This window comes from Micrococcaceae bacterium Sec5.1, assembly GCA_039636795.1.
Lineage (GTDB): Bacteria > Actinomycetota > Actinomycetes > Actinomycetales > Micrococcaceae > Arthrobacter.
On the sequence record CP143430.1, the window covers coordinates 228,466 to 284,631 of the forward strand.

The 56,166-nt window shown below is 62.1% G+C and carries 57 protein-coding genes (2 of these 57 cut by a window edge); 35 read left to right on the forward strand and 22 right to left on the reverse strand.

Annotated elements, in window-relative coordinates; translation table 11 throughout:
* From VUN82_01140 to VUN82_01155, 4 genes are all read left to right on the forward strand, one after another.
* Positions 1-88: the final stretch of an urease accessory protein UreF gene (locus VUN82_01140; GenBank protein XAS72492.1), read on the forward strand. Its footprint begins 584 nt before the window's first position; 88 of the gene's 672 nt are visible here — the last part of the coding sequence; the start codon falls outside the window, past its left edge; the stop codon is at positions 86-88.
* Between the two features lie 13 nt (positions 89-101).
* Positions 102-719 (forward strand): urease accessory protein UreG, encoded by a 618-nt coding sequence (ureG, locus tag VUN82_01145; protein XAS72493.1) that lies wholly within the window; start codon positions 102-104, stop codon positions 717-719.
* A gap of 199 nt (positions 720-918) precedes the next feature.
* Positions 919-1,848: an urease accessory protein UreD gene (locus VUN82_01150; GenBank protein XAS72494.1), complete on the forward strand. Its 930-nt coding sequence runs from the start codon at positions 919-921 to the stop codon at positions 1,846-1,848.
* Entirely contained in the window at positions 1,848-2,900 is a 1,053-nt protein-coding gene (locus tag VUN82_01155; protein XAS72495.1) for a nickel transporter, read from the forward strand. The genes VUN82_01150 and VUN82_01155 overlap by 1 nt, the downstream gene beginning before the upstream one ends.
* 58 nt (positions 2,901-2,958) lie before the next feature.
* On the opposite strand, the gene VUN82_01160 is transcribed toward VUN82_01155, so the two are convergent.
* Entirely contained in the window at positions 2,959-3,936 is a 978-nt protein-coding gene (locus VUN82_01160) for a serine hydrolase domain-containing protein (protein ID XAS72496.1), read from the reverse strand.
* A gap of 137 nt (positions 3,937-4,073) precedes the next feature.
* Between VUN82_01160 and VUN82_01165 the strand changes: the two genes are divergently transcribed.
* The 4 genes from VUN82_01165 to VUN82_01180 all read left to right on the forward strand — a co-directional run bounded on the left by VUN82_01165 (position 4,074) and on the right by VUN82_01180 (position 6,301).
* A complete protein-coding gene (locus VUN82_01165; GenBank protein XAS72497.1) occupies positions 4,074-4,583 on the forward strand; it encodes a sigma-70 family RNA polymerase sigma factor in 510 nt (169 codons plus the stop codon).
* A gap of 1 nt (position 4,584) precedes the next feature.
* Positions 4,585-5,616 carry a hypothetical protein gene (locus VUN82_01170; protein ID XAS72498.1) on the forward strand — a complete coding sequence of 344 codons (1,032 nt, stop codon included), beginning with the start codon at positions 4,585-4,587 and terminating at the stop codon, positions 5,614-5,616.
* 260 nt (positions 5,617-5,876) lie between these two features.
* The gene (locus VUN82_01175) at positions 5,877-6,074 is read left to right on the forward strand and encodes a hypothetical protein (GenBank protein ID XAS72499.1); all 198 of its coding nucleotides are present in this window, start codon (positions 5,877-5,879) and stop codon (positions 6,072-6,074) included.
* A complete protein-coding gene (locus VUN82_01180) occupies positions 6,071-6,301 on the forward strand; it encodes a hypothetical protein (GenBank protein XAS72500.1) in 231 nt (76 codons plus the stop codon). The genes VUN82_01175 and VUN82_01180 overlap by 4 nt, the downstream gene beginning before the upstream one ends.
* Here VUN82_01180 and VUN82_01185 read toward each other — a convergent pair.
* The 5 genes from VUN82_01185 to VUN82_01205 form a co-directional block, all read right to left on the reverse strand.
* On the reverse strand, positions 6,298-7,362 hold the full coding sequence (locus VUN82_01185) for a beta-propeller fold lactonase family protein (GenBank protein ID XAS72501.1): 1,065 nt from the start codon (positions 7,360-7,362) through the stop codon (positions 6,298-6,300). The two genes, VUN82_01180 and VUN82_01185, sit on opposite strands and share 4 nt — an antisense overlap.
* Before the next feature lie 2 nt (positions 7,363-7,364).
* A complete protein-coding gene (locus VUN82_01190; GenBank protein ID XAS72502.1) occupies positions 7,365-8,195 on the reverse strand; it encodes an aldo/keto reductase in 831 nt (276 codons plus the stop codon).
* A gap of 83 nt (positions 8,196-8,278) precedes the next feature.
* Positions 8,279-9,316 carry an NAD-dependent epimerase/dehydratase family protein gene (locus VUN82_01195; GenBank protein XAS72503.1) on the reverse strand — a complete coding sequence of 346 codons (1,038 nt, stop codon included), beginning with the start codon at positions 9,314-9,316 and terminating at the stop codon, positions 8,279-8,281.
* Complete coding sequence (locus tag VUN82_01200) at positions 9,313-10,284, reverse strand: aldo/keto reductase (protein ID XAS72504.1); 972 nt, start codon at positions 10,282-10,284, stop codon at positions 9,313-9,315. The genes VUN82_01195 and VUN82_01200 overlap by 4 nt, the downstream gene beginning before the upstream one ends.
* Positions 10,285-10,309: 25 nt before the next feature.
* Positions 10,310-11,131, reverse strand: coding sequence for an aldo/keto reductase (locus VUN82_01205; GenBank protein XAS72505.1), 822 nt, complete (start codon positions 11,129-11,131; stop codon positions 10,310-10,312).
* Between the two features lie 231 nt (positions 11,132-11,362).
* Here VUN82_01205 and VUN82_01210 point away from each other — a divergent pair, with 231 nt between their 5' ends.
* On the forward strand, positions 11,363-12,247 hold the full coding sequence (locus VUN82_01210; GenBank protein XAS72506.1) for a helix-turn-helix transcriptional regulator: 885 nt from the start codon (positions 11,363-11,365) through the stop codon (positions 12,245-12,247).
* Positions 12,248-12,301: 54 nt separating this feature from the next.
* Here the strand turns inward: VUN82_01210 and VUN82_01215 are convergent, their stop codons facing one another.
* Together VUN82_01215 and VUN82_01220 are read right to left on the reverse strand one after the other, a co-directional pair.
* Positions 12,302-12,511 (reverse strand): dodecin, encoded by a 210-nt coding sequence (locus VUN82_01215; protein ID XAS72507.1) that lies wholly within the window; start codon positions 12,509-12,511, stop codon positions 12,302-12,304.
* Positions 12,512-12,619: 108 nt separating this feature from the next.
* Positions 12,620-13,426: an SDR family oxidoreductase gene (locus VUN82_01220; protein XAS72508.1), complete on the reverse strand. Its 807-nt coding sequence runs from the start codon at positions 13,424-13,426 to the stop codon at positions 12,620-12,622.
* Between the two features lie 163 nt (positions 13,427-13,589).
* Between VUN82_01220 and VUN82_01225 the strand changes: the two genes are divergently transcribed.
* A complete protein-coding gene (locus tag VUN82_01225) occupies positions 13,590-14,021 on the forward strand; it encodes a universal stress protein (protein ID XAS72509.1) in 432 nt (143 codons plus the stop codon).
* A gap of 112 nt (positions 14,022-14,133) precedes the next feature.
* On the opposite strand, the gene VUN82_01230 is transcribed toward VUN82_01225, so the two are convergent.
* The 4 genes from VUN82_01230 to VUN82_01245 all read right to left on the reverse strand — a co-directional run bounded on the left by VUN82_01230 (position 14,134) and on the right by VUN82_01245 (position 16,788).
* Entirely contained in the window at positions 14,134-14,517 is a 384-nt protein-coding gene (locus tag VUN82_01230; GenBank protein ID XAS72510.1) for a hypothetical protein, read from the reverse strand.
* Positions 14,518-15,135, reverse strand: a complete 618-nt coding sequence (locus VUN82_01235; GenBank protein XAS72511.1) for a nucleotidyltransferase domain-containing protein — start codon at positions 15,133-15,135, stop codon at positions 14,518-14,520. It lies immediately after the preceding gene.
* Between the two features lie 68 nt (positions 15,136-15,203).
* Entirely contained in the window at positions 15,204-15,905 is a 702-nt protein-coding gene (locus VUN82_01240; protein ID XAS74575.1) for a FadR/GntR family transcriptional regulator, read from the reverse strand.
* Between the two features lie 79 nt (positions 15,906-15,984).
* The gene (locus VUN82_01245) at positions 15,985-16,788 is read right to left on the reverse strand and encodes an alpha/beta hydrolase (protein ID XAS72512.1); all 804 of its coding nucleotides are present in this window, start codon (positions 16,786-16,788) and stop codon (positions 15,985-15,987) included.
* A 131-nt stretch (positions 16,789-16,919) separates the two neighbouring features.
* Here VUN82_01245 and VUN82_01250 point away from each other — a divergent pair, with 131 nt between their 5' ends.
* From VUN82_01250 to VUN82_01270, 5 genes are all read left to right on the forward strand, one after another.
* Positions 16,920-18,407 carry a four-carbon acid sugar kinase family protein gene (locus VUN82_01250; protein XAS72513.1) on the forward strand — a complete coding sequence of 496 codons (1,488 nt, stop codon included), beginning with the start codon at positions 16,920-16,922 and terminating at the stop codon, positions 18,405-18,407.
* A 36-nt stretch (positions 18,408-18,443) separates the two neighbouring features.
* Positions 18,444-19,346, forward strand: a complete 903-nt coding sequence (locus tag VUN82_01255; protein ID XAS72514.1) for an NAD(P)-dependent oxidoreductase — start codon at positions 18,444-18,446, stop codon at positions 19,344-19,346.
* A gap of 96 nt (positions 19,347-19,442) precedes the next feature.
* Positions 19,443-20,912, forward strand: a complete 1,470-nt coding sequence (locus VUN82_01260) for a GntP family transporter (GenBank protein ID XAS72515.1) — start codon at positions 19,443-19,445, stop codon at positions 20,910-20,912.
* The gene (locus VUN82_01265; protein XAS72516.1) at positions 20,912-21,787 is read left to right on the forward strand and encodes a class II fructose-bisphosphate aldolase; all 876 of its coding nucleotides are present in this window, start codon (positions 20,912-20,914) and stop codon (positions 21,785-21,787) included. Before VUN82_01260 ends, VUN82_01265 begins: the two co-directional genes overlap by 1 nt.
* A 51-nt stretch (positions 21,788-21,838) precedes the next feature.
* Entirely contained in the window at positions 21,839-22,231 is a 393-nt protein-coding gene (locus VUN82_01270; protein ID XAS72517.1) for a DUF1304 domain-containing protein, read from the forward strand.
* Positions 22,232-22,252: 21 nt separating this feature from the next.
* Here VUN82_01270 and VUN82_01275 read toward each other — a convergent pair whose 3' ends face one another.
* Both VUN82_01275 and VUN82_01280 read right to left on the reverse strand, forming a co-directional pair.
* A complete protein-coding gene (locus VUN82_01275; protein ID XAS72518.1) occupies positions 22,253-22,672 on the reverse strand; it encodes a VOC family protein in 420 nt (139 codons plus the stop codon).
* A gap of 64 nt (positions 22,673-22,736) precedes the next feature.
* Complete coding sequence (locus VUN82_01280) at positions 22,737-23,756, reverse strand: Lrp/AsnC family transcriptional regulator (protein ID XAS72519.1); 1,020 nt, start codon at positions 23,754-23,756, stop codon at positions 22,737-22,739.
* Between the two features lie 124 nt (positions 23,757-23,880).
* Here VUN82_01280 and VUN82_01285 point away from each other — a divergent pair, with 124 nt between their 5' ends.
* From VUN82_01285 to VUN82_01310, 6 genes are all read left to right on the forward strand, one after another.
* The gene (locus tag VUN82_01285) at positions 23,881-25,299 is read left to right on the forward strand and encodes an MFS transporter (protein ID XAS72520.1); all 1,419 of its coding nucleotides are present in this window, start codon (positions 23,881-23,883) and stop codon (positions 25,297-25,299) included.
* The gene (locus VUN82_01290) at positions 25,296-26,507 is read left to right on the forward strand and encodes an amidohydrolase (protein ID XAS72521.1); all 1,212 of its coding nucleotides are present in this window, start codon (positions 25,296-25,298) and stop codon (positions 26,505-26,507) included. Before VUN82_01285 ends, VUN82_01290 begins: the two co-directional genes overlap by 4 nt.
* 90 nt (positions 26,508-26,597) lie before the next feature.
* Complete coding sequence (locus tag VUN82_01295; GenBank protein XAS72522.1) at positions 26,598-28,013, forward strand: acyltransferase; 1,416 nt, start codon at positions 26,598-26,600, stop codon at positions 28,011-28,013.
* The gene (locus tag VUN82_01300) at positions 28,010-28,366 is read left to right on the forward strand and encodes a GNAT family N-acetyltransferase (GenBank protein XAS72523.1); all 357 of its coding nucleotides are present in this window, start codon (positions 28,010-28,012) and stop codon (positions 28,364-28,366) included. Before VUN82_01295 ends, VUN82_01300 begins: the two co-directional genes overlap by 4 nt.
* 171 nt (positions 28,367-28,537) lie before the next feature.
* Positions 28,538-30,139: an RNA polymerase sigma factor gene (locus VUN82_01305; protein XAS72524.1), complete on the forward strand. Its 1,602-nt coding sequence runs from the start codon at positions 28,538-28,540 to the stop codon at positions 30,137-30,139.
* Between the two features lie 176 nt (positions 30,140-30,315).
* On the forward strand, positions 30,316-33,042 hold the full coding sequence (locus tag VUN82_01310; protein XAS72525.1) for a hypothetical protein: 2,727 nt from the start codon (positions 30,316-30,318) through the stop codon (positions 33,040-33,042).
* Here the strand turns inward: VUN82_01310 and VUN82_01315 are convergent.
* Complete coding sequence (locus VUN82_01315) at positions 33,039-33,395, reverse strand: hypothetical protein (GenBank protein ID XAS72526.1); 357 nt, start codon at positions 33,393-33,395, stop codon at positions 33,039-33,041. The genes VUN82_01310 and VUN82_01315 overlap by 4 nt on opposite strands.
* Positions 33,396-33,625: 230 nt before the next feature.
* Between VUN82_01315 and VUN82_01320 the strand changes: the two genes are divergently transcribed.
* The 4 genes from VUN82_01320 to VUN82_01335 are packed head-to-tail and all read left to right on the forward strand — an operon-like array spanning position 33,626 to position 38,953.
* Entirely contained in the window at positions 33,626-35,188 is a 1,563-nt protein-coding gene (locus tag VUN82_01320; protein XAS72527.1) for an aspartate aminotransferase family protein, read from the forward strand.
* The gene (locus VUN82_01325) at positions 35,185-36,528 is read left to right on the forward strand and encodes a lysine N(6)-hydroxylase/L-ornithine N(5)-oxygenase family protein (protein ID XAS72528.1); all 1,344 of its coding nucleotides are present in this window, start codon (positions 35,185-35,187) and stop codon (positions 36,526-36,528) included. Before VUN82_01320 ends, VUN82_01325 begins: the two co-directional genes overlap by 4 nt.
* Positions 36,525-37,115 (forward strand): GNAT family N-acetyltransferase, encoded by a 591-nt coding sequence (locus VUN82_01330; protein XAS72529.1) that lies wholly within the window; start codon positions 36,525-36,527, stop codon positions 37,113-37,115. Before VUN82_01325 ends, VUN82_01330 begins: the two co-directional genes overlap by 4 nt.
* Entirely contained in the window at positions 37,112-38,953 is a 1,842-nt protein-coding gene (locus VUN82_01335; protein ID XAS72530.1) for an IucA/IucC family siderophore biosynthesis protein, read from the forward strand. The genes VUN82_01330 and VUN82_01335 overlap by 4 nt, the downstream gene beginning before the upstream one ends.
* Positions 38,954-39,136: 183 nt before the next feature.
* Here the strand turns inward: VUN82_01335 and VUN82_01340 are convergent, their stop codons facing one another.
* A complete protein-coding gene (locus VUN82_01340) occupies positions 39,137-39,889 on the reverse strand; it encodes a hypothetical protein (protein XAS72531.1) in 753 nt (250 codons plus the stop codon).
* A 252-nt stretch (positions 39,890-40,141) separates the two neighbouring features.
* Between VUN82_01340 and VUN82_01345 the strand changes: the two genes are divergently transcribed.
* The 4 genes from VUN82_01345 to VUN82_01360 all read left to right on the forward strand — a co-directional run bounded on the left by VUN82_01345 (position 40,142) and on the right by VUN82_01360 (position 46,309).
* Positions 40,142-42,763, forward strand: a complete 2,622-nt coding sequence (locus VUN82_01345; protein XAS72532.1) for a GEVED domain-containing protein — start codon at positions 40,142-40,144, stop codon at positions 42,761-42,763.
* 105 nt (positions 42,764-42,868) lie between these two features.
* On the forward strand, positions 42,869-44,350 hold the full coding sequence (locus VUN82_01350) for a SpaH/EbpB family LPXTG-anchored major pilin (GenBank protein XAS72533.1): 1,482 nt from the start codon (positions 42,869-42,871) through the stop codon (positions 44,348-44,350).
* 173 nt (positions 44,351-44,523) lie between these two features.
* A complete protein-coding gene (locus VUN82_01355; GenBank protein ID XAS72534.1) occupies positions 44,524-45,462 on the forward strand; it encodes a class C sortase in 939 nt (312 codons plus the stop codon).
* A gap of 67 nt (positions 45,463-45,529) precedes the next feature.
* The gene (locus VUN82_01360; GenBank protein ID XAS72535.1) at positions 45,530-46,309 is read left to right on the forward strand and encodes an SDR family oxidoreductase; all 780 of its coding nucleotides are present in this window, start codon (positions 45,530-45,532) and stop codon (positions 46,307-46,309) included.
* Here VUN82_01360 and VUN82_01365 read toward each other — a convergent pair.
* Positions 46,272-47,369: an FUSC family protein gene (locus VUN82_01365; protein XAS72536.1), complete on the reverse strand. Its 1,098-nt coding sequence runs from the start codon at positions 47,367-47,369 to the stop codon at positions 46,272-46,274. The two genes, VUN82_01360 and VUN82_01365, sit on opposite strands and share 38 nt — an antisense overlap.
* A 187-nt stretch (positions 47,370-47,556) precedes the next feature.
* On the opposite strand from VUN82_01365, the gene VUN82_01370 reads away from it, so the two are divergent.
* Genes VUN82_01370 through VUN82_01380 form a run of 3 tightly spaced genes read left to right on the forward strand, consistent with a single transcriptional unit; the run spans position 47,557 to position 49,569 of the window.
* Entirely contained in the window at positions 47,557-48,543 is a 987-nt protein-coding gene (locus VUN82_01370) for an aldo/keto reductase (protein XAS72537.1), read from the forward strand.
* Between the two features lie 46 nt (positions 48,544-48,589).
* The gene (locus VUN82_01375; protein ID XAS72538.1) at positions 48,590-49,057 is read left to right on the forward strand and encodes an SRPBCC family protein; all 468 of its coding nucleotides are present in this window, start codon (positions 48,590-48,592) and stop codon (positions 49,055-49,057) included.
* Positions 49,054-49,569: a GNAT family N-acetyltransferase gene (locus tag VUN82_01380; protein ID XAS72539.1), complete on the forward strand. Its 516-nt coding sequence runs from the start codon at positions 49,054-49,056 to the stop codon at positions 49,567-49,569. Before VUN82_01375 ends, VUN82_01380 begins: the two co-directional genes overlap by 4 nt.
* Here VUN82_01380 and VUN82_01385 read toward each other — a convergent pair whose 3' ends face one another.
* Positions 49,570-49,971: a VOC family protein gene (locus VUN82_01385; protein XAS72540.1), complete on the reverse strand. Its 402-nt coding sequence runs from the start codon at positions 49,969-49,971 to the stop codon at positions 49,570-49,572.
* 33 nt (positions 49,972-50,004) lie between these two features.
* A complete protein-coding gene (locus tag VUN82_01390) occupies positions 50,005-50,937 on the reverse strand; it encodes a DMT family transporter (GenBank protein XAS72541.1) in 933 nt (310 codons plus the stop codon).
* Between VUN82_01390 and VUN82_01395 the strand changes: the two genes are divergently transcribed.
* On the forward strand, positions 50,936-52,351 hold the full coding sequence (locus VUN82_01395; GenBank protein ID XAS72542.1) for a PLP-dependent aminotransferase family protein: 1,416 nt from the start codon (positions 50,936-50,938) through the stop codon (positions 52,349-52,351). The genes VUN82_01390 and VUN82_01395 overlap by 2 nt on opposite strands.
* A gap of 154 nt (positions 52,352-52,505) precedes the next feature.
* Here the strand turns inward: VUN82_01395 and VUN82_01400 are convergent, their stop codons facing one another.
* Positions 52,506-54,125 (reverse strand): MFS transporter, encoded by a 1,620-nt coding sequence (locus tag VUN82_01400; protein XAS72543.1) that lies wholly within the window; start codon positions 54,123-54,125, stop codon positions 52,506-52,508.
* Between the two features lie 292 nt (positions 54,126-54,417).
* Complete coding sequence (locus tag VUN82_01405; GenBank protein ID XAS74576.1) at positions 54,418-55,206, reverse strand: putative protein N(5)-glutamine methyltransferase; 789 nt, start codon at positions 55,204-55,206, stop codon at positions 54,418-54,420.
* 257 nt (positions 55,207-55,463) lie between these two features.
* On the opposite strand from VUN82_01405, the gene VUN82_01410 reads away from it, so the two are divergent.
* Both VUN82_01410 and VUN82_01415 read left to right on the forward strand, forming a co-directional pair.
* Entirely contained in the window at positions 55,464-55,712 is a 249-nt protein-coding gene (locus tag VUN82_01410) for a hypothetical protein (GenBank protein XAS72544.1), read from the forward strand.
* Positions 55,713-55,799: 87 nt separating this feature from the next.
* Positions 55,800-56,060 carry a hypothetical protein gene (locus VUN82_01415; protein ID XAS72545.1) on the forward strand — a complete coding sequence of 87 codons (261 nt, stop codon included), beginning with the start codon at positions 55,800-55,802 and terminating at the stop codon, positions 56,058-56,060.
* Between the two features lie 89 nt (positions 56,061-56,149).
* On the opposite strand, the gene VUN82_01420 is transcribed toward VUN82_01415, so the two are convergent.
* On the reverse strand, positions 56,150-56,166 hold the final stretch of the coding sequence (locus tag VUN82_01420) for an ATP-dependent DNA ligase (protein ID XAS72546.1). Its footprint extends 2,533 nt past the window's final position; the window shows 17 of its 2,550 coding nt (coding positions 2,534-2,550); its start codon lies beyond the right edge, outside the window; its stop codon occupies positions 56,150-56,152.

The window sequence follows — 56,166 nt, forward strand, 5'->3', positions numbered from 1 at the left end:
CTGGGACGACTTTGGGGCCGTGAGCCCCGGACTTGAAATTTCACAAATGCGGCACGAGCGGCAACGCGCCCGCATGTTCATGAGCTAACCCAGGAGGACACATGTCTGAACCCATCAAAATCGGCGTTGGTGGACCCGTCGGGGCCGGCAAGACGCAACTCGTCGAGCGGATCACCCGGCACATGAGCGGCGACATCTCCATGGCCGCCATCACCAACGACATCTACACCATCGAAGACGCCAAAATCCTCGCGGCCAACGGCATCCTCCCCGAAGACCGCATCATCGGCGTCGAAACCGGAGGCTGCCCCCACACCGCAATCCGGGAAGACACTTCCATGAACACGGCAGCCATCGAAGAACTCAAAGCCCGGCACCCCGACCTACAAGTCATCTTCGTCGAATCCGGCGGCGACAACCTCTCAGCCACCTTCAGCCCCGAACTCGTCGACTTCTCCATCTACATCATCGACGTAGCGCAAGGCGAAAAAATCCCCAGAAAAGCCGGCCAAGGCATGATCAAATCCGACCTCTTCATCATCAACAAAACTGACCTCGCGCCTCACGTCGGAGCAGACCTCTCGGTCATGGAGCGGGACTCCAAGGAATTCCGCGGCAACAAGCCTTTCTGCTTCACGAATCTCAAAACCGACGAAGGGTTGGACGCCGTTCTGAACTGGATTCGGCGCGACGTCCTGATGCTTGATCTGGCCTCATGAGTGTGCCCAAGGCCGCTTTGATCTCACCGGGGGCGGCGCCCGCGGATGAAGGGGGCCGTGCCCGCTTCGCGATGCCCGCCACGCCGCGGCCCCCTTCATCCGCGTTCGCGGATCGCCCCATCCGGACTGCTGGCACGGAACGGTGGCCCCTAACATCCGACGCCAGTGCTGGGGGCGGGGCGTCTTGCGGGGAGAGTCTATGAGCACGCACATAGTGGTCCCGGCCGGCGATGTTGGTCCTTGGGGGAACGTGGAGCCCGGCGCCGGGTTGGCTTCAGCAGTTGGGGAGCGGGACGTGCGGGGGCGGTTGGAGCTTTTTGTTAGTGTCCGGGGCGGGAGGTCTGTTGCTTCTCGGCAATTTCATGAGGGCGCTTTGAGAGTGTTGCGGCCGCATTATCTGGATGAGTCGGGGCAGGTTTGCTTTGTCATGGTTAATCCTGGCGGGGCGTATTTGGGGGCGGACTTGTTCCTTATTGATGTGGAGGTCCAGGCGGGGGCGGAGCTGCTGTTGACGACTCAGTCGGCCACGAAGGTGTATCGGACTCCGGGGTCCTTTGCTGAGCAGCGGATGCGTGTGCGGCTGGGGGAGGGGGCGCGGTTGGAGTTGTTGCCTGACCAGTTGATCGCCTACCGGGAGGCGAGTTATCGGCAGAATTCGCGCATTAGTCTCCACCCGACGTCGAGCCTTGTCATGGCTGAGGTCATTACGCCGGGGTGGTCGCCCGACGGCGGGGTGTTCCGGTATGAGGAGTTGCGGCTGCGCAATGAGATCCAGGTCGAGACCGGTGGGGGATCCCGGCTATTGGTCCTCGATAACCTCCTGATAAGGCCGCCGCTGGGTGATGTGACTGGGATGGGGTTCATGGAGGGCTTTAGTCATGTGGGGTCGTTGGTGGTTGTGGATCCGCGGGTAAATCAGGAGCTTGCCGACGAGCTGCACCACTTGACGCGGGACCATGATGCTTACACGGGCGTTTCATTGACCAATAGTGTTGGCGGTACTACTGGACTTGTGCTGAGATCGTTGTCCAACAGCACCGACGAACTCAATAATCTGCTGGGCGCCTGTACCTCAGTTCTCCGTGAACGTTGGTATGGTCAGGGACCCGTGAATCTGAGGAAGTATTGATGACTGCGTTGACTGGGTTCGCCGCCATATACCGGGACCGGGAGAAGTTGCCGCTGCGCACCCGGCTACTTTTCACGTTCGGCGCGGTGGCTGCGCTGCACGTTGCCGCCGTCGTGCTGTTGCTGCTGGGTTCGGCGGGGGCGGCCCAGCCACTGGCGCTCGGCTTGGTGATCACCGCGTATGTGGCTGGAATCAAGCACAGCTACGACTGGGACCACATCGCTGCGATCGACAACTCCACGCGCAAGTTCGTGGCCCAGCACAAGGATCCGGTGAGTGTCGGGTTCGCCTTCAGCCTGGGCCATAGTTCCGTCGTGATCCTGGCAGGGCTCCTGGTGATAGCGGGCGCAACGCTGATAGGGCAATTCATGGAGGACGGCACGGCGGGCAACAAGGTACTGGGCTTGATCGGTAGTGGAGTGTCGGGGTTGTTCCTGCTGGCGATGGGGCTCTTCAACGGCTCCGCATTGCTCCGTGCCACGCAGGTGTACCGGAGCGTCCAGGCTGGCGGCCGGATCCACGAAGACGATCTCGAGGCGAAGGGATTTGTTGCCCGGTTGCTGACCAAGCCCCTGTCAAAAGTGGAGCGGCCACGGAATATCTACGTGATCGGGTTCCTCTTCGGCCTCGGCTTCGATACGGCCACCACCATCGGGCTGCTGGTTATCACCACGACGGCGTCACTCGCCGGAGTCTCGCCGCTCGCCTTGATGGCGCTTCCGTTCGCGTTCACCGCTGCCATGACACTGTGCGATTCCATCAACGGCGTGGCCATGATGAAAATGTACAAGACCGCCATCAACGACCCTCAGCGAAAGCTCGGCTTCAACGTGGTGATTACCGGCATCTCGGCTATCTCGGCGCTGTTCATCTCCGTGATCACGCTCGGAGGATTCGTCAACGCGGCGTTTGAACTCAAGGACCCGCTGACTACGTGGTTGGGAGAGATCGACCTTGGCGATGCAGGCCTGCTCCTGGTGGCCCTGTTCGTGATCGCGTGGGCTGTTTCCGCGTGGCGTGGCCGGGTGATGCGCTCGCCCCAGCCCAAGTAAGTCGCAGCTGAGCGCGTTTTGAGGGCTCAAAACGCGCTCAGCTGCTACATAGTTGGGCTCAGGAGGCAGCCACCGCGTTGAAGAGCTCATTCGTGTCCACGCCAAGGTCCGGGGTGTCCAGGATGTTAGTCAGGAACACGACGCACCGGTCCTGCTCCGGGAACATCCACCATTCCGTGCCCGCCCACCCGGGGTGACCGTAGATCCCTTGGGCAATCAGCTCGGATTCGTTGGCTGGCATCTGGAAACCGAGGCCCGTGTGCCGCAAAGGCTTGGGCCGGACACTGATGTGCGAAACCCCGGTGGTCCTTGGCCGGCGCATGGCCGCAAGCGTGGCGGGCCGCACTGCCTTGCCGGAATCGCGCAGCAACTCGGTGCCGAGATTGAGCAGATCCGTGGCGGTGCCGAACAACCCGGCGCCAGGATGCTTCTTTTTGTACATCCCTTCAACGTCCAGGCCTTGCTCTTCTGCGCCACGGAGTGTGTGCGGGTTGCAGTCCGTGTGGAACGTGAGGCCTTTCGCGCCGGTGTCCTCAGCCAGCGAACGAACCTGCTCTTCGAACGGGCGGCCGTCGGCCCATTCGGCCATGGCGGCTGCGCCCTCGAAAGCCACATTGCAGTACTGGACCAACGAGCCAGCATAGAAGGCTTGCTCCGCCGTGGTGAGGTCCTCGCGGAGGGGAGTGCCGCCGTCGAGCTGTGTATCCATGATTCCCGACCGGTGACTCAACAAGTGTTCGAGGGTCACGGTGTCCGTGCGGTGGGCGCCGAAGCCGGGGAGCGCGTCCGTCAATGAATTGCCGAGCGACAATTTCCCCAGCTCAACCTGGCGCATCACCGTCATCGCGCTGATGGGTTTAGTGACTGAGAACAGCGCAAAGTGGTCATCGGTGGTTGCCTGCCGGTCGCCGTCATGCCCAAAGGCAACGACGTCGGAGATGCCGTGGCTGGATGCGATTCCCAGCACTGCCACCGGCACGCGGCCTTGGTCCACCTGTTTGCGGGCCCAGTCTGCAGCGGGACCTGATTCCACCATGTGACTTCCACGCTTTCGCTCGGGTTCGGTGAGACGAATCTATCGAAAATTCTCCGAGCCGCGTGTAACCCCAGGACGTGGGCCGGAAACTATAGAAGTATCCTGCAGTTCAGGACACTACTTTCAGGGGGAAAATCGTGCTTTCCGAGCGCGAACTGGCGTTTATCGCCATTCACAAAAACAGCTATCCGTCCGTTTTCAGATTTGTCCGCCGCAGGGTGGAATCGGCGGAAATTGCCGAAGAAATCGCGGCGGACGTTTTCCGGGTCGTGTGGCAAAAATGGGACGACGACTCCCAACCCGATATTCCATACCTGCTCGCTGTTGCGCGCAATCTGGTGGGCAACGCCTATAGGAGCCGTGACCGGCAGCAGGCACTGCAGGAAAAACTACGCACGACGGCGGTGGAGCGTTTCGGGGACGACTCCGAGAACGTCGTTGTACAGGATGCCATGGCCCGCCTCCGCGACCAGGACCGGGACATCCTCCAGCTGGCCTATTGGGATGGTTTGGGCTGTGCCGAAATCGCGCGGGTACTCAACTGCAGTGAATCAGCAGCCAAGGTCCGCTTGCACCGCGCACGTGGTGCTTTCCGGAAACAGATGCCTGCAGGTGTCGAAACGACTACACACAAGATGGGAGTCTGAGATGGACCAGATCAAGAGCCAGATTTCCGCGATCGACCCTCTTGCCCAGGAACCAGAGGCCGAAATCAACGGCGAAGAAGCTTTGGCCCGTATGCTGACCGGGCCCAGGGTCTTCAGCGACACTGTGCCGGCTGGCGTGATCTCCCTCCAAGATCGCAGGAAACGAAAGGTCCGGATTGCCGGAGCGTTGTTGCTGGGAGCGGCAGCTGTCACGGCAGGCGTCCTCGTGGCGGCCAACTTTGGGCCTGTGAGCTCGACGCCGGCGCCGGCAGTCACCGTCACAACCCCTGAACCAACGCCAACGCCGAGCATGTCCGCCACACCTTCGGCCAGCGCATCAGTGACGCCCTCCAGCGCTCCGACGCCGGTCACGCCCACTCAGGCGGCTCCTGCGATCGTTCCGTCGGTGGCACCAACGCCGACACCTACAGCACCACCAGTTGCAGCCTTGCAAAAGTTCACGTTCCCGGATGGACACATCTCCTTCAACTATCCGAGCGGCTGGACTGTCCGGACGGAGCAGGGTCCATATCTTTCGGAGGAAACGAAGGCCGCATCCCAAGGGGCCACCATCCTGGATAGCGCCGGGGACAAGGTCGCCTTTGTGTCCAGCGGGTTCTACGGAGACGGCACGGCGGGGCGGGTGGATCGGACAGTCCTGGACCGGGCAGTGGTTCCTGGTATCAGGGACATGTCAGACCAGCAAGTGGAGTTTGGCTTCTTTTCAAACAAAATCCAATTCATCCCCTACGACGGACCGGCCTACGAGGGCATGCCTTCAGCTCGTTCCGGCCCCAGCGATGATCCTCCCATTTACGCCATGGATATTCGCTTGTCGTCCGAGCTGGAGCCAGGAATTACTAGCTCTGGCACCAACCTGATCCGGATGCCCAACGGATTCATGAACGCATACGTTGTGTTCGATCCTGACAAGCAACCCACCTTCGCCACCCCCGAGGCAGCGAAGGCCTGGATGGGCAGTACGCAGTACTCGCAGCTGAAAGCCCTGCTGCTGAGCGTCAGCTACAAATAACTCCCTCTGAGTAGCAGTAGAGCGCGTTCTGAGCCCTCAAAACGCGCTCTACTGCGACCTAGTTGGGCGGGTGGCGCGCTTTCTTACTCGAGAATGAGCCCAAATCGTATTGTTCAGCTGCATGACATCATGCGGAAATGCTATGCAATTGCCTATAACGAACCGTTTGAGACTTGCATAGGGTTGAGGAGATCTGCTTCACACCAGGCGCTGCTTCCCAGTATTCGGCGCCCTGAACTACCCAAGGATGAGTTTCAACGATGAAGAGCATCGCCCTCCTGCGCGAACGAGCCACCCGTGTCATGCCCACCGGTTCCCACTGCCCGGCCTCGGGTTTGTGGAGCCCGGACTCGGACCCCGATGCCGTCCAGGTGTTCGCCGAAGGTCACGTCCTCCCGGCGCACAACGGAGTGCCGACCGTCTGGCGGCGCCGGACCGCTGGCGAAGTCTCAGCATGACCAGCTCCATCCTGAACAGGCCTGCTGACTACCGGCACGTGCCGGCAGCCCAGTGGACTGAACTGGGCGCCGGCGATCGCGTCTGGATCTACGATGTCGCCTGGGGCGCCGGTACCGGCCGTGTTGACGACGTTTCGCAGCACCAGGAACTGTTGTGGGTGGTCCTTGAACCCACTGGACGGAAGCTGTTCTGCGGAACCGACGACGTCCAGGTCTGGGCGGCCTAACCCGCCGGAACCAGCACGCTCGGGGACCCCGTCTCCACCCTGCCCACGGGTCCGTCGGGCAGGCCGGTTTCGGGGTCGAGCCTGTAACTCAGGACGTCGTTGGAACCTTCATGTGCCACCAGGAGCCAGCTGTCGCAGACCAGGTGGTGCCGTGGCCAATCGCCCCCGCTTGGCACATCGGCCAGGGGCGTCACGTCCGTGCCCTGGCCGCCCACCTTCAGGACGCAGATCCGGTTGGAGCCCCGGACTCCCACATAGACGAACCGGCCGTCAGTGGACATTGCAATCTCGGCGGCGGAGTCGCCGTCGAACGCTTTGTTGACACTGGCAGGGACCACGGCCGTGAGTTCGCACACTCCCTGCGGTTCGGCCCTGACAGCTGCAACCTCAATCGAATACTCCGTGTCGATGAATACCGTTCCGCTTGGATGCCGCACCATGTGCCGCGGGCCCGAGCCCTTGGGCAGGATCACGTGGTGGTCCGGCAACAGGCCCTTGCCCGGCTCAAACCGCCAAATCCGCACAAGGTCGTGGCCGAGATCGGTGGTCATCACGCGACCGTCGGGAAGCATGAGGCTGGAGTGCGCGCGGCTGGGCCGCGGCTCGTCGGTTGGTCCGGTCTGATGGGGGTCGACGGCGGCTTCCGCAGTGGTCCGCGACGTGATGGCGCCGTCGTGGTCCAGTTCGTAGAGAATCACTTGGCCATCACCCCAGCAGGTGACCACAATGAATCGCCCCTGCGGATCCGCCGCGACGTGGCAAGCGGCTTCGCCCGCCGACCACGGCTCGCCCATTTGCTCCAGTTCAGCGATGCCGGTACGGCGGTAGGCCCGTACCATCTTGCCTTCCTCGGCCACGGCATAGAGCACTGGGAGCGTTGGGTGAATGGCGAGGAAGGACGGCGAGTTCGCTGCGACAGCCAAGCCTAGGGAGGTCAGTTTCCCCTCTGTATCCAGGGTGACGACGCCGATGCCTTCGCCATTTCCGTTCCTGTCGGCTGTGTAGGACCCCGTCCAGATCAGTTTTTTGGTGCCTGCTGTTTCCATGCCGTGTTCCCCCATGCTTAGTGTCCCTGCACGTCCGAGTCGACGCCCGCATCAGGCCCGGCGTCGAGGGTTTGTAACCTTCTCAGGTCATCCTGGTCCAGCTCGAAGTCGAAGACGTCAAGGTTCTCCTGCATCCGTTTCGGGTTGGAAGTCTTGGGGATGGCAACCAGGCCCTGCTGGACGTGCCAACGCAGAACAACCTGGCCGGGCGTCTTTCCGTGCTTGCTGCCGATGCTTCCCAGAACCGGGGCATTGAGGAGATCGCTGCTGGCACCAAGTGGACTGTAGGACTCCGTGACAATCCCGTGTTGCTCGTTGAACGCGATGGCAACAGGACGCGGGATGGCGGGACTGACCTGGATCTGGTTGACCGCTGGAATAACATCCGTTTCCCTGAACAACCGGTCAAGGTGCGAGGGCTTGAAATTGGAAACGCCGATGGAACGCACCTTGCCTGAGGCCTGCAGTTCCTCGAACGTCTTCCACGTGGAGACGAACTCGTCGCGGCGGGGGAGCGGCCAGTGGATCAGCAGCAGGTCAACGTAGTCCAGCCCGAGGCGTTCCAGCGAGCCATCGAGCCCTGCCACTGCCTTGCCTGAGCCCTGGAATCCGCCGTCCAGCTTGGTGGTGACAAAGAGCTCGCCCCGGTCCACCCCGCAGGCGCGGATTCCGTTGCCGACTCCCTTCTCATTGCCGTACTTGACTGCCGTATCAATGTGCCGATAACCGTGTGAAACAGCTTCGACGACGGCGTCAGCAACCTGGGCATCATCCAGGGGCCATGTACCCAACCCCAGTTGCGGAATCTTGTAGCCGTCGTTGAGTTCAATGAGCGGGGCAAGTGTCATGTGCATGATCTCCTCTAATGCTTCAATCTCGACGGGCGGGTCTCTTTGCTGTTCTACGCTGGCCACGGACTGCTTGGCAACAGCTACCGCCCCGCCACTCTTCGAGCAGACCACTCATAGAGCCGATCGCTCAGCTCCATGAAGTCTTCCGCCACCACCTGCAGTTCCGGATGCTGATCGTGCCAGTCGATGATCTCCCTCGCGCCGTCCGCGAACGGGATGGTTGCCTGGTAGTCCGGCACCAGTGCCTTGATCTTGGAGTTATCGAACACCACCGAGTGCGAGCGGTCACCCAGGAGGTTGGGGCCAAGCTCTTTGCTATGGGCGGCGATTGTCTCAGAGGAAACATGGAACAGCTCAGGTTCAGGAACGCCAGCCGCCCGGGCGAAGAGACGATAGATCTGGTTCCACGGCAGGAACTCGTCGGAAGTAATGGTGTAGCTCTCACCGACAGCCTGCGGCCTTCCCAAGAGCCCAACGAAGGCCTTGGCGAAATCACGGCTATGGGTCAGCGTCCACAGGGAGGTCCCGTCCCCATGAACCAACACGGGCATTCCCGCGCGCATGCGGTGAATGTCAGTCCAACCACCCACCATGGCGATCTTCGTCCGGTCATAGGTGTGGGATGGCCGGACCACCGTCACCGGGAAGTCCTGCTCGCGGTAGGCCTCAAAGAACAACTCCTCGCAGGCAATCTTGTCCTGCGAGTACTTCCAAAACGGGTTCTTTAGGGGAGTCGATTCCCTGATGGGTAAGGTGGTGGGTGGCTTTTGATACGCCGAGGCGGAACTGATGAAAACGTACTGGCCCGTCCTCCCTCGGAACATCTCCAGGCCAGCCCGCGCATGAGCCGGTGTGAAGGAGATGAAGTCCGCAACGGCGTCGTACTCCCTTCCGCGAAGTACCTCCCGCACAGCATCGGTATCCCGGATGTCCGCATGAAGTACTTCAGCACCCTCAGGAACCGGCCGCCCGGCTGACCGTCCCCTGTTGAGGATGGTCAGCCGGTGGCCCAGCGCGACGGCGCGTTCAGCCGCCGCCGCGCTGATGACCCCGGTCCCGCCGATGAACAGGATGTTCCGCGGCGAGACGGTGTCCGCTTGTGGGAGGAGGGTGCTCACCAGGCGTAGTCCTCCGGGGCGGTGCGGTGTCCCGGGAAGATGCCGTCCAGCCGCTTGAGGGCATCGTCGTTGAGGGTCACGTCCAGTGCTCTAATTGCGGCATCCAGTTGATCCTGAGTGCGCGGTCCAACAATCGGCGCCGTCACGGCAGGCTGATGGAGTAACCAGGCCAGCGCAACGTCGCCGGGCTTCTGCCCAAGTTCATCCGCGAAATCCTCGTACTGACGGATCTGGTCCTCATGCTTGCGGAGCGTCTCCAGCGCACGGCCTTCCGTGCGGCGCACGCCCTGCTCCTCCTTCTTCAGTACGCCACCCAGCAGGCCGCCCTGGAGCGGAGACCACGGGATCAAGCCGAGACCGTACTGCTGAGCGGCGGGGATGACCTCAAGCTCCAGCTCGCGCCGGAAGAGGTTGTAAATGGACTGCTCGCTGACCAGCCCCGTGTAATTCCGCCTGCGGGCGGCTTCCTGGGCCTGGGCGATGTGCCAGCCGGCAAAGTTGCTGCTTCCCGAATACAGGATCTTGCCCTGCTGGACGGCCACCTCGATTGCCTGCCAGATCTCATCCCACGGTGTCTGACGGTCAATGTGATGGAACTGGTAGATATCGATGTAATCCGTCTGCAGCCGCTTCAGGCTTGCATCCAGGGCACGGCGAATGTTCAACGCGGAGAGCTTTGATTCATTCGGCCGATCCGTCATGGTGCCATACAGCTTGGTGGCCAGCACGGTCCGTTCCCGGCGCTCGCCGCCTTTCGCGAACCATCGCCCGATGATTTCCTCGGTCCATCCCCTGTGGCCCGAGCCGCCGTAGACGTTGGCGGTATCGAAGAAGTTGATGCCGGAATCCAGTGCGGAATCCATGATGGAGTGCGCCGTTGCTTCGTCCGTCTGGGGGCCGAAGTTCATGGTGCCCAGGCACAGACGCGAAACTTTCAGGCCGGAGCGCCCAAGGTTGGTGTACTGCATGTTTTTGGTCCTCTACTTTGTCTATTTAGAGCTGGGTAAAAGCCGCGACGGCGGGATCGGAACCTATGCGGGCCCCGGCCTCCATGGCAGTGACCGCAGCCAGTTCGGATTGGGTAAGAGTGAGATCGGCGGCGCCGAGGTTTTCCCGCATCCTGGCAGAGTCCGCGGACTTGGGGATCACGATGGTTCCCTGCGCGAGGTGCCAGGCCAGAATTACCTGTGCCGGCGTTGTTTCGTGTGCGGCAGCCACCAAGGCCACTACCTCGGCGTTCAGGTCCTTGCCCTGCCCCAACGGGCTGTACGCCTCAACGGCGATGCTGAGATCGCGGCACTTGTTTGCAAGATCGGCCTGCTGGTACGTGGGGTGCAGCTCGATCTGGTTCACGGCCGGCACCACGTCCGCTTCCCTCAACAGGGTGTCGACGTGGTCTGTGAGGAAGTTGGAGACACCGATGGACCGAATCTGCTTGTCCTGGTAGAGCTTCTCCATCTCCTTCCAAGCCTGCGTGTACAGCCCCTGTGAAGGGACGGGCCAGTGGATCAGGTAGAGGTCAACTACCTCCAAGCCGAGGGCGTCGCGGCTTCGTTGGAAGGCGTCGTACGCCTCGCCCTGCTCTCCGTTGCGGAGCTTGGTGGTGATGAATAGGTCTTCCCGGGGAAGGCCTGATGCGGCGATGGCGGCGCCCACGCCGGCCTCATTCCGATAGGCGGCGGCAGTATCGATGTGCCGGTATCCCGCCTCCAAAGCGTCTTCCACCACCTTCTGTGTTTCTTCCGGAGGCACCTGGAAAACACCGAATCCGAGCTGGGGAATGGTGACGCCGTTGTTTAGGGTCAGCTCTGGCATGAGGTCTCCTTCGAGGTAGATATGTCCAAGCCCCCCGTGGTTCCTGTGAGTTCGGCCGGGTAAGCCGGTTTTCCAGAAAGCGTTTTCGGGAGGCTCTGTACTGAGCCTATTCAGTTTTCGTCGGAGAGTCAGCAACCCAGCCTGATCCTGTTTTTCCTAGGTCTGGCAGTCCTACCCAAATCGGTGGTCCTGCTCTGGTCATGCCCGCCGCGATAACGGCAGAATGGACGGATGGGTCAAAGCGCCGAGTTCGGAAAATTCCTCAAAGTCATGCGAGCCCGCCTTTCGCCGGAGGACGTCGGGGGCCAGGGGTCCACCGGCTCACGAAGGGTGCCCGGTCTCCGCCGCGAAGAGGTGGCGAGGCTCTCCGGGGTGAGCACCGACTACTACACACGCCTGGAGCAAGGCCGGAACATCCACCCCTCCAAGGCTGTCCTCGACTCTGTAGCGAGGGCACTGCGCCTGGACGCGGGGGAGCACGCGCACATGCTGGACCTGCTGGAGCACTGCGCGAGTTCGGCCGGCAATCCCGGCCCCGCCCAAAAGGTCCGCCCCGCGTTGCGGCAGCTGCTGGACGCCGTCGGGGATGTTCCCGCGATGGTCCTGGGGCGACGCGCGGATGTACTGGCCGGAAACCGGATGGCTCATCTGCTGTTCACGGATTTCACGGCGCTGCCCGCCACTGAGCGGAACCTGACCCGCTGGATCATTCTGGATCCTGCGGCGAAGGAGCTGTTCAGGGACTGGAAAACCGTGGCCGCCGAGGCAGTGGGTGCCTTGCGGATGGATGTCGGCAGGCACCCCAACGATCCCCAAACCAACCAGCTCGTAGGCGAACTTGCGGTGCACAGTGAGCATTTCCGTCAGTGGTGGGCGGGGCACAGGGTGGCCTCACGCTCTGCCGGCACGGTGAGATTGCACCACACGCTGGTTGGCGATCTTGAACTGAACTTTGAAACGCTAAGCCTCCCGGACGATCCCGACCAGCTGCTGAGGGTCCATTCCGCGAAGGCGGGCTCGCCGTCGTCGGACGCTTTGACGCTGCTCAGCAGCTTTGGCGAGGTACCGGCAGCGATCCAGCCGGCCCCCGAACCCGCCCGCCGAGATGACAATTGACGCCCATGTTTTTGCTGAACATGGGCGTCAACTGTCATCTCGCGGGAGAGGGGATCAGCGCTCCAAGCGGAAACCAAGCTTGATGGTCACCTGCCAGTCGGCAATTGCGCCGTCCTGCAGATGACCGCGGATCTCTTTCACCTCGAACCAGTCCAGGTTACGCAGCGTCTGGGAGGCGGCGGCAATGCCATTCCTGACGGCCGCATCGACGCCCTCGGAAGAAGTGCCAACAATTTCGGAAACGCTATATGTGTGGTCAGCCATGGTGCTCCTCATCATCGTCCCTGAATCTTTGAAAATGCTGGCCCGCTCGGCAGGCCGTTCCTGCAGACTAGCCCACGGACGTCCGTGCGGGCCAGAGGTCTGGCGGGCTCAGCTTTCGCGCCAGTCGTTGCCCGTGATGTGCGATCCTGCGTGCGGTCCCATTTGGAGCATTCCACCGTCCACGGGCCACGAGGCGCCAGTGACGTAGCTGGAATCCGGGGAGGCCAGGAAAGCGATGACGGCGGCAATTTCCCGTGCGTCACCGGGGCGGCCAAGGGGTACGCCCGGCCGCTCCTTCTGCCTTGGGTCCTCGTCCGTTTGCCCCGTCATGGGCGTTGCGATCTCACCGGGAGCAACGTTGTTGGCGGTGATGCCAAACTCTGCAAGTTCCAAAGCCATGGTCTTGATGAGCCCGCCAAGGCCGTGCTTGGAGGCGTCGTAGGCAGAAGCTCCAACGCGCGGCTGGAACTCGTGCACGCTGGTGACAGCGATGATGCGCCCGCCGCGGCCCGCATTGACCATGCGTTTGGCGGCTGTCTGCATAGCCACGAATGCACCGTTGAGGTTGGTGTCCAAGGTGGACATCCAGGTGTCGTAGTCCAGTTCCAGGAACTTGGTGCCGTCGCCCGTTCCGGAGTTGTTGACGAACACGTCCACGCCGCCAAGTTCCTCGGCAAGCTTGTCAATGCTTGCAGCGGTTTCGGAGACTTTGGTGGTGTCCAAGTGCTGCACCACCGCTTTGCGGCCCAGGCCGCGGACTTCTTCTGCGGTGTCCTCGGCACCCTGCTGGTCGGTGTGCCAGGTGATGCCGACATCCATGCCTGCCTTGGCCAGAGCAACCGCCGTGGCGCGTCCTATCCCAGAGTCAGATCCTGTGACGATGGCGGTTTGCGGGGAAAATGATGCCTCGCTCATGTCCTTGCCTTTCGGTCGCGTGATGGTTCCGATGACTTATCCCTACCCGGACACACCGGATCGTAAACACTCGGTTGGAAGATGCCAGGTCCCGGCGGGGGATCACGATGGAGTGTAGATTTTGAGCAGCACCACCAGTGAATTCCCACAACCAGGAGTACTCATGTCTGAAGTTATTGTCGTCGGCGTTGACAGCAGCGAAACGGCCAAACGCGCAGCAGTGGCAGCAGCGAAGCTTGCCACAGCCCTTGGCGCCGAGTTGCATGTCATCAGCGGGTTCTCCGATGACCGCATTGAAGAATTTGGCAGCGGCAGCGACCGGATCACCGTTTCTTCGGCCGACTCCGCAGAATACGTGGCCCGCAAGGTCTCTGAGGAACTTGACGTCCCCAGTGGCAACATCAAGTACTTCGCAGCCCGCGGTACGCCGGCCAACGCGCTCATCAACTACGCCGAGACCAACAACGCCTCGCTGATCGTGGTAGGAAACAAGCGGATGAAGGGCCTGGGCCGTGTCCTTGGCAGCATCGCCAACAGCGTGGCACACGGTGCTCCGTGCGACGTCTACATCGTGAACACGGACGTGGACGCGTAGCCCTTTCTTATTAGGTAGCAGCAGAGGCTGTTTTGGAAGCTCAAAACGGCCTCTGCTTGCTGTTCAGGGAGAATTCATGGCCTTGGCAAAAGCTTCGGCCAGCCCCTGGGTGCTATCTTCGGGCGAATTCCAACAAGGCGCTCATGGCCCTTGTGGCTTTCTTGAGCTGCTCCGTGGTGACGGCATGGTGCCCGTAGCCAGCGCGAGTTTTCATGCCCAGCAGAGTGGTTAAGTGCTTGGCTGCAGCTTCATCTACCGTCCTCAGAAGGCCCGCAGCCTCACTGTGGTCTTGACTCTGTGCGAATCGTCCGAGTCGGGCAATGCAGATGGCGTCAGAGGCGGCAATGCCGGCGTGGACGCAGAGTGTTGCCACGGCATCAGCCACTTCATGGTGTTCCTCAGCCAGTTCGAGTGCGTCCAAGGCAACTTTTTGGAATTGCACAGCCTTATTCAAACGACCCAGGCGGATTGCTTCGCTTCCTTGGGCGGTCCTCATTTACGCGACGCTGTCGGCGCGTAGTACGCGCCTCAGCCAGGTAGCGTCGCCGAAAAGTGTGTACCCGTCGGTGATGATCGAATCGAAGATCGGGGAGGGTGCAACTTCGGACTCCAGATAGACCAGGGGCCGCGTGTCGTTGCCTGTCCACGCACTGACATCGGCGGCCAGCTGCGCAATCCTGTTGTCAGCCTGCGACTCGTCACTGGAGTCATTGAGGGCTATGAAAAGGTCTATATCGCTATCGTTGCGCATGTCGTTACGTGCAGCTGAGCCAAAGATCGTGACGACCAGGGGCGAGAATTCCCACATCTTGATTTCGCTCCGGATGCGGGCGAAGAGGCGATCCTTTGTGAAGGCCATCGCGATCACTGCCTCGGCCAAAAGGTGATCACGGTTGAGCCGGAAAACGTGCGTTCTTCCGGCCACCTTGTCCAAGACGATGCCCTGAGCGACGAGGCGAATCAGGGCCTTGCGAACGCCGGCAAGGGAACTGCGCTCGGGAAGAAGGTTGGAGAGGTTGGGGGCTGTGAACTCGGCATCAGCGCGCGCCAAGACGTACAGCACACCCATGTCAAGCGTGGGGCTGATGGTCGTCAGCGGGTTCTGCAGCCGCATGGCGTCTCCCAGATCTACTATTGTGCACTTATAACTACAATAGTAGACATCCGCCAAGGCACTTGGGTCTACGCCTCCAGGACGTACGTCTTCAGATCGTCCAAGGTCTGCTGCATGTGGGCGTCCATGGCCAGCCGGGCCTCATGCGGATTCCGTGACTCCAAGGCCGCCGCGATTTTCCGGTGATGGCCGATCGCGTGCTCCTGGATGTCAGCGAAGGCTGAGGTCTCCGTGCGCCGCGCTTCGAGTACACGATGCAGTGGCTCGAACAGTACGGCCACGAACACGTTGCCCGAGGCGTGGAGGATGACATCGTGGAAGGCGAGATCAGCTTCCACAAAGGCGGCCACGTCATTAACCTCGTGTGCGGCCTGCATCTTTTCGACGTGCTCTTTGAGGGCGATCAGTTCATTGTCCGAGATACGTTCCGCAGCGAGTTCGCAAGCGCCGGTCTCCAGCATCCGGCGTAGCTCGATGAGCTGGACGGCGGCGGCCGCATCTTTGGTTCCCTCGGAAGCGGCACGCAGGACTGCCTCCAGGGATGCCCACTGGTTGAGCGGATTAACGAACGTACCGCGGCCACGTTCCACGCTGAGGATCCGCTGCGCCTCGAGGGTCTTCATGGCTTCGCGCACGGTCATGCGGCTCACCTCGTGCCGGGCGCTGAGCTCCAGTTCGCCAGGGACAATTGTCCCGGGCGGAAACTCGCCCGCGATGATCCGGTCCAGCAGCTCATCAGCAACGACGCCCACCAGCGACTTACGTGCCATGTATCCCCATTTCCTGTAATTCAGACCATCCGGCACCTCATGGATGTTTTCCTCCAGGCGCGGATGGTTGTCAGACATCTTACGCTGGCGGTGGCCAGCTCGTTTTCCAAAATTCACACAAAGTCTTAGCGCATTCTTCCGGCTGCTCCCAGTGGACGCTGTGGCCGGCGTCGGGAATTACCTTCAAGGTGCGTGTTGGGCTTGCCGCCACGAACGCGGTCATCTGCTCGATGGACCGCAGGCGGTCCTCGGTTCCAGCGATCACCAGCAGCGGCGCCTGAACGCGGCTGGGCACTGAAGGTTCGACGCCGGTCATGGCCGCCCAGGCGCTGGCGGACAGAATCCGGAACGGCGTATCGAATCCTTTGCTGAGCAGCTCCATGTCTTCCGCGGAGAGGTCCCCGTACCAGGCGTTCATGAGCTTCAGCCTGGTATCGGCGTCGAAGAATCCCTGCTCAAGCTGTGACATCAGGAGGCTCTTGAACGCCTCGTTTTGAGGCGCCGGAACCATTCCTACCAAGGCCAGCGTGGCCACTAGTTCTGGGTGCTCTGCAGCCAAGGTCAGTGAGACGCTGCCACCCATCGAATGCCCCACAAGGTGTACCGGCCCTTCTGTGCGCGTGCGGATCGCTGCTGCAACGGAAGCGGCGGCGGTGTCCAACGTCCAAGGGAAGTCGGACGGCAGGTCCTGGCCCGGGTGATAGCCCGGGAGGTCGAGAATCCAAACTTCGCGTCCGGCGTCGAGCAGTATTTTCGCGAGCGGCTCCCAGTACACGGAGCCCGAGGCCCAGCCGTGAATCAGCACGACGGGGACTTGCCCTCCGGGGGAAGACGTGGGGGTTCGAACATCCACAAACGGGAGCGGAGCTGCGGTGCCGGCCATGTCTCCAGACTAGTGAGGCACGGCATCTTGCGCGGTGAAGAGCGTTGTGTCACACTGGCTATGAAATGTTAGATGTCTGACATCTTACATTCACGAAACCGCTACAAAGATTTCCCACGATGGAGTGCACAGTGACCCTTGAAGCCGACGTTCTGGCCGCTTTCCCGGCGGAAGTACACATTCCTGCCCAGCTGGTTGCTGAGGCTGTTGCTGCGTCTTCGGCCGAGGCCCCACGCGTCCTGGTCGTTCTTGATGACGACCCCACCGGAACCCAGTCTGTTTCGGACCTCGCCGTCCTCACGCGTTGGGACGTCGCTGATTTTTCCTGGGCCTTTGCCTACATACGGGAGAACCAAACCAAGCCCGCCGTGTACGTCCTGACCAACACCCGTAGCCTGGACCCGGCCGAGGCGGCAGTGCGGAATGAGGAAATCGTTCGCAACGCACTCGCGGCGGCAGCCGGCAACGTGAAGCTGGGCTTCGTCAGCCGCAGCGACTCCACCCTGCGTGGCCACTACCCGCTGGAGCCCGATGTCATTGCCGCCACGGTTGCGGCCGAGACCGGTGAAACCACTGACGGCGTAGTAATTGTCCCAGCATTCCCCGACGCAGGAAGGGTCACCATCGGCGGCGTGCACTACATGCGCGGCACCGGGGAAGAAGCTGGCAAGCTCACCCCCGTGGCAGAGACAGAATTCGCCAAGGATGCCAGCTTCGGCTTCGTCAACTCCGAGATGGCCAAGTATGTGGAGGAGAAGTCGCACGGCCGGTTCCCCGCCAGCGACGTGATCGTTCTGGATCTGAACATTATCCGCGCCGGGGCCTCCGCCCAGGACCCCGCCATTTCCGCCAAAGCGATCGCCGATGCTCTTGAACCGGCCACGAACTCGACTCCGGTCGTGGCCGACGTCGTCACAGAGAACGACCTCCGGGCCCTCGCGCTTGGCCTCGAAGAAGCCGAACGCCGCGGCAAGAAGCTCCTCTACCGCGTGGGCCCACCGTTCGTCCGTGGCCGCATCGGTCAGGAAATCCGCACCGCCTTGACCTCCGAAGAAGCGTACGCAGGCAACACTCCCTCTACGGCCGGTGGCCTGATAGTGGTCGGCTCGCACGTGGGTGTGACCACCCGCCAGCTCAGCGCCTTGACGGCCGCGCACAGCTCTGCGCGCATTATCGAGATCGACGTTGAGAAGTTGCTAGCTCCTCAAGCTGACGGTTACATCGCCACGGTGGTGTCCGACGTCGTCGACGCCCTCCACCAAGGCGACGTCATCGTCCACACCAGCCGCCTGCTCATTAAGACCGACGACGCCGCAGCGAGCCTGAAGATCGCCCGCACCGTCTCCGCCGCCGTCGTGAATGTAGTGAACCGGACGTTGAAAACCTTCGCGCCGCGGTTCGTCATCGCCAAGGGCGGCATCACGTCCTCGGACGTTGCGGCGCACGGCTTGGAGATCCGCCACGCGATCGTCCGCGGGCCCATGCTGCCGGGCATCGTCTCGCTCTGGGAACCGGTGGATGGCCCCGCGAAAGGCATCCCGTACATCGTGTTCGCCGGCAACGTGGGCGATGACCAATCCCTCGCCCAGGTCACCCGCAAACTCAGCGCCACTTTCTAAACTCCCGGAAGCCCACAAAATTCAATGGAGAACACCATGACCAGCAGCAACTACACCATCACCGTCCTGGGCCTAGGCGCCATGGGCCTGCCCATGGCCACCCGCCTGGCCTCTGAGCTGACCGTCCACGGTTTCGATATCGCCGAACCCCGCTTGGAGCTCGCTGCAGCAGCCGGTATCAAGACTTTCGCTTCTGCCCGCGAAGCTTCGCAGGATGCCGACGCGCTGCTCCTGGCCGTTCGCAACGGTGAGCAGCTCAACGATGTCCTGTTCGGCGAAAACGGCGTTGCCTCGGTTCTTAAGCCCGGCGCAGTCGTCATCCTCGGCAGCACCGTTGGCACCGAGGCCATCCCGGCCACAGTCGAAAAGCTCGCAGGGTATGGAGTCGCGCTGGTGGATGCTCCGCTGTCCGGCGGCCCGAAGCGCGCGGGTGAAGGCGACCTGCTCATTGTTGTTGGAGCCGAACCAGAGGCCCTCGAAAAGGCCCGGCCCGCGCTGGAGCTGTTGGCTTCTACCCTGAGCATTGTTGGCGACAAGCCCGGCGATGGCCAGGCCCTCAAGACCGTCAACCAGCTTTTGTGCGGTGTGCATATCGCTGCTGCTGCCGAGGCCATGGCTCTGGCGGATGCCCTGGGACTGGATCAAGCCAAGACCCTCGCCGCCCTCGAAGCCGGCGCTGCGGGCTCCTTTATGCTCTCCAACCGCGGCCCCCGCATCCTGGAGGCCTATACGGAGGAAGGCGCCGAGGTCCTCAGCCGCCTCGACATCTTCGTCAAGGACATGGGCATCGTCGGCAAGGCCACCCGCGCTGCCGGCCTTGCTGCACCGGTTGCTGCTGCTGCAGAACAGCTTTACCTTCTCGGCCAGGCCCAGGGCCTCGCCGCCGCCGACGACTCCGCCGTCATCAAGGTTGTCGCGCCCACAAAGCGCACCAACTAACCCACCAAAAACCCGCGACGCCGGCGGTCCCCCCTTCGTCGTCGTCGCCACCTCCCGCCGGTCTTTTAGACTGGTATGTCAAAGGAGACACCCCCAATGAATCCCCTCATCAACTCCTTGATGGTCCGGGCTGCCGATGCCCCTGCTATCAAACCGGCAGTGGAACTGGGAACACCCTTGTTGCTGACCATCGCGGCCGCGGGCATTGCCCTGCTGCTGGTGCTGATCATCCGCTTCAAGATCCAGGCCTTTGTTGCCCTGTTGGCTGTCAGCATCCTGGTAGGCGTGGCGGCCCAGATTCCGCTCAAGGACATCTTCACCGTGGTGGCCAACGGTGTTGGCAGCACCATGGGCAAGGTTGCTTTGTTGATTGCCCTCGGCGCCATTCTTGGCCGCATGATTGAGGTATCCGGCGGCGTGCAGTCGCTGGCCACGCATTTCACTGAGAAGCTCGGAGCCAAACGCGTTGCCATCGCTTTGACGGCCGTGGGCTTCCTCGTGGCGATTCCGGTGTTCTTCGAGGTTGGCGTCATCGTCCTCGTCCCGATTGTTTACGCCTTCGCCAAGATCGCGAACGTTCACCCGATCAAGTTCGGCCTGCCCATGGCCGGCATCATGCTGTCCATTCACGTGGCTGTGCCGCCCCACCCGGGAATCGTTGCGGGCGCTGGTGTCTTTGGCGCCGACATTGGGCTTATCACTCTTATCTCGCTCATCATCTGCGTGCCCCTGGGCTTCCTGTCCTACTGGGTTGCCAGCATCATGAACCGCAAAGACTACGAACTGCTCGCTGGCGTCAAGGCGCAGGTGGACGAGTTCGGTTCCGCTGACTCGCTCGTGCACGTTGGCCATGACGGTCCCGGCGCCCGCGCCATCGCCCCACCCCGTCCGGGCCTGATCATGTTCCTGATCGCTGCTCCGATCGTCCAGATCCTCGTGGGCACCCTGGGAACGCTGACCATTGCCAAAGACAACTACTGGTACGGCGTGGCTGCGTTCATCGGCAACCCGTTCTTCGCGCTCCTTGTAGCTGTAGCCCTCTCCTTCTTCCTGCTGGCGGTCCGCCGCAACTGGTCACTTAAGGAAACCGGTGAGATCTTCGAAGGCGCCCTTCCTCCGATTGCGTCAATCCTCATGGTTGTCGCAGCGGGCGGCGTGTTCGGTGAAGTCCTCCGCACCTCCGGCATCGGCGCAGCCCTGTCCCACACCCTGGACAGCCTGGGCTTGCCGGTGATCGTGCTCGGCTTCATCATCTCCCTGGCACTCCGCGCCGCCCAGGGTTCGGCCACCGTCGCCATTGTCACGACGACGGGCCTGCTTACCTCCGCTGTGATGGAAGGCGGCTACACGCCCGCCCAGATCGCCGTGATCGTGATCGCCATCGGATTCGGCGCCTTGGGGTTGTCCCACGTGACGGACGCAGGTTTCTGGACCGTGATCAGGTACTACGGGCTTACCGTGACCGACGGTCTCAAAACCTGGACAGTCCTCACCACGATCCTCGGCCTGGCCGGCTTCGTACTGACGTACGTCGCATGGATCCTGGTGGGAGGTTTGGCCCACTAATGCGCGCCAAACTCGATCAGCTGGTCATCTCCGCCCTCGCTGATGGCTCTGCTGTTCCGGCTTTCACCTGCTACGACTTCACCACTGCGTTGGCCGTTGTTTCGGCGGCGGAGGAAGCCAGGCTCGGTGTGATCCTGCTGGTAGCACCCAAGACGGCATCCACTCCCAACGGACTCCGGCTCATCGCAGCACTTCGCGGCCTGGCCGACGACGCCAGCGTTCCCGTATCGGTCCAACTGGATCACGCCTCGGACCTGCAGGTCATCAAGGATTCTGTGGCAGCCGGGGCGGATGCAGTCCTGGCCGACGGTTCATCCTTGGCCTACGAGGACAACATAGCCTTGGTCCGCGAAGTCCGTGCCGCCTTGGATGCCCAGGGCGCGTTCGACGTCGTGATCGAAGCAGAACTTGGCGGCCTCGCCGGTGACGAAGACAAGGCTTTCGGTACGGAAGGTTCAGCGCCCGACGCCGATACTTCAGTCGCCGGGCTGACTGACCCTTCGCAGGTGGCGGACTTCGTTGCACGCACTGGTGCCCAACTCCTGGCGGTAGCCGTGGGTAACGTCCACGGAAAGTACAAGGGTGAGCCCAACATCCGCTGGGACGTACTCCAGGAAGTTGCTGCGCGGACGGACGTGCCTTTGGTGCTGCATGGCGCCTCAGGCATCCCGGCTGAGCAGCTCGCAAAAGCTCCTTCCATGCAGGTCGGCAAGGTGAACTTCAACACCGAGCTGCGCACCGGAATCCTGGCCACCCTTGAAGCCGAAACCCCCGCGCACCGGGCAGACGGTGAGAACCTCCAAGGCCTGCTGGCTCGATGGAATGGTTCCGCGTGGTCCTTCGCCGGAGCAACGCTGGCGATGCTGAGTGACTGACACAACCCCGCCCTCACAGGCTCTGTAACGCAGGGAGGCTAGGATCAGACCATGATCCTGGCCTCCCTGATTTTTGCCCTGCTTGCGGCGTTGCTCCACGTGTACATCTTCACGATGGAGTCCATCACATGGACCAAGCCAGCCACGTGGAAGCGGTTCAGCGTCACGTCGCAGGCTGATGCCGAAACCACCAAGCCGCTCGCCTACAACCAGGGCTTCTACAATCTGTTCCTGGCCATTGGCGCACTAGTAGGCATCATCGCAGTGGCCATGGGTGCACCGCAGGTTGGCTGGACCCTCGTATTCAGCTGCTGCGGTTCCATGCTCCTTGCGGCGCTGGTGCTCGCAGCGAGCGGCAAAAAGTACCTCCGCCCTGCGGTTCTCCAGGGGACAACGCCGCTGCTCGCCGTCGTGCTTGGTGTGCTGGCTTTGGCGCTGGGCTAGAGCCAGCGGGGCCGATGCGCCTTAGTGCTCCGGCGGGCCACTCTGCGCTGCGGCCTGGTCCATATAGACAACCTCCCAGTGGTGGCCGTCGAGGTCGCGGAACGCCCTGCTGTACATGAACCCGAGGTCCCTGGGATCGTACGTCTCGGAACCTCCGGCTTCCACAGCCTTAGTGGCGAGGACATCAACACCTTCGCGGCTGTCGGCAGAGATGGCAACAATCGCCCCGGCCGAGTTCCGGGTGTCCGCGATGGGCTGATCAGTGAACTGACTGAACTTGTCGTGCGTCAGGAGCATTGTGTAGATGGTGTCGCTGAACACGACGCAAGCGGCTGTCTCATCGGTGAAGTTTGGATTGATGGAGTAGCCAAGGGCCGTGTAGAAGGCCTTGGACGCCTCGAGGTCGCTGACGGGCAGGTTCACGAAAATGGACGTAGTCATGGGTTCGATCCTGCCGGTGTTTCGCCATTCCGTCCAGAGCACGACAGGCAGTTGTGGATAACGCTTAGGAAGGTTCCCTCCAGAGAGGCAGGGGGACCACGGTGCGGCTGCAACCTGCTGCATCAAGGACATGGCCGAGCCGCTTGTAAGTCCGGACTACCGCCTGCCTGGACATGACTGCAGTTCCCGGAGCCCGCTGGGCCAGTTCGCGTTCGTAGGCTTGGACTTCCAGATAGTCACGGACCCACAGGGTGACCAGCAGGTTCTGTGCGCCGAGGACTTGGGCACTAAGCCGGCAATTGGGCAAGGCAGCGAAGAAGCGTCCGACGCCGTCAACGTACTCGGCTGGAACGTTCAGGACAAGCGTCACTTCCCGGAGCCCCTGCTGGGCGGAGGTGGACGAATCGCATCTCAGCGTCATGTAGCCGGTCGCAAGGAACCGTTCCACCCGCCGTCGTGCTGTTTGAGGCGAAACGCGGCAGGCGGCACCCAACTCGGCCCAACTTGCCCTGCCATCCTTGGCCAACTCTTCCAATAACGCTGCATCGAGCCTGTCCGGGGCGTAGGCGGGGTGCGCGGGCAGGGGCTCCGCTGACATGAGCCGGGCGCGCGCCGGTTCCAGCGTTCCGCTGCGCCATTCCGAGGCCTGCCGGTACAGCTTGGTGACGAAAACGACCTCGCGACGTGTGACGCCGGGCAGTTTTGGAAAGGCGCCGGTGACGATATCCATCAGCTCCTCGTGGCTCGACGCAAAGCAGTCCATGAAGAGGTCGTGCGAGCCCGTCACCAAAGAAACAGTGCCGAACGCAGGCTCAGCGCACAGCCGTTCGATCAGGGCCTCGCTCTCGCTGGGCAAGGATGACAAATGAATGAACGCAGACCACCCGGCGCTGAGATAACGCTGGCCAGGTGCAGGGGTGATCCACGCCTGGCCCTGGCTGGCGAGGGCGTTCCATCTCCTCGCCACAGTGGGCGCGGACAGGCCAAGGGCGTCGGCAATCCGGCTCCATTCGGCGCGTGGATTGATCTGGAGTGCATTCACAATTTCGAGGTCAAGTTCGGAAATTATGGCTGATTCGTTCACTTTCGCCCATCTGATGTGTATTTCAAACGATTTCGAGATCAGTCTAGGCGACGGCCATATCGTCGTGACTCGCATCACTAATCGGCGGGCTAGCCTCAACAGGCCCAAGACCACAAGGAAGCACATGGCAAGCAAGACAGCACCAGCGGCGACGTCAGGAACGACGCGCCGGTCCATTGCGGGAATGATCTTCGCAATGGCATTGATTGAATCATTGAGCGGAGTCACCCAGGGTTACCTGAACCCCATCCTTCCCGCGCTCGGACCCGTCTTCGACATTGACGATCCAACCATCAACGGCATCTTCCTGATCTCCAACGTGAGCTTTGCGGTCCTCACCCCGATCATTTCAAGGCTGGGCGACAGCTATGGATACAGGCTGGTGCTGCGCTGGTCCACAGGTGTGGTGACGCTCGGAGTGCTTCAGATGGCGTTGTGGCCCACGCTGTGGACGGTGACGATTGGCGTGGTCATGCTTACCTGTGTGGTGGGCTTCATCCCCCTCATGATGGGCATCCTGCGCGTTAGCAGCCCTGGACACACGCGCACTGGCGTGAGCGTCATGATCGGGATGCTCATGATCATGGTGGGAGCAGGCGGGCTCCTCGCCGGAATCGTTGGGGTCACCAATCCGACGCTCGGCTTCTGGGTGGCTGTTCCCTTCGCAGTGGTCGCCTTCATCTCTTCCTTCTTACTGCCCGACGCCGGAGTGCCGACTCGTGAGGGCATCGCACTGGCGCCGTTGCTGGCTTGCTCGCTCGGGCTGATTGGTTTTGTTGTGGCGCTCTCGATGGCACCTGAATGGGGTTGGCTGGATGCCCGGACTTTGATTGCTGGCCTGTTGGGGCTCGCCTTGCTGGCCTACTGGGTAAAGCGCGACTACAGCGGCGCCCACGGCAGCCGGTTCGTTGACCTGCGGATGCTGGCAATTCCCCGGATCCGCGCCATTTCCATGGCCACGTTCTTCTTCGGCTTCGCTTCCATCAGCTACTTCGGCACCAACGGCATCTTCCTGCATTCCAACCCGGACAAGACCGGATATGGGTTCGCGCTCAGCCCACTGATGATCGCGGTTGTGTTGGCCTTGGCTTCGGTTCTCTCACTGGTTTCCTCGCTGTTGACGGCACGGGCCCTGCGCCGATTCGGCGAACGTGCCACCTTGGTATTCGCCGGACTGCTGCTCGTAAGCGGATTCCTGGTGATGATCGTGGCCCACGGGACTTTGCCCGGTTACTGCACCGGTTTTGCAATGTTCAACCTGAGCCTGGGAATGTACCAGGCAGGCACCCGCTCGCTGTCCGTGGAAGGTGTTCCCTTGGAAGAAACGTCGACGGCGGCCGGGCTCAACGAGCTGGCCCTGTCCGTCGGCATCGCGGTGGGTGCCGCAGTCGTGAAGCTGCTGTCCTCAGCCTCCGTCGAATCCGGCCGCATCACCGAGGCCGGGCTTCTGTCCATCTGGGGGGCTTTGGCGGTGGCCGCACTGATCGCGGCGGCGGCAAGCGCCCGCTACCCGAAGCGCGAGAACGCCGTGGTGTCCGCATGATCGCCACTCGTCTTAACAGCACGAGCCGCGGCGCCGCCGTCGTACGCGTATCCCAACGCGAGATCGAGGCCCCACTGAAGGCCGCCATCGAGCGGTGGAAGCCGGACCTGCTGAACCTCAGCCACGCCATCCACGCCGATCCGGAGCTCGGCGGCCAGGAGTTCCGTGCCATCAAGCGCGTCAGGCGGCTGCTCCATACGGCTGGCTTCCGCTTCGATGATCGCCAGCCACTCCACGCCACCGCCTTCAGTGCGAGCTACGGAAGCGGTGAACTCGTGGTGGCCCTCTGCGTTGAGTATGACGCCCTGCCGGACATCGGCCACGCCTGCGGGCACAACGTCAATGCTGCCAGTGCTGTCGGAGCAGCGCTGGCCCTGGCGGCGGTGGCCGACGAGCTCGGCATCACTGTCAAGGTGTTCGGAACGCCGGCGGAGGAGACTACAGGCGGCAAAGTGGACCTGATCGCGGAAGGCTTCTTCGAGGACGTCTCGCTGGCGATGATGGTTCACGCAGGTGCGGCCGACGTAGTGGGAGGTTCGTCGTTGGCGATGTCCATGTGGGACGTCCTGTTCGAAGGCCGGTCGGCCCACGCCGCTGCTGCCCCGATGGAAGGAGTCAACGCCCTGGACGCACTTGTCGTCGCGCAGACGGCCATTGCGCTGGCGAGGCAACAACTCCCGATCGCGTCGATCATTTCGCTGATCGTCACCGAGGGCGGAAGCGCCGTCAACGTCATCCCCGAGCGTGCAAGGGCGAGCGTTGAGATGCGGGCTCCGAGCATCCAGAAGCTGCGAATCATCCAGGACAAGGTCCGGCGCTGCCTCGAAGCAGGCGCCCACGCCAGCGGTTGCACGCTGGAAGTCACGCCAACCGGCAATGACTACGCCGAACTCCGACAAGACCCGTTCCTGTCGGATGCCTACCGGGCGGCCATGACGGCCATCGGACGGGACGTTGTCTTCAATGACGAGCCAGTGGCCTCAACGGACATGGGCAACGTCTCCCAACTGGTGCCAAGCATTCACCCGATGGTTGGCTACGACGTTCGTGGCGCCGCCCATCACACCGCCGAGTTCGCGGCCTTTGGCGCCTCGGCCGGCGCCGACAGGGCAGTACTCGATGGATCGTTCGGGCTGGCCGCGGCAGCGTGTGCCGGCGCCTTGGACCCGGAGGAACGGAGGCGGTTACTGAGCAGGACACGCCACTAGCACCTGCCGACGCCAGCACCGCTGGTCCCCACGGCACCCGGGGCGGACAATGGAGTCAACACGCAGGGGCGTGTATTAGTAGGGAGGGCCATGCAGCGGACAAAGCCGGTTCATCCTCCCGCCAGCCGGAGCGCGGCTCTGCCGGGAGCCTCAGCAGTGGGACCGCAACCCCCGGTGCAGCCGCAACCGGCTGTTCGGCGTGATCCAGCAATCGACCTGGTCCGCTTCATCTGCCTCCTTCTGGTGGTCGCAGCCCACTGCATGATGGTGAGCCCCGTTCTGCACAGGGACGGGAAAGTCACCACGGGAAACACGCTCATGGAGCAAGGCTGGTTCACGCCGGTCGTCTGGGTGCTCATGATCGTTCCGTTGTTCTTCGTCCTGGGCGGCGTCACCGGGTTGCAGTCGTGGCGGCGCTTGAAAGCACGCGGCGGCACGGGCTTCGACTTCGCCCAGCTGCGGCTCCTTCGCCTGGTCCGCCCCGCCATGGCCCTGCTCGCCGTGATGTGGGCGGGGCTGTGGGCGGCCCTGCTCCTCGGCGTTGATCCACAGGTGATCCAGTTGATGACCACCGGGGCCGCGATGCCCCTCTGGTTCCTGGCCGCCTACCTCACAGCACAAGTCAGCATCCCGCTTATGGCCCGGCTCCATCAGCGTGCCCCACTGTCAACTTTGGGCATTCTCGTAGCGCTGATCATTACCGTCGACTCCCTCCGCGGCGCCGTCCCGGTTCTTGCCTTCGTCAACATGGTGTTTGTCTGGTGCGCAGTCCAGCAGCTCGGATTCCTCATGGCCGACGGCTTTTTTGAGCGTCGCAGCAGAACCTGGCTGGTAGGGGCGATCCTGGTCAGTAATGTGTTGCTCGGGCTGGTGACCGGCGTCGGCGTATATCCGGGCAACATGGTGGTGAACATCAACCCACCCAATCTTTGCCTGCTTCTGCTGGCCATTTCACAGACTGCCACGCTCCAACTTCTGGGCAAAGGCATACGCTGGATCGCCTCTGTGCGTTGGGTCCAGACGATCATCGCGGTGGCGGGCCGCCGGTCCATGACCGTTTACCTCTGGCATCTTCCTCTCCTGGTGGGCATGTCCGGACTCCTCTTGCTCGCCGACTTCCCCAAACCGGCCGCGGGCACAGCGGAATGGTGGTGGGCACGCATCCCCGTCTTCTTCGCCGTCATAGCCCTGCTGCTGCCGGTGGTGCTGCTCCTTGGCCGCCTCGAGAACCGTCCGACGGCGGCCAGCCACGCCCGGGGTCCCTCGCGCACCGCTGTGGTGACAGCCGCCGTCGTGGTCCTTATCCCCGTTGCGGACGCCGCATTCAATGGCTTGACGCTGGCGCTCCTGGGTGGGGGAGCTGCCTGCTTCGCGCTCGCCGTCCTGCTGCTTGGCAGGGTCCCGACGCCGGTGCTGCCGCCGTCGGGGCCGGACGGGACGCCAACGTCCGGGGTAAAGCGGTCCACATTGCCAGCGCAGGGTTTACGTGCCAATCTCGAATCATGACCGAGCACACTGAATCATTGGCAGACTCGTTCCGCGCTGGCGTCACTACAGTTCGAAACGACAAATTCCATCGCTATGAACTCCGCGTAGACGGGGAGTTGGCGGTGATTTCCCAATTCATCGATAGGCCCGGTCACATCGATTTCACCCATACCGAGACAAAGTCCGCGTTCAAGGGCCAGGGCTTGGCCAAGGTGCTGGCACATTTTGCCTTGGACGATGTGGTGGCATCCGGTAAGCGCATCATTCCCCATTGCCCGTACATCGCCGCATACCTGCAAAAGCATGAGGGCTACGAGCAGGACGTCGATTGGCCTGCCGAGAAACCCGTGGGCGAGCCGGAGAACGAGTAGGGTTTTCGGGTCTCGTTTGACGCCTCCAGGGGCGCTGATAATGGACGCCTCCCAACTGAATAGTGCACCTTCCTGCCGGATCGTGTCGCTGAAATTGCGAGTAATTTAACCCCCTAGTCGTAAGTACCCTGCGATTCAAGTCATCCCGGAATTTGCTGTCACACTGGGCTTATGGGGAGCGATTTTGATACTGGTTCCAGCGGCGGAACCATCACCGCTGGACCAGTCACTGATCAGGTAATAATTGCGATGGTCCGCGGCGGCGACACCGATGCCTTCGACTCGTTGTACCGGCGGCATTTGGCTGCTGCGCAATACGTTGCGCGGGCGAATACTGATAACCCGAGTGACGCCGACGACATCGTTGCCGAGGCATTCGCATCAGTGTTCCAGGCCCTTAGCAGCGGCAAAGGACCACGGGAGTTCTTTCGCGCCTACCTGCTGACAGTGGTGCAGCGGACGGCGCATGCGCGGAACCGGAAAGCAAGGCTCACCCAGTCTGCCCCTGACGATGCCATGCTGGATACCGCCGTCGTCGATGCTGATCCCATCCTGAAGGAATTCGAATCCTCCGCCGTGGCGGCGGCGTTCAAGTCGCTGCCAGAACGTTGGCAAGCGGTGCTCTGGCATGTGGACATTGAGGGCATGAAGCCCGCCGCTGCTGCGCCGTTCATCGGTATCAGCCCCAATGGAGTGTCGTCTCTGCTCATACGGGCAAGGGAGGGACTGCGTCAGGCTTATTTGCAAAACCACGTGGTGGTGGCTCCGGACGATGAGTGTTCGGAGTATTCCGGCCAGTTGGGCAAATATGCACGGAACGCCCTGAAACGGACCTCACACGAAAAGGTCACTGCGCATCTGGAGACGTGCTCAAAGTGCACTGCACTGCTGTTTGAACTCAACCACATCCAAGGTGCCATGCGGGCGGCCCTCTTCCCCCTGGTGACCGGCATCGTGTTGACGCCTGGCGCGGTTGCGGGATTGCTCTCAGCATCGAACTCTTCCGCCCTCACAGGCGAAGGCCCGGCAACCGTTCGATCCCTCGGCCACGTGGGGAAGGTTGCTGCTGCTGCGGCCGTTGTTGCAGGGGTGGCGATTTTTGGTCTGGTCGCGTGGTTCGGGCAGTCCGGTGCCCAGGTCAATAACGCCGGCGATGCTCCAAGCACCTCCGCCGCGTCACCCTCGGCATCCAGCCCCACGGCGTCCAGCCCCTCGGCGTCCAGCCCCGCAAGGGACGCGCCCATCATGCCGTCCCCAGCTCAGCCAGCGGTGCAGTTGCCACAACCTTTTGTAAGTGAAGAGGTTCGGCCGCATCCTGTGTCCGAGGAAATAGCCAAGCAGCGGGCAGCAGTTGTCACGAACTCCGGGACAGTGTCCTCAACCACCGAGGCCACGCCTTCAACGGCTGCCCCGTCACAGTCTGTCGACGCTGTTTTTGGCATGGAAGCTGGGGTCGGAGTACTCGAGCGCGATATCAGTGTGGGCTTTTCACTTCTGGGAGGCCCGGCATCAGGTTCCGGTGAAACAACCTTCAGCTTGCCGGAGAATGCCACCTTCATCCCGGGGAAATTCTCGGCACCGACCGGATGGTCGTGCTCAGATCCTGCTGCGGACAATCGGTTGATCCGCTGCACCACGGCGTCCATCGAACCGGCCAGCCTGGCATTCAAGATGGGCGTTTCCCTTGGGAATCCGGAAGTTGGCAGCACGTTGAGCTATCAATTCGGCGGTCAACATGTCCTTACCAAGTCCTTCGCCAACGGCTTTCACTAGCGCTGGCGGCTTCCAAAACTTTTTCTATTTTCTCCGTCACGATTCGGCGTTGGCCAACACTAAGAGGCTGACAATATCTGTGCGCATCGGCTTCCTTGGAAGCGGAAGCACTAAGCGCAGCTGCCTGGGACTTGAGCCTGGGGCGCTTGGGGACGATGGAAAGATAAGCAACAGCCGTGAAGAATTCTCTCCTGGCCAGAACCTTGGTGATACTTCTCTCCACCCTTACCGCTGCTTCAGCGCTGGGCGGCCTTCAACTTTCTCCTGCGCAGGCGGTAACGCCATCAAAGCCACCTACCCCGTCAACATCCTCGACGCCCGATGCTACGCAGCCTGGCACTGTAGTGTTCTCGGAGAATTTCGAGCACGGTAGCCCCAACTCCGCCCTGGGTGCGCAGTCCTACTCCGCTCCCGGATCAAAGCATTACGTTGGCAAGGGCGGCCAGTCGTACACAGGTTCTCCAGCTTGGATCGACGCCTCCAGGTGCAATGGCGTTATCCTGAGCTACCGGAATTCGACCACGCCCAGATGGGCGCAGTCCGGAACGGCGGCCGAAGGCAATGACAACAGGTGTTCCGAGCTCGCGGATATCCGCAGCTATCAGTACATGCGCATGTTGGCCTTGGCCATGGGTCAACAGTTCACCCCAGCTTCTCCCAGTACAAATCACGTCAACAGCTCATACACTGAATGCCCGTCCAGCAGTTCCAGCGGATCGGCGTGCGATGCCATCCCGTCCGGTCCCACGGATGGAGTGATGTTCAGGACGGCGAGCCCCATCCCGGTGACCGCGGGCCACTATTACACTTTTGGCCTGAATACGGCGTACATGAATTGCGGCCTGGCTGCGGGCGATCCGTCCTATCAATTCGCCACGGTCGATAGTGCTGGGGCGGTCACAGCCATCGGGAATCCACTTAACGGGTGCCAAACCTCGGACGATCCCAACGTGGACTCATTCCAGCAACAAGTGACCAGCGACGTCGGCGGAAACCCAGGAACCGTCACCAGGACCGTCAACATCAACTCGATGACATCGAACACCGCGATCCAGGCCGCCGGCAACTCCCTGGGGCTTGAAATGTGGAACAACAACGGCACCACCAACGGGAACGATGGCGCATTTGACGATGTGCGCCTGATGGACGTGACTCCGCAATTGAAGCAATCCTTCACACCCTCAGTGGTGGGCCCCGGCGGGATATCCACCCTCACCCTCACTGTCACCAATACCAGCGAGCTCAACGCGAAGCATGACTGGTCCATCAACCAGGCGCTTCCTTCCGGACTGACGATCGCCGGGAATCCGAACATCGGGGGAACGTGCGTTCAGGTTCCCGGAACCGACCCCTTCCTTCGCTCGGCAGAGGCGGGCAGCGGAACCCTCTCGATTTCCGGCGGCGACCTCCGTCCGGGGCAGGCCTCGTGTACCGTCCTGGTGGATGTGACAGTTTCGGCCGAGGGCACCTATTCCAGCGCATCCACAGACATTGCAACCAACTTGAACCCTCCTGCAGCGGCTTCCCTTGTGGTCCGGGCTCCCCGGATTACGCTGGGCAAGGCGCTGACCACCGCCCGCGCTGCCGTCTCAGACCAATTCACAATGGAGATCCGTAAGGGGTCTCCTGCCGGTCCCGTGGTGAATGCCATTGGTCACTCAACTACATCTGGATCTGTGGCAGCCATCGCCGCGGGTACTGGTGTCACAGGTGAGACTATGGCCGACGCAGGCGCTACCTATTACCTCACGGAAGCGGGCGCCATCCCGTCCAACTACCTCCGGAGCATCACCTGTGCGGACGCGGCTGGCCTGCAGCCGAATTTGCCTGTGGGAGCGGCGGTTGACCGGCCGTTTGCACTTACACCCGTCGCCGGCGCAGACATCACGTGCATTTTGACTGGCACCGCTGCGGCCCTTCCCGGCCTCGGGTTTACTCACGGCGCTGATGCCTCCGCTGTCCACTCGCCAGCGCAGGTGGGGGATGTGATTCGCTACAGCTTTGGGGCAACGAACAGTGGAAACGTGCCATTGAGGGATGTGGTCATCAACAACACCCTTGCCGGACTTCCGGAATTGGCATACTCGTGGCCCGGAATCCCAGGTCAGTTGCTACCGGGGCAAACACTGACCGCTGTTGCTGCTTACAGGATCACCCAAACAGACCTCGACGCCGGTAAGGTCGCCAACTCGGCTGCGCTCGCCGGCGTTCCAGGCGCCGGCGGCCTCACGGCCTCGTTGCCGGTGACTACAGATACACCGCTGTCACCGGATGCGCGCCTGGAATTCTCCACGACTGCGGATGCCTCTGCGGTGGGAGATCCCGCTCAGGTGGGCCAGGTCATCACGTATAATTTCATGGCGAAAAACGCCGGAAACGCCGCCCTCAAGGCGGTCTCCATTGAGGACCAAGTGCGGGGACGCGGGCCACTGGCCTACGCGTGGCCCGGAGTCGCCGGTGAACTGCTGCCTGGTGAAACTGTGACTGCTTCGGCAAGCTACAAACTCACGTGGTGGGACGTCAAAGCGGGCAACATCACTAACGCGGCAACAGCTATGGGGACGTCGTCGGCAGGCGGGCGGGTAACAACGCATCCTGCCACAACGGCAATAGCATTCCCGCGGACAGGGCAGAAGGAGAGCGCGGAGGCTTTCCAACGGCTGGCAGTTCAATCAGGACGAGAGGCCACTGCACAGGCCGTCCCGAATGCGTCCGTCTCGAAACAGCCCGGGGAGCAGGGTCAGCCCGGCGAGTCCGTCACCGCTACCAATTCATCGGCCGGAACATTGGCCTCCACGGGAGTCACTCTAACCTTGCTGCCGGTTGCTGTCCTCATCCTTTCCGGTCTGGTCCTGTTCGTGATGGGACGCCGCAAAGCTGTCCGGAGTCAGGCGCAGGTCTAGGTACTGGAGCGTTTCTTCTGCCACTGCCAGGCGTGCCAGAACAGGAGGGCGGCCGTGACCAGGATGGTCCCTGGAATCACGTAGGGCACGGACTGGAGGACCATAAAGTTTACCTGGGCTGAAGGACTTGGCGCCGTCGGACCGGTCATTGCCGCGACGGCGTCGAAAGCCCAGAAGCAAAACCACACCAACCCAGCGTCCAGCACCCAAAGGGCCACGACGAAGGGGTTCACGAGTACCCGCCTCCGCCCCCGTTCAGGGGCTTCCGGCTCGTGTGGACTCACTGCCCGCACCGCATTCCCGTGTTCATCGATCTCGCGGAATCCGATCCGCTCGTGTACGTCGTCAGCCACTGGTCCCCCAACCGTCGAGTTTCTGTGCCGTTGACTCTACAGCTCTTGGCTATAGGTCGGGGTATTTTCCACGGGGCCAGCTTCCAACAAAAGTCAATGACGCGTCCTCTTCCCCACATTCGGCGAAAATACGGGCATCAGGCGAAATAGATCACAAAAGTTTGACGAAAAGGTAAGCCTAAGTAAGGCTTACCTTGCTAACTAGCGCCCAATGATGGAAGGAAGCTGACGTGACGTCACCAAGTGTCGAAGAGCGGATCGCTCAGGAGCAGGACTTTGGCTCCAAGGTGGAACTGGCCCTCGCTGCCACAAACCAGCTGTTCAACGCACGAAATTCGCCCAGCTATGTGGCGCAGGTTCTTCAGGGAGTCAACGCTGTCTCCACAAAAGTCCAGCGCACAGCCCGGCCGTTCACCGGCGTCGGGCATGCAGAACTCAGGGCCAGGGTTGGTGCGATCGATCTTGAACGTCCGCTGCCGGATATGGCTGCTGCCCTGGAGGAGCTTGACGAGCTCTACCTCAAGGACGCGATCTACTTCCACGATGCCCGTTACGCGGCACACCTGAACTGCCCGGTGGTCATTCCCGCTTTGGTTGGTGAAGCCGTACTTTCGGCCATGAATTCCTCCATGGACACGTGGGACCAGAGTGCCGGCGCCACCATGATCGAGCGGCGACTCATCGATTGGACTGCGGGGCGGATCGGTTTTGACATCGATGCCGATGGTGTCTTCACCTCAGGTGGGAGCCAGTCCAACTTCCAGGCGTTGCTGATCGCCCGCAACCACGCCGTGGCAAAGCTCCGAGCCACGAATGGCGACGCGCGCCTGCCGCATGCCCTGGACCGACTCCGGATTTTCACGTCCGCAGACAGCCACTTCAGCATCCAGAAGTCCGCTTCCATGCTGGGGCTCGGCTTCGATGCCGTGATCTCCGTTCCCACCACCGACGATCACCGCATGGATCCCACCGCACTTGCGGCTGCTTTGGCGGAAGCGCACGACGCCGGCTTGGTGCCGATGGCGGTCGTGGCCACTGCTGGGACTACCGACTTTGGTTCGGTTGATCCGCTCTCCGAACTGGCGGCCTTGGTGCGGGCCTTTGATTCCTGGCTTCACGTCGACGCAGCTTACGGCGGAGGCCTCATCGTCTCCGGCCGCTACCGCCACCTCCTGAACGGGATCCTTCTGGCGGACTCCATCACTATTGACTTCCATAAGACCTTCTTCCAGCCTGTCAGCTCCAGCGCAGTCCTGGTCCGCAACGGCTCCATGATCCGCCACGTCACCTACCACGCGGACTACCTGAACCCAGAGAGTGCCGCGAGGGCTGAAATTCCCAACCAGGTGGACAAGAGCATCCAAACTACCCGCCGCTTTGATGCCCTGAAGCTGTGGCTCACCCTGCGCGCTATGGGCGCCGATGCCATTGGTGCGCTGTTCGACGAAGCGATCGACCTCGCCGGCCGTGTGGGAACCCTGTTGGTGGATGACGCCGAGTTCGAACTCGCCGCCACACCCCAGTTGAGCACTTTGGTGTTCCGCTACCGTCCGGCCGTTGACGGCGTGATCTTGGACGAGGACGCCGCTGACGTCCTCAACCCTGACATCCGCGCAGCGATCTTTGCTTCGGGCGAAGCCGTGGTTGCCGGCACCAAGGTGGCTGGCCGCCACTACCTCAAATTCACCCTCCTCAATGCCGAGGCCTCCCTGAGGGACATCCAGGAAATCATCGAACTTATCCGCCGGACGGGCGCCAGCCTGCTTGCGGCCACCACGGAGGCTGCAGCGTGAGCACCCCGGACAACAGCAGGATTTACGACGTCGCTGGCATCGGCGTCGGGCCCTTCAACCTGGGTCTCGCCGCGCTAAGTGAGCCGGTTGACGGCCTGGACTGCGTCTTCCTTGAACGTCGCGAAACCTTCGACTGGCACCCCGGCATGATGCTTGAACCCGCGCATCTGCAGGTCCCGTTCATGGCTGACCTCGTCACCCTGGCCGATCCGACGTCGCCGTACTCGTTTTTAAACTTCCTCAAGCAGACCGGACGCCTGTATCGCTTCTACATCCGGGAAAACTTCTACCCGCTGCGCGCCGAATACAACCAGTATTGCCAGTGGGTGGCGGGCCAACTGGAGTCGGTCCGTTTTAGCACAGATGTGCTGGATGTGGCGTACGACGACGGTGTGTACCGCCTTTCGGTGCAGGGTCCGGATGGTGCTGAGGTGCTTCGCGCCCGCCGGTTGGTCCTGGGAACCGGTACCTCGCCGTATGTCCCGGACTCCTGTGCAGGGATTATGGACGGCGGCGGAGTTGTCCTCCACAACGCCGAGTACCTGTCGAGGAAGAGTGAGCTGCAGTCCAAGCGCAGCATCACCATCGTCGGCAGCGGCCAGAGTGCAGCGGAGCTCTACTACGAGCTCCTTCAGGAAATTGATGTGTACGGCTACCAGCTCAACTGGGTGACCCGCTCGGGCCGCTTCTTCCCGTTGGAGTACACCAAGCTCACCCTTGAAATGACCTCGCCGGAGTACGTGGACTACTTCCACTCGCTGCCGGGGGAGCGGCGCGATTCCCTGATCAAGAGCCAGAAGAACCTGTACAAGGGCATCAACTCGGACTTGATCGACGATATCTACGATCTCCTGTACACCAAGAGCCTTTCCGGCATGGTGGATACGCAGCTGCACACCCACTCGTCGCTAACAGCCGCGAAATGGGACGCGTTCACGAGCACCCACACACTGCAGTTGCACCATGAGGAACACGGCCGCAACTACAGCTTGGAGTCCGAAGCCGTGGTTCTCGCCACCGGCTACACGTACAAGGAACCCGCCTTCCTGGCCGGCATCCAGGACCGGATCCGCCGCGACGCCAAGGGCCGCTTCGACGTCGAGCGCAACTATGGAACCGGCGTCGAACCCGGCGAAATCTTCGTCCAGAACGCCGAGCTTCACACCCACGGATTCGTCACGCCGGACCTTGGCATGGCTGCCTACCGCAACTCCTGCATCCTGCGGGAAATGACCGGCCGTGAGGTCTATCCGATCGAGCGGAGCATCGCGTTCCAGCAGTTCGGTGCGCCGGCACCAGTTGCTTCAACAGTTCCGAATACCGTGGGAGCCGCTGTATGAGCTTCACGTTCCGGCCGGTCGACCCCATAGCGGACGCACCCGTCCTCCACAGCTGGGTAAGTCAGGAGTACGCACGGTTCTGGGGCATGGTTTCTGCCACCGAGCAGGACGTTGTGGAGGAGTACTCGCGAATCGCCGAATCGGGTCACCACCAGGCGTTCCTGGGGCTCGACGACGGCGTGCCCGCTTTCCTCATGGAGCGGTACCGGCCGGAGTCGTCGCCCTTGGCGGACGTCTATGAGGTCCAGGGCGGTGACGTGGGAATGCACCTCCTGGTTTCTCCGCCCAGTGGCGACCCGCAGCCTGGCTACACCACGGCCGTCATGCACTCGGTGATGGCCGAACTGTTCGCCGACCCCGCAACCCGGCGGGTCGTCGTCGAGCCTGACGCCCGCAACCACAAGATCCATGTGCTGAACGAGAAGGTGGGCTTCCGCCCGCACGTCCTGGTGACCCTTCCCGCCGTCGATCCTGCCGAAGACCACAAGCAGGGGCTCCTGAGCTTCTGCACGCGCGAGGATTTCCTCGCAACCCTGACCCCGATTCTGGCCGCGACTGCCGCGGCGACCAGAGGAGATTCCCTGTGACTACTACTGCCGATACCGTGACCACTCCGGCTGTTGATTCCGTTTCCCACCTGACTCCTGAGCGCTGGGCCGCCGCCAACAGGCACTTGGTCCGCAAGGCGATCGCCGAGTTCTCTCACGAGCGCATCCTGGTTCCGGAGCTGATCCGTGAGGAGGGCGCCGGCGTCGGGCTCTACAAGGTTGTCAGCGACGACGCCACCGTTGAGTACCGCTTCCGTGCGCGACTCTTGGCGCTTGAACACTGGTCCGTGTCTGCTGAGTCGATTGCCCGGCTGCGCGGCACCGATGAGCTGACGCTGGATGCCTTGGATTTCATCACGGAATTCCACGAGGCACTGGCCATCCGGCAAGAGATGCTGCCCGTCTACCTGGAGGAAATCAGCAGCACACTCGCCAGCCACGCCTACAAGCAGGGCAAGCCGTTTAGCTCTGCCGAGCTGGCGGCGGGCATCACCCGCGGTACGGACCAGGCGGCCGATTTCCAGGCGATCGAGCACAGCATGACCGAGGGGCACCCATGCTTCGTTGCAAACAACGGCCGGCTGGGTTTCGGCATCGCCGATTACCATGCATTCGCGCCGGAAACCGGTGCCGTGGTCAAGCTTCAGTGGATCGCCGTTCATCGCAGCAAAGCCGTCTTTACGTCCAGCGCAGGTTTGGATTACCGGACGCATTTTGAGGCCGAACTTGGAGCTGCAACTCTGGCATGGTTCAACGCGGACCTTTCCGCTTCCGGCCTTGATCCTGAGGACTACCTGTTCATGCCGGTGCATCCCTGGCAATGGGATAACAAGCTCACCGTAACGTTCGCGGCAGAAATCGCCCAGCGGCACATTGTGAACCTGGGCAGCGGCGAGGACTCCTACCAGGCGCAGCAGTCCATCCGTACGTTCTTCAACACCACGTCGCCGGCGAAGGCGTACGTCAAAACGGCCTTGTCAGTGCTGAACATGGGTTTTATGCGTGGTCTTTCTCCTCAGTACATGAAGGCAACGCCGGCAATCAACGATTGGTTGCAGGAACTGATCGGCAATGACCAGGAGCTCCAGAACCGTGGCTTGGCCATGATCCGTGAAACGGCGGCCGTCGGTTACTACAACCACTATTACGAGGCTGCATCGGCCAAGGGCTCTCCATACGGGAAGATGCTCTCGGCTCTGTGGAGGGAAAGTCCCCTTCCGATGCTCAAGGACGGCCAGCAGTTGGCCACCATGGCGTCCTTGTTGCATGTGGATTCCTCCGGGGCATCCCTGGTCTCATCCCTGATTCAACGCTCAGGTTTGGCTCCAACTCAGTGGCTGCGCCGCTACTTCGAGGCCTACCTCGTTCCGTTGATCCACTGCCTCTACGAGTATGAGCTCGCGTTCATGCCTCACGGCGAGAATGTCATCCTGATCCTCGAGGACGGCGTGCCGGTACGGGCCGTCATGAAGGACATTGCCGAGGAAATCGTGGTCATGGGGGACCGGCTGGACTTGCCCGAGGAAGTCTCCCGCATCAAGGCTGAGATCCCTGCCGAGGAAATGGTCCTCGCGATCTTCACTGACGTGTTCGACTGCATCTTCCGTTTCCTCGGGGCCATCCTTGTGGAGGACGGGACCCTGCGCGAAGACGAGTTCTGGGGGACGGCAGCTGCCGTGGTTCGCGAATATCAGGAACGGCATCCGGAACTAGCGGACCAATTCGCCATGCATGATCTGTTCGCTGCTGACTTCGAGTTGTCCTGCCTTAACCGGCTGCAGCTGCGGAACAACCAGCAGATGCTCGATATCTCGGATCCGTCCTGTGGATTGCAGATGGCTGGCCGCCTGGCCAATCCATTGGCAAAGTTCGATTAAGTGGAAAATTGGCGGAGGCGCCGCCGGGAAAAATTGCTTCATCCGGTGGCGCCTCCTCGTGACTGGCTGCCTGATCCGACCCCAGGCAGCTGCCACGCCTATGTAGTACTAGTTGCCGCTAAATCGTGTTGCGAAAGTGGGCACGGCTTCGCAGCATTTCCTAATTCCGTGTCATTCCTTTTATCAGGCTGACCGTCTATAGCGGAGGCCTGCCATGGCCCGGTCGCACTCAGCTCGGGAGCTGGGAAGATCCAAAAATTCCACGAGCGTGCGCCGCCCAATGCCCTCGTGTAGCCGGTCAATGAGTTGCAGACAGCGAAACAACGCCTTGTAGCTCTCCCGCTTGCGGCTCATCAACGTGTGAATGCTGCCGCGATGGTAGGCGGCAGTGGCGTCCACTGCCGCTAATTCGCCTCGGCATATGTTTCCCATTTCCGCCAACATGTCCCAATTAAGCAGTTTGCCGCCCTCAGACCATTCGAGGTGCAGGGTTGCTATCGTGTGGCTTCTCCGCCCGGCGCTGCGGCCGAGCGACATTTCATGGATCAGCCTTTCGAAGTGCGCCATGGTTGCAAGCCCTGTATAGACGTCGGTGCAGGAGAACGGTTCAAGACGTTCATTTTCCATTGCCCATCCCTCGACGAGATCCCGCATGGAGCCGTCATCAGCCGGCACGCCTGCCGCTTCGAAAAAGGCACTGAAATCCTGCATGGTTTCGCGGACTCCAACGCCGTGATAAGCACGGGACGCCCCGAGATTCTTGGCAGACATTTGCAGCTCACCACCCTCCGCTTGGGTCTTCAGCATGTCCTCGACTTCAGGAACGAGCCAATCACCCGGGAATAGCCATCCTGCTTGCTCACTACGTTGTCGCCAGCGCCCACGGAGCTGTAAGGACCTGCTTTCGATTTTCAGATGAGCGCGTTGATCTTTCATGTCCAATGAGTGCCATTGAGCGCCAAGTCATGACGCAATTTCGTCCAAATACTGGACATCGTTCTCCCTTGGACAAGGTTCCATCCGCGGCCAGAAAAAGTTTTCGCTTTTTGCGGCATGAACTTTTCCCACGCCGCACTCATTGACTGGAGACCAACCCTGCCGGACGCAAATGGATGGTCTCTCTTGATGTAACTGTCTTGCTCGTCGGTTGAGGGGTCGACCGGGTCACTGTTCTTTGGAAGGAACCCCTTGAAGTATCCGGTTGGGAAGATTACGGCGTTCGTTGCCGCGTTGATGATGGTCCTGGGAGGGCTTTCATTCGGGACGCTGGGCTTCGGGACACCGGCTCAGGCTTACGAGATCGCGACCGCCCCGGCGACCCTCAATGGTCCCGGTACTGTCGCCACACTTTCCATGCCTGGGTCTGGTCTGACCACCACCTATGGCCAGTCGGGTTATACCTACATGGTGGGCCGGTCAACGATCGGCAGCCGTGGATATGTGGCCTCTGATTTCTCACAAAACGTAGGAACAGGGGCCCCTGCTGTTGAATTCGCCACCCACGCAGTCAATAATTGCGCGGCAACCGGCCCCTGTAGCGGCTTGGGGACCGTCACGATCGCGTTCAGCCAGCCGGTGAGGAATCCCGTGCTCAACATCGCTGGCCTCGGCGGAGAGGTCGACTTGGATGAAACTGACAACGGGAGTGTTGACCGACAATCCCAGTTGAGCGCCGTCCTTAACCTCGCAACCCCAGGCCTGACGATGACCAAGCTGTCGGGTGGCAACCTTTCGGTGGCAAACAACGCCATCACTACTAGCAACAACAATGCCGGAACGGCGTGTAATACGAGTGTGCAGACCGGCACACCCGACCCTGTCGACGCACAGGCTACGGCAGGATGTGGATCGGTCCGCATCAACGGCATCGTGACCACGTTGACTTTCAACATCAGCAGCGTCTTCATTCCAGTCAGCAGCACGATGCCCGGTTACACCGACAACGACATCACACACATCGGAGACCACAACCAGGACAACTTCGTCATTGCGATGAGCGCTCTGCAGGATTTCGGTGATGCTCCGGCCAGTTATGACCAAGGCAGTGCTGCCCGGGCTGTTCTGTCGGACGTGACTCTTGGGCCGAACGTCACTGAGGACAACGCGACGGTTGCCAACGGCACCGCCTCGCCGAATGCGGGTCTGACGGCGGCCCAGGACCTGATGGACGACGGCGTGGTGCTGGCTCCGATGGTGCAGGGTGCTACGAGCTACTCGACAACGGTGGCGATCAGCGGGGCCAGTAAAGCAGGCATGACCTGTGGGTGGATTGATTTCAACAAGGACGGGATTTTCAATAACACTGCCGAGCGCGCCTGCGCTTCCTTCTTGGCGGGTGCCACGACCGCCACACTGACCTGGACGTCGATCGCTCCCGTGACTGCGGGGACGACGTATGCGCGGTTCCGGATCGGCTACGCCACCGCCCAGGTCCAGCTCCCGATCGGACCCTCCGATTCCGGCGAAGTGGAGGATTACATCTTCACGGTCGCTCCGGCCGCTGCTCCGGCGATCACGCTGGTGAAGACGGTGAACAAGACCACGCTGGTGGCCGGTGAAACGGCCACGTACACGTTCGTGGCGAAAAACACGGGCAACGTGACGCTGACCTCGGTGGTCATCGCCGAGACGCAGTTCTCCGGAACCGGCACGATGTCGGCCCTGTCCTATGCCTGGCCTGGCCTTCCCGGTGTGTTGTTGCCCGGGCAGTCCGTGACCGCGACTGCAACGTATGTGGTCACGGCGCCGGATGTCACGACGGCGTTGCTGACCAACACGGCGAAGGTCACTGGAAACCCGCCCTTGGGGTTGCCCGTCACGGCGGTCGATGACGCGCAGGTCACAGCACCGGCGGCGTGGAAGATCAAAAAGACCGCCACGGTCAACGGGGCGGTTCCCGCGAACGGGTCCGTCAGCCCGGGGCAGACCATCGTGTACACGGTCACGGCTACGAGTGTCAGCGGCACCATCACCGGGGTCGTGCTGAAGGACAACCTGGGGGAGGTCCTGGATGACGCGACGTTCGTGTCCGGTTCCGCGACCCTGGTGATCGGCACGGGAACACCCGTGGCGGTCGCCAACCCGGTGCCGCCCTCCACCCTGCTGAGCACCGCGGCGTTTACCCTGCCTGCCGGGCAGACAGCCACCCTGAAGTACAGCGTCGTGGTCAAGACCGGGGCGTGGAACAAGGAGCTTGTCAACATGGTGACGGGCACGGCGACCACCACTCCGCCCCAGACGTGTGCACCAGGCTCCAGCGGGCCGGGCCCTGACTGCACCACCACCCACCGCACCCCGGGCAAGGTCCTGATCGAGAAGATCGGCGAGTCCTCCGGCGGCACCTGGGTCCCGATGGCCGGCTCCACCTGGGCCGTGCACGTGGACAACAACGGCGCCCCCGGCGCCCTCCTGGCCAGCCCGGCCGTCACCGCCGTGGCCGGGCAAACCGGCCGGTTCCAACTCGAAGGAATCCAGCCCGGAACGTACTGGCTTGCAGAAACCAAGGCCCCGGCCGGGTTCAGCCTGCTCGCCGAACCGGTGAAGTTCACCCTCGCCACCACCGGTGCCGTGACCCTGGGCCAGGGTTCCCAAGGCCAGGGCGCCGGTAGTGGGGTCGTGACCAGCACGGACGCCGACGGAGACGGGATTTTCCTGCTCACGGTCCGGGACGTGCCGGCCCTGAAGCTGCCCGAGTCTGGCGGCATCGGCTGGTGGCCCTTCACCACCGCCGGATCAGCCCTGCTGCTGGCCGCCCTCGCCCTGACCCTGGCCGCCAACCGCCGCCGCCGGAACGAGCCCATCACCACCTAGAAGAGTTCCCCCCAATCCCCGCCGCGTGTTTGTGGGGTGGGGCGGTGCATGTCCATCTCCGAGCACTACCAGTTTGAAAAATCATCACGATGAAAGAGGAAACAAGTGAGTAATCACCACACCGGGCGGCTTTGGAAGACCGCCGCCGCTACGATCGCCGGGGCGGTGTTGGCGATGTCCTTCTCCGTGGCCCCGGCCTCGGCTGCGCCCCTGGTTGATGGGGACAAGACCGGTTCGATCACGGTCCACAAGTTCGAACGCCCCGCCACCCCGACGGGCCTGCCGAACAACGGCACGTCCGTGGACACCACCGGCCTGACACCGTTGGCCGGTATCGAGTTCACGATCCAGCAGGTCAACACCATCGACCTGTCCACCAACGCCGGCTGGGACGCCGCGCACAACCTCTCGGGCGTGTTCGCCCCGGCCAACCCCGCGGGCTCGATCACTGGCGCCGGGTACACCCTGGGCGCTGCCCAGGCGAAAACCACCGACGCTGCCGGGACCGCCGGTTTCACCGCACTGCCGGTGGGCCTGTACCTGGTGACGGAAACGAACTACCCCGCCGGTGTGACGCCGTCGGCACCGTTCCTGGTGTCCGTGCCGTTGACGGACCCGGATAACAAGGACAACTGGATCTACGACGTCCACGTCTACCCGAAGAACTCCGTTGCCGGGGCCGAGAAGACCGTCACGGACGCCCCTGACGTCAAGCTCGGGGACCAGATCGACTTCACCATCACCGGTGACATCCCGAACGAAGCCGTCATCGATGGCTACAAAATCGTGGACGTCCTGGACCCGAAACTGACCTACGTCGGCGCGTCCGCGACCCTCGTTGACGGCACGCCCATCACGGCAAGCACGGACTACACCGTGAGCTTCGACGCCGCGACCAACACCGTCTCAGTTGTTTTCACTACCGCCGGCCGTGCGAAACTGGCTGCACATACCGACACCCGTGTGCAGGTCATGGTGAACACCAAGGTCAACACCATCGGTGAGATCGAAAACGAAGCCGTCGTGTACCCGAACGCTGCCAGCTTCACCACCACCCCGGGCCAGCCCGGCGGCCCGATCGTCACGCCCCCGGTCGTGACCAAGTGGGGCGAAATGACGCTGCAGAAGGTCAACGAGAACGGTGCAGCCCTTGCCGGCGCTTCCTTCTCGGTTTACACCAACCAGGCTGACGCGCAGGCCGGGACGAACCCGGTTGACCTCAACGGCCAGACGGTCTTCACCGTCGCCGCTGACGGCACCCTGACGATCTCGGGCCTGCGGTACTCGGACTGGGCCAACGGCGCCGCCCTGGCACCCGGAACCCCGGACTACCGCACGTACTACCTGGTAGAGACCACCGCCCCGGCAGGCTATGAACTGCTCGCCGAGCCGGTCTCCTTCCTGATCAACAGCACCAGCACGACGGTCGGTATCGACCTTGAAGTGAAGAACATCCCCTCCAACAGCGGCTTCCAGCTGCCGCTGACCGGTGGCGTGGGAACCGGCATTCTTTACGCAGCCGGTGCCCTCCTCGTCGTCGGTGCGGCCCTGATGTTCGTCCGCAACCGCCGCACCAGCAACAACTAACACCAGCACCACCGCAACCGGTAGCACCACTAACCGGTAAGCAACACTGCGGGGGCCGCTACCCGCGGCCCCCACAGGAACCCCAAGTGGGGAAGAACGCCAACCACGCGCTCTTCCCCACTTGCATTCCACTTTCACTCTTCATAACCGACTCACCCAGCTACAGGATTTTGATGACACAGGCACCAACCCGCACCCGTCGTGGACTCGGGCATCTGACCGGACCGTGGAGCCGCCAACGGCTCCTGATCGTGTTGGTCGCGGTCATCGGCGTCGGAATCCTGCTTTATCCCACGGCCGCGGCCTGGTTCTCGGATCGGGTCCATGCCACCGAGATCAGCGGCTATGTGGATTCTGTCCAGACCATGAACCCCTCCGCGAAGAAGTCCCTCCTCGACCAGGCCCGGGAGTTCAATGAAGAACTGCCCTCGGGACCTCTGCGCGACCCTTACTCCTTGAATGAAGCAGGGGAACAAACCACCATCGGTGCCGGCTCCGAGGCGTATAAGGAGATGCTGGCTGTCGGTCCTGGAGGCATGATGGGCCGCATCAGCATTCCGTCCATCCACGCCGATTTGCCCATCTTCCACGGCACGGACGAGGACACCCTCTCGAAAGGCGCCGGCCACCTCTTCGGCTCCGCGCTGCCCGTGGGCGGCAAAGGCACTCATAGTGTTTTGAGCGCTCATTCAGGGTTCGTAAACGCCACCCTTTTCGACGACCTGGACAAAGTCCATGAAGGTGACGTCTTCAGCATCAACGTGCTCGATGAAACCCTTTATTACAAGGTCGACCAAATCCTCACGGTACTGCCCGACCAAACTGAGGCCCTGCGCAAGGTTGAGGGCAAGGATTACCTCACACTCATTACCTGCACGCCCAAAGGCATCAACAGCCACCGGCTACTTGTTCGCGGCGAACGAACCACCGCACCCACCAGCGCTGAGGGACCCCGCACCCTGCCGTCCACCACAACAGACCCCGGATTCCCTTGGTGGATCCTTGGCATCACCGGTTCGATAGTGCTGGCCATCATCGCCACCAAGCCGCGCAGGCGATCCTCTGACGAAGAGCAGGCGATACCCTCTGACGAAGAGCATTTGATCTTCTGACGAAGAGCACTCGACCCTCTGAAGAAAAGACAGGGCGCCGGAGGCGTTCAGCGCATAGTCTAGGCGCATGACGACTCGAGCCAATGAACTCACCGCCCTGGTTACTGGTGCCACGGCTGGGCTCGGTGCGGAATTCGCGCGCCAGCTCGCCGAAGCCGGACACCACCTCGTCCTGGTAGCCCGCGATGAAGAACGCCTCAAGGAAAAGGCCGAGGAGTTCGAACGCGACTTTAGTATCTCGGCGGAGGTTCTGTCCGCCGACCTGACGACCGACGTCGGGGTTTCCTTGGTGGCCGATCGCTTGCGGGACGCTGCTCGACCTGTGGATGTCCTGGTCAACAACGCCGGAATCGGACTGCTGAAGTCGTTCGAGCAGAACGAGTTGGAGGACGAAAGGCGGCATCTCCGCCTCCACGTGCAGACACCCATGGAGCTGTGCCACGCGGCGCTTGAAGTCATGCTGGCTCGTGGAAAAGGCCGGATCATCAACGTTGCGAGCGTCGCAGCCTTCGCCAACAGGGGAACCTACTCGGCGGCCAAAGCCTGGCAGGTGACGTTCAGCCGTTGGGCAAATATTGCGTATGGGAAGTCGGGCGTGCAGGTCACAGCGGTGTGCCCTGGCTTCACCCACACCGAATTCCATGACCGCATGGGCATGGATAAGTCCGTGGCGCCGGCATTCCTGTGGCTCACCGCCGAGCGCGTGGTGCGGGAAGGGCTGGAGGACAACGCCAAGGGCAAGGCTGTTTCCATCCCGACACGTCGATACAAAGTGGTGAGCTTCTTTGCGCGTGTCCTGCCGGCGAAGCTTACTTCCGGACCGCCGCGCCGGCCCCTGCAGCCCTAGTAACCGCAGCGCGCGGTGCCCTGACCAGCACCGCTACCGCGATTCCAATCACCGCTCCAACGAACGTTTCAACGGCCCTCTCCGTCACGAGCACGCCCGGATCCATGGGCGACGCCAGTTGGGCGATCAGCAGGACCACGGGCGTGAAGAACACCATGGCCCAGCCATAGTGCCGCGCCATGAACAGCTCAGTGGGAAACTGGCAGAGGACCACCACAACGGCCAGGACCACGGCAGCGTGGCCGGGGAAATACTGCAGCGGTGACAACGGAGTTGGGAAAAGTACGACGGCGACTACCGCCAACCCCAGGAACGTCCCCACGACGCGGTGGATGCCACGGTGGACGCGGCTCGGGAGGTCCGCCCCTGCCAACGGCACGGCAGCTGCGGCCATGGCCCAATGCGGATGGCCGCTCCCACTCAGAACCCCACACACCCCGGCAGCACCGACAGCGAGAGTGTAGCGGGCCGCATGAACAAGGGCAGATTGCCGTAGGGGTCCGCGGAAGACAGGGACACTGCGGGCAGCGCCCGGCTCCCACTTTCGGTGCCGAAGCCAGCCAGCGAATCCGACCAGAATCGAAAACGCTGCCGAAGCCGCACCGATCAGCACCGCCGTCAGGAACGGAACGCTCGTGGGAACCGACGCGCACGCCCCCAACGCGAGGATGCCGAAGAACGGCCCGATCGGTTTAAGCCGTACGGCGTCTGCATATAAGGAACCCGCACCCGCAAAGAGCGTCGCCACCAACACCAGCCACCAGGAGTGGATGTGGTTTACGGAAAGAAACGCGCCAATGGTGAGTCCGCCAACCAGAACCAGCGCGGCCTGGGCTTGGTGTTTGAGCCGCAGTTGGTGGGTTTCGTTGCGTCCGTACATTCCAGTGAGCGCGCCGAACACCGCATACATCATGAGGTCCGGACGGCCTACCAGAATCAGGACCAGCCCGGGTACGGCGACACTGAGGGCTACCCGAACCGCCGAGAGGCGGTCGTTGTTCGCCGGCCCCAATCTATGGAGCTCCCGGGCGTGCGCCATGAATGCGGGCACGGGAAACACCACCAATCATTCAGGGCTTGTGGGCGAGCTATCTGTATCGAAAATTATCAGGAGCAGCGGGTGGGCCGCCATAAGCCGGGTCACAACGCGTAGTAAGGCACTGGCAGTACCCCTTACGTCAGTACCTCCCATATGAGTCGAGAACGTTGTTGACTGGATCCACTCACTTAAAGCAACGGGAGGCATCATGCACACACGGACACTTGGGCAAGGGTTGAAGGTCTCGGCCATCGGTCTTGGCTGCATGGGGATGTCCCAAAGCTACGGCCCCAACCCGGGGGACCGGACGGCGATGATCAAGGTACTCCGTGAAGCGGTGGATCTTGGTATCAACTTCTTTGACACGGCCGAGGTCTACGGGCCGTTCGTCAATGAAGAACTCGTCGGCGAGGCGCTTGCTCCTATCAAGGACCAGGTAGTCATTGCCACGAAATTCGGCTGGCGCATCGAAGACGGCAAGTCCGTTGGCCTGGACAGTTCTCCTGAACGGATCAAGCGAGTGGCGGACGAGTCACTCCGCAGGCTTGGCGTGGAGACCCTGGACCTCTTTTATCAGCACCGTGTTGATCCAAACGTGCCAATCGAGGACGTCGCGGGAGCTGTGGGCGAGCTGGTCCAAGAGGGCAAAGTACGCCACTTCGGGCTGTCCGAGGCCTCCGCCACCACTATTCGTGCAGCCCATGCAGTCTTCCCCGTGACCGCTGTCCAGAGTGAGTATTCGTTGTGGACACGGGATCCGGAACCGGAGGTGCTCCCAACGCTCGCGGAACTCGGCATTGGCTTTGTCCCGTTCAGTCCACTCGGCAAGGGATTCCTCACGGGCACCGTGGATCCGTCCACCCAATTTTCGCCGGGTGACGTCCGCGGCACTATCCCTCGATTCACCACAGAAAACCGCGCGGCTAACCAGGCGCTCGTGGATCACGTGGCCGAACTTGCGGCCTCGAAAGGTGCCTCACCCGGACAGATCGCGCTGGCATGGCTTCTCGCGCAGCAGCCGTGGATTGTCCCGATCCCGGGCACACGACGTCGGGAACGGCTTGAAGAGAATGCGGCCGCAACCAACGTCGCGCTCTCCGCTGATGAAGTGGCCGATCTGGATGCCGTGGCGAGCAGGATCGGGGTACAGGGCAACCGCTACAACGATCAACACATGGGCCTCGTGGGAAGGTAGCAGCAACACCGGAGCGCTGCCCGGCAGAGTCTGGGAAGATCAAGGTATGCCCGTTGCTTTCGTCTGCCGAACCCGCTCCGCCATGTCACCGCAGGAGCTGTTCGACCTGTCCCGAAACATCGACGCCCACGTTGGCTCGATGACAAAAAGCAGGGAAAAAGCCATAGCTGGCGTCACCACAGGTCTGATCTCGGAAGGCGAGCACGTCACCTGGCAGGCGTGGCACCTCGGAGTCCGTTTCCGCATGACCAGCCGCATCACGCGTATGGAGGCACCGGCGTCGTTCACTGACGAGCAGGTGCGTGGCCCTTTCAAGTACCTCCGTCACACGCATGAGTTCCGGCAGGACGGCAGCGGGACGCTGATGGTGGACACCGTGGAGTTTGCTGCCCCCTTCGGGCCGCTGGGCCGCCTGCTGGAGAAGCTGGTCCTGGCCAGATACTTGCAGGATTTGATCGAAACCCGCAACGGGTTCCTCGTGGGTCAGGCACCTCCCGCACTGGATAAGCGGTGATCCGGCTAGCTCGACCTGACGATCTGCCGCGTTTGCAGGACATCGAACGGGCGGCGGGGGAAGCCTTCCGGGCCCTGGGCATGGATCAGATCGCGGACGACGAGCCCTTCTCCCTGGACGAGATGAACGTCTACGTGGCTGTCGGCCGTGCCTGGGTGTGGGTCGATGGGCTGGACTACCCCTTGGCGTACTTGTTGACGGACATTGTTGATGGCAACGCGCACGTGGAGCAAGTAAGCGTGCACCCAGATCAGGCGCACCAAGGACTCGGCCGGGAGCTGCTGCATGCTGCACGGGTGTGGGCAAGGGGGCATGGCATGCAGCGCCAGACGCTGAGCACGTTCCGCGACGTGCCGTGGAATGCGCCGTACTATCGCCGCCTCGGGTTCCAAACGCTCGACGCCGGAAGTTGGGGCCCGGAGCTGGCCAAGCTCATGGAGCACGAAGCTGAGTTGGGGCTGACGCGTTGGCCTCGGGTCGCCATGTGGCGTCCCGTGGTTCCGCCGAGGTAGCTACTCAGCCACCAGCTCAACTTCGTAGCTGTCAGTGTTGATCAAATACGCGGCGTAGTGGTCCGGACCGCCGGCGTGCGGATACTTCGACTCGAACATCTCGTACCAACCGGCGTCGGCACCGAGTGCGCGAATCCGGTCCACATTTTCCCGGGTGCCAGCATGGAAGGCCACATGGTTGAGCCCGGGATCGGTGCGCCGGTGGGCGGTTCCGGTGATGGCATCGGTACCTTCCACCACCACGTACGTGCCGTTGAGCTTCCAACTGCACCCGGTGGGCCAGTCCTGGAAGGGCTTGTACCCAAGCTCGCCCAGGAGCCAGCCCCACTCCTCCCGGGCTCGTTCAAGGTGCGGCACCCAGATCTCAAGGTGATGGATCGAACCCACAGTTGTGTCAGGCATGGGCCGAGTCTACGAGATCAGGGCGTGGCAGCGTCAGGGATTCGACGGCGGGTTGAGCCTGACGCGGACAGCGGCACCTGCGCAGAGGATCACGGCGAGTCCGCCAACCGCGGTGGTCCACGTCATCGATTCTCCCAAGAGCAGGCTTGCCCAAGCGATGGTCATGACCGGCTGGACCAGTTGGATCTGGCTGACTTGTGCCATAGGGCCGATCGCCAGACCGTGGTACCAGGCGAAGAATCCGAGGAACATGCTCACAACACCCAGGTAAGCGAAGGACAACCACTGGACCGGTGTAGCAGAGGGAGCTCCCGAACCCAGTGAAAGCAGCGTCAGCAGCAGCATGACAGGGGAAGCAACCACCAGCGCCCACGAGATCGTCTGCCACGGACCGAGTTCCCGTGCCAGCAGACCTCCTTCCGCATAGCCTATGGCTGCGGCGATCACCGCGCCGAGGAGCAGCAGGTCAGCCCAGTGAAGCTGACCGAAACCGCCGGACTGAACCAACGCGAATACCAGTGCGGCAACAACTCCTATGGCAGTCAGGACCCAGAACAAGGGCCGGGGACGTTCGCGGCCCCGGATGACCGCTACCGTTGCAGTGGCCGCAGGCAGTAGCGCGATGACGACGGCTCCGTGGCTGGCAGTGGTGGACGCCAGCGCGAATGTTGTCATCAAGGGGAAGCCCGCAACGATGCCACCGGCCACCACAGTCAGTCGAACCCATTGGATGCCCTGCGGGAAGCGTTGGCGGGTCAGGCCCAAGGCCAGTGCTGCAAGAATGGCCGCAACCACGGCCCTGCCTGCGCCGATGAACAGGGGAGATAACCCTTCAACGGCCACTCGGGTGAAGGGAACCGTGAACGAGAATGCGACAACGCCAAGTAGGCCCCACCAGACGCCTGTCGACGTCCGGCTGGATACCACTGGCCGCGAAAGTGTAGTAGCGCTACTATTGTGACTCATGAATAACGATAGCAGTTCCCGGATTGTCTCGCGAGTAAAGGAATGGATCGCAGGGGCCGCTCCGGGAGCGAAACTGCCATCCACCCGTCAACTCGTGGCGGAGTACCAGGCAAGCCCCGTGACGGTGCAGAAGGCGTTGAGGACGCTGACCGCCCAAGGCTTGATAGAAAGCCGCCCCGGCGTTGGCACTTTCATCCGGGCTTACCGCACTGCCAGGCCGTCCGATTACGGCTGGCAGACAGCTGCACTCCGAGCCGCCCAAACGCCGCGCCTCCTGAATTCTGGCGCTATGCGCAGCGCGTCGAACGACGTCATCGCCTTCCACTCCGGCTATCCGGACCGGGAACTCCTGCCGGAGCGGCTCGTCCGGGCCGCACTTACCAGGGCTGCCCGCGGCGACGCTGCGCTGTCGCGGCCGCCGGCCCAGGGCCTTCCCGAACTGCAATCCTGGTTTGCGCACGAGCTGAGCACCTCGACGCCGGTTGGCGTCACGCCGCCCCAGCCAAGCGACGTCGTCGTACTTCCCGGGAGCCAGAGCGGACTTAGCTCCATTTTCCGCGGGTTGGTGGGGCATGGCCGACCTCTGCTGGTGGAGTCACCCAGCTACTGGGGTGCGCTGCTGGCCGCTGGCCAGGCCGGTGTTCACGTTATTCCGGTGCCGTCCGGTCCTGACGGGCCTGATCCTGAGGAGCTGGCGAGGGCTTTCGAGGAATCCGGGGCCCGGATGTTCTACGCGCAGCCCAACTTTGCCAACCCCACGGGTGCCCAATGGTCTCCCGAACGGTGCGAGGAGGTCCTCCGGATTGTCCGCCAGCACGGTGCTTTCCTTGTGGAGGACGACTGGGCCCACGATTTCGGTATCACCGCGCAGTCCGTCCCACTCGCCGCCAAGGACGATTCCGGCCACGTGGTCTACATCCGCTCGCTGACCAAGAGCGTCTCGCCGTCCATCCGCGTGGCAGCGATTATCGCCCGCGGTCCCGCACGGGAACGGATCATGGGTGCGCAGGCTGCGGAGTCGATGTACGTCAGCGGCCTGCTTCAGGCCGCAGCGCTCGACGTCGTCACTCAACCCGGCTGGCAAACGCACCTTCGCGGACTGGGCCATCAGCTGCAGTCGCGCCGCGACCTGTTGGTCACCAGCCTCCGCGAGCACGTTCCCCAGGCGCACCTCAGCCACCTGCCCAAAGGCGGCTTGAACCTGTGGCTGCGGTTGCCGGACGGGTTCGACGTCGATCAGCTCACCAAGGATTGCGAAGCGGCCGGAGTCCTCATCGCCGCTGGAACGGAGTGGTTCCCTGCGGAACCTGAGGGCCCGTACATCAGGCTCAACTACGCCGGCCCCAATCCGGGCGGATTTCCCGAGGGTGCGCGGATTATCGGAGAGGCGGTCAAGGGTTTGCTGCCGGGTTAGGGGAGTGACGTCGCGTAGGCGAGCACCGCCGTCGAGCCTTAACAGCCGTAGCCACCAATCTCAAGGAGAGCGCCTTGGCATCGGTGGCTACGGTGGGCGGCGGGTTGCCGCGAACTATCTGAATCGCTGTGCAGAAGTTGCAGGCACGTGATCCCTAGACCGGGGTCAGGTCCTTGTCACGCCGGCCGAACACTTCATCATCAATGGGCTGGCCGTCGAACGGCATTTCGTCCAGGTTGATGAGCGGGTTGGTGTCCTGGGTGGCAACGAGTTCGCGGGCCTCTGCGGCGGTGTCCACGCTGGGCATGGAGCCGGGCAGGGGACGCTGGGCGGATTCACGCAGGAAGTAGATGGCAATGGCACCCACGATGGACGTTCCCATCAGATAGTAGGCCGGCATCATGTCATCGCCGGTGCCTTCAATGAGGCCCTGCACGATGAACGGAGTGGTTCCTCCGAAGATAGCCACCGAGAAGTTGTAGGCGATGCCCATTCCGCCGTAGCGGCTGGACGTCGGGAACAGCGCCGGGAGGGCAGAGGCCAGGTTGGCAATGTAGAACGTCACCGGGAAGGCGATCAGGGCAAGGCCGGCCAGCGTGGACCAGATATCGCCGATCCCGATCAGCATGAAGGCAGGGACCGAGAAGACGATGGTGCTGCCCGCGCCGATCCACAGCACGGGACGGCGGCCGATACGGTCGGACAACTTACCTGTGAGCGGGATGCACAGGGCCATGATCACCAGGACCGGGATGGTCAGCAGGGTGCCATGAACGGGGTCGTAGCCCTTGGAATCCGTGAGGTATGTGGGCATGTAGGAGGTCAACGCATAGCCCACAGTGTTGGCTGCGGCGGCGAGGATCATGGCCAGCACGATCTGGCGCCAGTAGGCCTTGATGATGCCAACCGGGCCCTTGGCGACGTCAGCATCCTGTGCTGCGGCGTCCTTGGCGATGGCTTCCTGGGCGTCCAGGGTGGCCTGGAACTGCGGGGATTCCTCGATTTTGCTACGGAAGTACACAGCGATGAGGCCAAGCGGACCGGCGATCAGGAACGGAAGCCTCCAGCCCCATTCCTCCATCGCTGCCTGTCCGAGCGTGAGCTGCAGGACTGAAACCAGTGCGGCGCCGAGGGCGAAGCCGATGTAGCTGCCCATGTCCAGGAAGCTGGCGAAGAAGCCGCGGCGCTTGTCCGGGGCATATTCGCTGACGAAGGTTGTAGCACCGGCGTACTCACCACCGGTGGAGAAGCCCTGGACGAGCTTGAGGATCACCAGCAGGGCGGCGGCCCAGATGCCGATCTGCGCGTAGCCGGGCAAAAGTCCGACGGCGAACGTGCTTGCCGCCATCAGCATCAGTGTTGCTGCGAGCACCTTCTGGCGGCCCACCTTGTCGCCGAGCCAACCGAAGACGACGCCGCCAAGTGGGCGGGCGATAAAGGTTGCGGCGAAGGTGCCGAGAAGGAAGAGTGTCTGGACGGACTTGTCCGCTTCCGGGAGGAAGACGGGGCCCATGGTGGTGATGAGGTAGCCGAACACGCCGACGTCGTACCATTCCATGGTGTTGCCGACGATCGTGCCGCCTAGTGCTTTCTTCAGCATCGGCTGATCCACAACATTGACGTCGGATTCTTTCAACCGGCGTTTGGTGCGGAGCTTCGTTTTCTTGGCGTTCTTTACAGTGTTGGCAGCGGCCGTTGCAGCGGCCGAAACCAGGTTTCCATTGGCGTTCCTTGCGCCTGGCGGAGAGACGGTGTTGCTTTGGTCTATGGGCATTTGGGCTTCTCCTAGGGAGGTCATTTGCTTGCGACTTCTGGCTGCCCCGCTCCGGGCAGGTGTTCAATTTTACGCGGTTTGCCCCTCAAACCCCAGTTGAGATCCGATTTATAGGGTGTTTCACGGAGCAATTTGCCTAGTTGTCTTACATCTTTTTGCCCGGCCTTGCCCTGTAATGGCGCGGAATCGGCACGGTTTTCGCCCTGCCGAGCACGTTGTTACCAAATTGTTTAGCTCAGCCCATGAAAGGGCGCGTTTTGAGGGTCAAAAGCTGACGGATCCGCGCCTTTGCTTAACGTCCTGTTCGGGTGATACCCAGCACGATGGTTGCGTCCAGATCGTCGTCCGTCACCACCCGTGCACGCAGGCCCGACTGTTCCATGATCCTGGCGGTTTCGGGCGCTTGGTCTTCCGAGGTTTCAATCAAGAGGCAACCGCCCGGCGACAACCACTCAGCCGCGTGCTCTGCAACCCGGCGCTGGACATCCAAACCGTCAGTACCGCCGTCGAGCGCCACCATCGGTTCATGCAAGCGCGCCTCAGGCGGCATCATGCCGATGGAACCCGTAGGTACATACGGAGCATTGGCGAGCACCACGTCCACGAGTCCCCGAAGTTCAAGGGGGAGGGCGTCGTAAAGATCGCCTTCGAAAACGCGCCCGCCGCGGGGCTCTACGTTCTTGCGCGCGCAGCTCACCGCGGCTGGATCAATGTCGGCGGCGTACAGCTCGCAGCTTCCCAGAAGATCGCTCAGTGCCGCACCGATCGCCCCCGAGCCACAGCAAAGATCAACGACGACGCCACCCGGCGGTGCGATTTTCGCCGCCTGGCGCACCAGGAACTCCGTGCGACGCCGTGGAACGAAGACGCCGGGTTCAACAACCATGCGGCTCCCGCAGAAGTGCACCCACCCGAGGATGTGTTCCAAGGGCACTCCTTTGACGCGCTGATCCACCATGGAGTCCAAATGCTCTGGACTCGTGGCGGCATCAATGAGGAGTTGCGCTTCGTCCTCCGCGAAGACGCAGCCGGCATCGCGGAGGGTGGTGGCGACGGACATTCTCCTGGTCACGGGTGTCATGCTAGCCGAGGGGTTCACAAAAGCTGCGATTCTTGGTTAGGGTATGACGCATGGGAACACTGATTTTTGAGTAGACCGGCCTATGCCTTAGCGGCCCTCCGCCCTTAATGGCACAGCCGAGTTTCACCTGACAAAAATCCATGCCTGTTGAGGCCCTGCCTCCATGCCGTTCCCGTTGTCGACGCTATTTTTCTCGAACCGCAACGCCATGGTTTTGGTGCTTCTTCAGGACTCACACCACTGAGGAGTCCACTTTTATGACTGCCAATCCTTCCGAAAACAACACTCCGGAGCCCGCTGCCTCGGGAAATGACGACGCTGCGTCGGGTACTCCAAAGCCTGCCACCGGCGGCATCAAGTCCAAACTGACCGATGCCCAGAAAGCGATGCTCGCCAGCAAGTCCGGCGGTGGCGCTCCCGCTGGCTGGCAAAGCACGGGCAAGGGGCACAAACCTACATCCGCCAGCGGCAAGCAAGCCAAGACGGAGAAGAAGGTCCGTTGGTGATTCCTGGACGCAGGTAAGTCCTGCAGACAACCATCTTCGGCGCGCCTAGTATTGAAATTCCTTCGTTCCATAGGGAAAGGAAGAACCATGACTGCAAAGAATCAAGCCGAAAATATCGATCCCGAGGTCGCCAGCCACTTGGTGGAGGCCATGGACATGGCTCCCATGCCTGAACCGGCAACCATTGACGTGTCCCTGGGTTTGGACCAGGAACAGCACTGGCCCGACGGTAGCGGCAAACGCCGGCACCCGAAGGACCAGGACCAAGCCCGCGGACGTATGGGGCAAGGCGCAGCAGTGACGGCGATCCACCGGACCAGCCGCCCCCAGATGCCGCACTCCTCCTAACCGCTGACACCCGAGCCGACCCACGTAGGCAGCCCAACTGACTAGCACTTGTGGTTGTTATGAGCGCTGAGAACAACCACTAATGCCAGTCAGTTGGGCTGGCTTA

What these genes read in the sequence shown, in the direction of transcription:
- ureG (XAS72493.1), top strand. Translation starts at nt 102, where the DNA reads ATGTCTGAACCCATCAAAATCGGCGTTGGTGGACCCGTCGGGGCCGGC.
- VUN82_01150 (XAS72494.1), top strand. Translation starts at nt 919, where the DNA reads ATGAGCACGCACATAGTGGTCCCGGCCGGCGATGTTGGTCCTTGGGGG.
- VUN82_01155 (XAS72495.1), top strand. Translation starts at nt 1,848, where the DNA reads ATGACTGCGTTGACTGGGTTCGCCGCCATATACCGGGACCGGGAGAAG.
- VUN82_01160 (XAS72496.1), bottom strand. Translation starts at nt 3,936, where the DNA reads ATGGTGGAATCAGGTCCCGCTGCAGACTGGGCCCGCAAACAGGTGGAC.
- VUN82_01170 (XAS72498.1), top strand. Translation starts at nt 4,585, where the DNA reads ATGGACCAGATCAAGAGCCAGATTTCCGCGATCGACCCTCTTGCCCAG.
- VUN82_01175 (XAS72499.1), top strand. Translation starts at nt 5,877, where the DNA reads ATGAAGAGCATCGCCCTCCTGCGCGAACGAGCCACCCGTGTCATGCCC.
- VUN82_01180 (XAS72500.1), top strand. Translation starts at nt 6,071, where the DNA reads ATGACCAGCTCCATCCTGAACAGGCCTGCTGACTACCGGCACGTGCCG.
- VUN82_01185 (XAS72501.1), bottom strand. Translation starts at nt 7,362, where the DNA reads ATGGGGGAACACGGCATGGAAACAGCAGGCACCAAAAAACTGATCTGG.
- VUN82_01190 (XAS72502.1), bottom strand. Translation starts at nt 8,195, where the DNA reads ATGACACTTGCCCCGCTCATTGAACTCAACGACGGCTACAAGATTCCG.
- VUN82_01200 (XAS72504.1), bottom strand. Translation starts at nt 10,284, where the DNA reads ATGCAGTACACCAACCTTGGGCGCTCCGGCCTGAAAGTTTCGCGTCTG.
- VUN82_01205 (XAS72505.1), bottom strand. Translation starts at nt 11,131, where the DNA reads ATGCCAGAGCTGACCCTAAACAACGGCGTCACCATTCCCCAGCTCGGA.
- VUN82_01210 (XAS72506.1), top strand. Translation starts at nt 11,363, where the DNA reads ATGGGTCAAAGCGCCGAGTTCGGAAAATTCCTCAAAGTCATGCGAGCC.
- VUN82_01215 (XAS72507.1), bottom strand. Translation starts at nt 12,511, where the DNA reads ATGGCTGACCACACATATAGCGTTTCCGAAATTGTTGGCACTTCTTCC.
- VUN82_01220 (XAS72508.1), bottom strand. Translation starts at nt 13,426, where the DNA reads ATGAGCGAGGCATCATTTTCCCCGCAAACCGCCATCGTCACAGGATCT.
- VUN82_01225 (XAS72509.1), top strand. Translation starts at nt 13,590, where the DNA reads ATGTCTGAAGTTATTGTCGTCGGCGTTGACAGCAGCGAAACGGCCAAA.
- VUN82_01230 (XAS72510.1), bottom strand. Translation starts at nt 14,517, where the DNA reads ATGAGGACCGCCCAAGGAAGCGAAGCAATCCGCCTGGGTCGTTTGAAT.
- VUN82_01235 (XAS72511.1), bottom strand. Translation starts at nt 15,135, where the DNA reads ATGCGGCTGCAGAACCCGCTGACGACCATCAGCCCCACGCTTGACATG.
- VUN82_01240 (XAS74575.1), bottom strand. Translation starts at nt 15,905, where the DNA reads ATGGCACGTAAGTCGCTGGTGGGCGTCGTTGCTGATGAGCTGCTGGAC.
- VUN82_01245 (XAS72512.1), bottom strand. Translation starts at nt 16,788, where the DNA reads ATGGCCGGCACCGCAGCTCCGCTCCCGTTTGTGGATGTTCGAACCCCC.
- VUN82_01255 (XAS72514.1), top strand. Translation starts at nt 18,444, where the DNA reads ATGACCAGCAGCAACTACACCATCACCGTCCTGGGCCTAGGCGCCATG.
- VUN82_01260 (XAS72515.1), top strand. Translation starts at nt 19,443, where the DNA reads ATGAATCCCCTCATCAACTCCTTGATGGTCCGGGCTGCCGATGCCCCT.
- VUN82_01265 (XAS72516.1), top strand. Translation starts at nt 20,912, where the DNA reads ATGCGCGCCAAACTCGATCAGCTGGTCATCTCCGCCCTCGCTGATGGC.
- VUN82_01270 (XAS72517.1), top strand. Translation starts at nt 21,839, where the DNA reads ATGATCCTGGCCTCCCTGATTTTTGCCCTGCTTGCGGCGTTGCTCCAC.
- VUN82_01275 (XAS72518.1), bottom strand. Translation starts at nt 22,672, where the DNA reads ATGACTACGTCCATTTTCGTGAACCTGCCCGTCAGCGACCTCGAGGCG.
- VUN82_01285 (XAS72520.1), top strand. Translation starts at nt 23,881, where the DNA reads ATGGCAAGCAAGACAGCACCAGCGGCGACGTCAGGAACGACGCGCCGG.
- VUN82_01290 (XAS72521.1), top strand. Translation starts at nt 25,296, where the DNA reads ATGATCGCCACTCGTCTTAACAGCACGAGCCGCGGCGCCGCCGTCGTA.
- VUN82_01295 (XAS72522.1), top strand. Translation starts at nt 26,598, where the DNA reads ATGCAGCGGACAAAGCCGGTTCATCCTCCCGCCAGCCGGAGCGCGGCT.
- VUN82_01300 (XAS72523.1), top strand. Translation starts at nt 28,010, where the DNA reads ATGACCGAGCACACTGAATCATTGGCAGACTCGTTCCGCGCTGGCGTC.
- VUN82_01305 (XAS72524.1), top strand. Translation starts at nt 28,538, where the DNA reads ATGGGGAGCGATTTTGATACTGGTTCCAGCGGCGGAACCATCACCGCT.
- VUN82_01330 (XAS72529.1), top strand. Translation starts at nt 36,525, where the DNA reads ATGAGCTTCACGTTCCGGCCGGTCGACCCCATAGCGGACGCACCCGTC.
- VUN82_01340 (XAS72531.1), bottom strand. Translation starts at nt 39,889, where the DNA reads ATGAAAGATCAACGCGCTCATCTGAAAATCGAAAGCAGGTCCTTACAG.
- VUN82_01355 (XAS72534.1), top strand. Translation starts at nt 44,524, where the DNA reads ATGACACAGGCACCAACCCGCACCCGTCGTGGACTCGGGCATCTGACC.
- VUN82_01360 (XAS72535.1), top strand. Translation starts at nt 45,530, where the DNA reads ATGACGACTCGAGCCAATGAACTCACCGCCCTGGTTACTGGTGCCACG.
- VUN82_01370 (XAS72537.1), top strand. Translation starts at nt 47,557, where the DNA reads ATGCACACACGGACACTTGGGCAAGGGTTGAAGGTCTCGGCCATCGGT.
- VUN82_01375 (XAS72538.1), top strand. Translation starts at nt 48,590, where the DNA reads ATGCCCGTTGCTTTCGTCTGCCGAACCCGCTCCGCCATGTCACCGCAG.
- VUN82_01385 (XAS72540.1), bottom strand. Translation starts at nt 49,971, where the DNA reads ATGCCTGACACAACTGTGGGTTCGATCCATCACCTTGAGATCTGGGTG.
- VUN82_01395 (XAS72542.1), top strand. Translation starts at nt 50,936, where the DNA reads ATGAATAACGATAGCAGTTCCCGGATTGTCTCGCGAGTAAAGGAATGG.
- VUN82_01390 (XAS72541.1), bottom strand. Translation starts at nt 50,937, where the DNA reads ATGAGTCACAATAGTAGCGCTACTACACTTTCGCGGCCAGTGGTATCC.
- VUN82_01400 (XAS72543.1), bottom strand. Translation starts at nt 54,125, where the DNA reads ATGCCCATAGACCAAAGCAACACCGTCTCTCCGCCAGGCGCAAGGAAC.
- VUN82_01405 (XAS74576.1), bottom strand. Translation starts at nt 55,206, where the DNA reads ATGACACCCGTGACCAGGAGAATGTCCGTCGCCACCACCCTCCGCGAT.
- VUN82_01410 (XAS72544.1), top strand. Translation starts at nt 55,464, where the DNA reads ATGACTGCCAATCCTTCCGAAAACAACACTCCGGAGCCCGCTGCCTCG.
- VUN82_01415 (XAS72545.1), top strand. Translation starts at nt 55,800, where the DNA reads ATGACTGCAAAGAATCAAGCCGAAAATATCGATCCCGAGGTCGCCAGC.